Origin of the sequence: Pseudomonas putida S13.1.2 (assembly GCF_000498395.2) — a bacterium.
Lineage (GTDB): Bacteria > Pseudomonadota > Gammaproteobacteria > Pseudomonadales > Pseudomonadaceae > Aquipseudomonas > Aquipseudomonas putida_Q.
The window spans coordinates 2,104,928-2,162,598 of the sequence record NZ_CP010979.1; the positions used below are offsets into that span (position 1 = coordinate 2,104,928).

53 protein-coding genes (2 of these 53 running past the window's edge) are annotated in these 57,671 nt (G+C 61.8%); 23 read left to right on the forward strand and 30 right to left on the reverse strand.

The annotated features are described in order from the left end of the window. The 3 genes from N805_RS09530 to N805_RS09540 all read left to right on the forward strand — a co-directional run. Positions 1–1,439: the 3' portion of an FAD-dependent oxidoreductase gene (locus N805_RS09530; RefSeq protein WP_028613785.1), read on the forward strand. It extends 514 nt beyond the left edge of the window; the window shows 1,439 of its 1,953 coding nt (coding positions 515–1,953); the start codon falls outside the window, past its left edge; its stop codon occupies positions 1,437–1,439. Between the two features lie 39 nt (positions 1,440–1,478). Continuing rightward, on the forward strand, positions 1,479–2,078 hold the full coding sequence (locus tag N805_RS09535; protein WP_028613784.1) for a helix-turn-helix domain-containing protein: 600 nt from the start codon (positions 1,479–1,481) through the stop codon (positions 2,076–2,078). An 80-nt stretch (positions 2,079–2,158) separates the two neighbouring features. After that, positions 2,159–3,361: an NAD(P)/FAD-dependent oxidoreductase gene (locus tag N805_RS09540; protein WP_028613783.1), complete on the forward strand. Its 1,203-nt coding sequence runs from the start codon at positions 2,159–2,161 to the stop codon at positions 3,359–3,361. Between the two features lie 119 nt (positions 3,362–3,480). Here N805_RS09540 and N805_RS09545 read toward each other — a convergent pair whose 3' ends face one another. Then, the gene (locus N805_RS09545) at positions 3,481–4,092 is read right to left on the reverse strand and encodes an FMN-dependent NADH-azoreductase (protein WP_016500018.1); all 612 of its coding nucleotides are present in this window, start codon (positions 4,090–4,092) and stop codon (positions 3,481–3,483) included. 133 nt (positions 4,093–4,225) lie between these two features. Here N805_RS09545 and N805_RS09550 point away from each other — a divergent pair, with 133 nt between their 5' ends. Beyond that, complete coding sequence (locus N805_RS09550) at positions 4,226–5,128, forward strand: LysR substrate-binding domain-containing protein (protein WP_028613782.1); 903 nt, start codon at positions 4,226–4,228, stop codon at positions 5,126–5,128. An 89-nt stretch (positions 5,129–5,217) separates the two neighbouring features. Here the strand turns inward: N805_RS09550 and N805_RS09555 are convergent, their stop codons facing one another. Then, the gene (locus tag N805_RS09555; protein WP_028613781.1) at positions 5,218–5,688 is read right to left on the reverse strand and encodes a MarR family winged helix-turn-helix transcriptional regulator; all 471 of its coding nucleotides are present in this window, start codon (positions 5,686–5,688) and stop codon (positions 5,218–5,220) included. A gap of 285 nt (positions 5,689–5,973) precedes the next feature. On the opposite strand from N805_RS09555, the gene N805_RS09560 reads away from it, so the two are divergent. The 4 genes from N805_RS09560 to N805_RS09575 all read left to right on the forward strand — a co-directional run bounded on the left by N805_RS09560 (position 5,974) and on the right by N805_RS09575 (position 10,945). Then, positions 5,974–6,927 carry a PDR/VanB family oxidoreductase gene (locus N805_RS09560; protein ID WP_028613780.1) on the forward strand — a complete coding sequence of 318 codons (954 nt, stop codon included), beginning with the start codon at positions 5,974–5,976 and terminating at the stop codon, positions 6,925–6,927. 37 nt (positions 6,928–6,964) lie between these two features. Next, complete coding sequence (locus tag N805_RS09565; protein ID WP_033742477.1) at positions 6,965–8,038, forward strand: aromatic ring-hydroxylating dioxygenase subunit alpha; 1,074 nt, start codon at positions 6,965–6,967, stop codon at positions 8,036–8,038. 265 nt (positions 8,039–8,303) lie between these two features. Beyond that, positions 8,304–9,638: an MFS transporter gene (locus tag N805_RS09570; RefSeq protein WP_028613777.1), complete on the forward strand. Its 1,335-nt coding sequence runs from the start codon at positions 8,304–8,306 to the stop codon at positions 9,636–9,638. A 32-nt stretch (positions 9,639–9,670) separates the two neighbouring features. After that, positions 9,671–10,945 carry an OprD family porin gene (locus tag N805_RS09575; protein WP_046811315.1) on the forward strand — a complete coding sequence of 425 codons (1,275 nt, stop codon included), beginning with the start codon at positions 9,671–9,673 and terminating at the stop codon, positions 10,943–10,945. An 18-nt stretch (positions 10,946–10,963) separates the two neighbouring features. Here the strand turns inward: N805_RS09575 and N805_RS09580 are convergent, their stop codons facing one another. The 6 genes from N805_RS09580 to N805_RS09605 all read right to left on the reverse strand — a co-directional run bounded on the left by N805_RS09580 (position 10,964) and on the right by N805_RS09605 (position 17,546). Then, entirely contained in the window at positions 10,964–11,716 is a 753-nt protein-coding gene (locus N805_RS09580; RefSeq protein WP_028613775.1) for an SDR family NAD(P)-dependent oxidoreductase, read from the reverse strand. Positions 11,717–11,773: 57 nt separating this feature from the next. After that, entirely contained in the window at positions 11,774–13,804 is a 2,031-nt protein-coding gene (locus N805_RS09585) for a pyrroloquinoline quinone-dependent dehydrogenase (RefSeq protein WP_028613774.1), read from the reverse strand. Positions 13,805–13,815: 11 nt separating this feature from the next. Then, positions 13,816–14,214, reverse strand: coding sequence for a glucose dehydrogenase (locus N805_RS09590; protein ID WP_028613773.1), 399 nt, complete (start codon positions 14,212–14,214; stop codon positions 13,816–13,818). A 30-nt stretch (positions 14,215–14,244) separates the two neighbouring features. Further along, entirely contained in the window at positions 14,245–15,546 is a 1,302-nt protein-coding gene (locus N805_RS09595; protein WP_033742474.1) for an MFS transporter, read from the reverse strand. Positions 15,547–15,678: 132 nt separating this feature from the next. Beyond that, complete coding sequence (locus N805_RS09600) at positions 15,679–16,635, reverse strand: transketolase family protein (RefSeq protein WP_155412724.1); 957 nt, start codon at positions 16,633–16,635, stop codon at positions 15,679–15,681. A gap of 41 nt (positions 16,636–16,676) precedes the next feature. Beyond that, the gene (locus tag N805_RS09605; RefSeq protein ID WP_046811316.1) at positions 16,677–17,546 is read right to left on the reverse strand and encodes a transketolase; all 870 of its coding nucleotides are present in this window, start codon (positions 17,544–17,546) and stop codon (positions 16,677–16,679) included. A gap of 152 nt (positions 17,547–17,698) precedes the next feature. Here N805_RS09605 and N805_RS09610 point away from each other — a divergent pair, with 152 nt between their 5' ends. Then, complete coding sequence (locus N805_RS09610) at positions 17,699–18,607, forward strand: LysR substrate-binding domain-containing protein (RefSeq protein ID WP_028613770.1); 909 nt, start codon at positions 17,699–17,701, stop codon at positions 18,605–18,607. 51 nt (positions 18,608–18,658) lie between these two features. After that, complete coding sequence (locus tag N805_RS09615) at positions 18,659–19,018, forward strand: MmcQ/YjbR family DNA-binding protein (RefSeq protein WP_028613769.1); 360 nt, start codon at positions 18,659–18,661, stop codon at positions 19,016–19,018. 120 nt (positions 19,019–19,138) lie between these two features. Here N805_RS09615 and N805_RS09620 read toward each other — a convergent pair whose 3' ends face one another. Together N805_RS09620 and N805_RS09625 are read right to left on the reverse strand one after the other, a co-directional pair. Beyond that, positions 19,139–19,552, reverse strand: a complete 414-nt coding sequence (locus N805_RS09620; protein WP_028613768.1) for a DUF1294 domain-containing protein — start codon at positions 19,550–19,552, stop codon at positions 19,139–19,141. After that, positions 19,545–20,375: an undecaprenyl-diphosphate phosphatase gene (locus tag N805_RS09625; protein ID WP_028613767.1), complete on the reverse strand. Its 831-nt coding sequence runs from the start codon at positions 20,373–20,375 to the stop codon at positions 19,545–19,547. Before N805_RS09625 ends, N805_RS09620 begins: the two co-directional genes overlap by 8 nt. Before the next feature lie 299 nt (positions 20,376–20,674). Between N805_RS09625 and mcpP the strand changes: the two genes are divergently transcribed. The 11 genes from mcpP (at position 20,675) to N805_RS09680 (ending at position 32,415) form a co-directional block, all read left to right on the forward strand. Beyond that, a complete protein-coding gene (mcpP, locus tag N805_RS09630; protein ID WP_028613766.1) occupies positions 20,675–22,309 on the forward strand; it encodes a methyl-accepting chemotaxis protein McpP in 1,635 nt (544 codons plus the stop codon). A gap of 126 nt (positions 22,310–22,435) precedes the next feature. After that, positions 22,436–23,002: a nicotinamide riboside transporter PnuC gene (gene pnuC, locus N805_RS09635; RefSeq protein ID WP_028613765.1), complete on the forward strand. Its 567-nt coding sequence runs from the start codon at positions 22,436–22,438 to the stop codon at positions 23,000–23,002. Next, complete coding sequence (locus N805_RS09640) at positions 22,999–23,568, forward strand: AAA family ATPase (protein WP_028613764.1); 570 nt, start codon at positions 22,999–23,001, stop codon at positions 23,566–23,568. Before pnuC ends, N805_RS09640 begins: the two co-directional genes overlap by 4 nt. A 297-nt stretch (positions 23,569–23,865) precedes the next feature. Beyond that, positions 23,866–24,306, forward strand: coding sequence for a hypothetical protein (locus N805_RS09645; protein WP_028613763.1), 441 nt, complete (start codon positions 23,866–23,868; stop codon positions 24,304–24,306). 1 nt (position 24,307) lies between these two features. Continuing rightward, entirely contained in the window at positions 24,308–24,886 is a 579-nt protein-coding gene (locus N805_RS09650) for a hypothetical protein (protein WP_028613762.1), read from the forward strand. A 50-nt stretch (positions 24,887–24,936) separates the two neighbouring features. Continuing rightward, a complete protein-coding gene (locus N805_RS09655; protein ID WP_028613761.1) occupies positions 24,937–26,388 on the forward strand; it encodes a hypothetical protein in 1,452 nt (483 codons plus the stop codon). Between the two features lie 61 nt (positions 26,389–26,449). After that, positions 26,450–27,130, forward strand: a complete 681-nt coding sequence (locus N805_RS09660; protein ID WP_028613760.1) for a C39 family peptidase — start codon at positions 26,450–26,452, stop codon at positions 27,128–27,130. A 45-nt stretch (positions 27,131–27,175) separates the two neighbouring features. Continuing rightward, positions 27,176–27,928, forward strand: coding sequence for a hypothetical protein (locus N805_RS09665; RefSeq protein WP_028613759.1), 753 nt, complete (start codon positions 27,176–27,178; stop codon positions 27,926–27,928). 46 nt (positions 27,929–27,974) lie between these two features. Then, a complete protein-coding gene (locus N805_RS09670; protein ID WP_028613758.1) occupies positions 27,975–29,255 on the forward strand; it encodes a hypothetical protein in 1,281 nt (426 codons plus the stop codon). 135 nt (positions 29,256–29,390) lie between these two features. Next, on the forward strand, positions 29,391–31,592 hold the full coding sequence (locus N805_RS09675; protein ID WP_028613757.1) for an LTA synthase family protein: 2,202 nt from the start codon (positions 29,391–29,393) through the stop codon (positions 31,590–31,592). 94 nt (positions 31,593–31,686) lie between these two features. Next, positions 31,687–32,415, forward strand: a complete 729-nt coding sequence (locus N805_RS09680) for a DUF899 domain-containing protein (RefSeq protein ID WP_028613756.1) — start codon at positions 31,687–31,689, stop codon at positions 32,413–32,415. Between the two features lie 118 nt (positions 32,416–32,533). On the opposite strand, the gene ureG is transcribed toward N805_RS09680, so the two are convergent. From ureG to N805_RS09765, 17 genes are all read right to left on the reverse strand, one after another. Further along, a complete protein-coding gene (gene ureG / locus N805_RS09685; RefSeq protein ID WP_010953755.1) occupies positions 32,534–33,157 on the reverse strand; it encodes an urease accessory protein UreG in 624 nt (207 codons plus the stop codon). An 11-nt stretch (positions 33,158–33,168) separates the two neighbouring features. Next, positions 33,169–33,843: an urease accessory protein UreF gene (locus N805_RS09690; RefSeq protein WP_028613755.1), complete on the reverse strand. Its 675-nt coding sequence runs from the start codon at positions 33,841–33,843 to the stop codon at positions 33,169–33,171. Beyond that, positions 33,843–34,388 (reverse strand): HupE/UreJ family protein, encoded by a 546-nt coding sequence (locus tag N805_RS09695; RefSeq protein WP_028613754.1) that lies wholly within the window; start codon positions 34,386–34,388, stop codon positions 33,843–33,845. The genes N805_RS09690 and N805_RS09695 overlap by 1 nt, the downstream gene beginning before the upstream one ends. Before the next feature lie 18 nt (positions 34,389–34,406). Next, a complete protein-coding gene (gene ureE / locus N805_RS09700; protein ID WP_028613753.1) occupies positions 34,407–34,904 on the reverse strand; it encodes an urease accessory protein UreE in 498 nt (165 codons plus the stop codon). A 10-nt stretch (positions 34,905–34,914) separates the two neighbouring features. Next, a complete protein-coding gene (ureC, locus tag N805_RS09705) occupies positions 34,915–36,618 on the reverse strand; it encodes an urease subunit alpha (protein ID WP_028613752.1) in 1,704 nt (567 codons plus the stop codon). After that, on the reverse strand, positions 36,615–36,932 hold the full coding sequence (locus N805_RS09710) for an urease subunit beta (RefSeq protein ID WP_028613751.1): 318 nt from the start codon (positions 36,930–36,932) through the stop codon (positions 36,615–36,617). Before N805_RS09710 ends, ureC begins: the two co-directional genes overlap by 4 nt. Before the next feature lie 19 nt (positions 36,933–36,951). Next, entirely contained in the window at positions 36,952–37,254 is a 303-nt protein-coding gene (locus N805_RS09715) for an urease subunit gamma (RefSeq protein WP_016486440.1), read from the reverse strand. A 9-nt stretch (positions 37,255–37,263) separates the two neighbouring features. Then, entirely contained in the window at positions 37,264–38,097 is an 834-nt protein-coding gene (locus tag N805_RS09720) for an urease accessory protein UreD (RefSeq protein WP_028613750.1), read from the reverse strand. Between the two features lie 376 nt (positions 38,098–38,473). Further along, entirely contained in the window at positions 38,474–39,388 is a 915-nt protein-coding gene (locus N805_RS09725) for a site-specific integrase (RefSeq protein WP_028613749.1), read from the reverse strand. 277 nt (positions 39,389–39,665) lie between these two features. After that, complete coding sequence (locus N805_RS09730) at positions 39,666–41,927, reverse strand: ATP-dependent DNA helicase (protein WP_028613748.1); 2,262 nt, start codon at positions 41,925–41,927, stop codon at positions 39,666–39,668. After that, entirely contained in the window at positions 41,924–43,573 is a 1,650-nt protein-coding gene (locus tag N805_RS09735) for a VRR-NUC domain-containing protein (RefSeq protein ID WP_028613747.1), read from the reverse strand. The genes N805_RS09730 and N805_RS09735 overlap by 4 nt, the downstream gene beginning before the upstream one ends. 228 nt (positions 43,574–43,801) lie before the next feature. Next, positions 43,802–45,103 carry an MFS transporter gene (locus N805_RS09740; RefSeq protein ID WP_052751904.1) on the reverse strand — a complete coding sequence of 434 codons (1,302 nt, stop codon included), beginning with the start codon at positions 45,101–45,103 and terminating at the stop codon, positions 43,802–43,804. Positions 45,104–45,202: 99 nt separating this feature from the next. Beyond that, positions 45,203–46,420 (reverse strand): fumarylacetoacetate hydrolase family protein, encoded by a 1,218-nt coding sequence (locus N805_RS09745; protein WP_019471160.1) that lies wholly within the window; start codon positions 46,418–46,420, stop codon positions 45,203–45,205. A gap of 20 nt (positions 46,421–46,440) precedes the next feature. Then, complete coding sequence (locus N805_RS09750; protein ID WP_019471159.1) at positions 46,441–47,499, reverse strand: Ldh family oxidoreductase; 1,059 nt, start codon at positions 47,497–47,499, stop codon at positions 46,441–46,443. Between the two features lie 34 nt (positions 47,500–47,533). Then, positions 47,534–49,075, reverse strand: coding sequence for a UxaA family hydrolase (locus N805_RS09755; RefSeq protein ID WP_019471158.1), 1,542 nt, complete (start codon positions 49,073–49,075; stop codon positions 47,534–47,536). Between the two features lie 281 nt (positions 49,076–49,356). After that, positions 49,357–50,310: a LysR family transcriptional regulator gene (locus tag N805_RS09760; protein WP_019471157.1), complete on the reverse strand. Its 954-nt coding sequence runs from the start codon at positions 50,308–50,310 to the stop codon at positions 49,357–49,359. 34 nt (positions 50,311–50,344) lie between these two features. Next, a complete protein-coding gene (locus tag N805_RS09765) occupies positions 50,345–51,292 on the reverse strand; it encodes a LysR family transcriptional regulator (protein WP_019471156.1) in 948 nt (315 codons plus the stop codon). A gap of 101 nt (positions 51,293–51,393) precedes the next feature. On the opposite strand from N805_RS09765, the gene N805_RS09770 reads away from it, so the two are divergent. Together N805_RS09770 and N805_RS09775 are read left to right on the forward strand one after the other, a co-directional pair. After that, a complete protein-coding gene (locus N805_RS09770; protein WP_019471155.1) occupies positions 51,394–52,707 on the forward strand; it encodes an L-fuconate dehydratase in 1,314 nt (437 codons plus the stop codon). A gap of 64 nt (positions 52,708–52,771) precedes the next feature. After that, a complete protein-coding gene (locus N805_RS09775) occupies positions 52,772–54,082 on the forward strand; it encodes an MFS transporter (RefSeq protein WP_019471154.1) in 1,311 nt (436 codons plus the stop codon). Here N805_RS09775 and N805_RS09780 read toward each other — a convergent pair. The 3 genes from N805_RS09780 to N805_RS09790 form a co-directional block, all read right to left on the reverse strand. Then, positions 54,074–55,429: an aminotransferase class I/II-fold pyridoxal phosphate-dependent enzyme gene (locus N805_RS09780; protein ID WP_019471153.1), complete on the reverse strand. Its 1,356-nt coding sequence runs from the start codon at positions 55,427–55,429 to the stop codon at positions 54,074–54,076. The two genes, N805_RS09775 and N805_RS09780, sit on opposite strands and share 9 nt — an antisense overlap. Beyond that, positions 55,429–56,814 carry a hypothetical protein gene (locus tag N805_RS09785; protein ID WP_019471152.1) on the reverse strand — a complete coding sequence of 462 codons (1,386 nt, stop codon included), beginning with the start codon at positions 56,812–56,814 and terminating at the stop codon, positions 55,429–55,431. The genes N805_RS09780 and N805_RS09785 overlap by 1 nt, the downstream gene beginning before the upstream one ends. Positions 56,815–57,331: 517 nt before the next feature. Continuing rightward, positions 57,332–57,671: the 3' portion of a zinc-dependent alcohol dehydrogenase family protein gene (locus N805_RS09790; protein ID WP_019471151.1), read on the reverse strand. Its footprint extends 680 nt past the window's final position; only the last 340 of its 1,020 coding nucleotides appear in the window; its start codon lies off the right edge, out of view; its stop codon occupies positions 57,332–57,334.

Here is a 57,671-nt window from a genome sequence, read left to right on the forward strand (position 1 = left end):
GCCATGGCTACCTGCCCGCGCAGTTCCTCAACCCGCGGGTGAACCTGCGCAGCGACGGCTACAACGGCGAGCTGGAACAGCGCCTGAGGTTCCTGCGCGAGGTGTTGGCCGCCGTGCGCGCCGCCACCGACGAGCAGTTCATCATCGGCCTGCGCATCAGCGCCGACGAGCGCGACAGCCAAGGGTTGAGCGAGGATGAGTCGCTGGCCGCTGCGGTTGCCCTGCAAGGCCAGCTCGACTACCTGCACATCGTCGCTGGCACCTCGGCCTCCCTGGGCGGCGCCGTGCACATCGTCCCGCCCATGGCCATCGAGCCGGCCTACCTGGCCCGAGCAGCTGGCACCTTCAAGCAACAGCTGGCCATTCCGTTGTTCGTGACCGGGCGCATCAACCAGCCCCAGGAAGCCGAACTGATCCTGGCCCGCGGCCAGGCCGATGTCTGCGGCATGACCCGCGCACTGATCTGTGACCCGCTGATGCCGAGCAAGACCGAACGCGGCCAGGTCGAAGATGTACGCGCCTGTATCGCCTGCAACCAGGCCTGCATCGGCCACTTCCATCGTGGCTTGGCCATTTCCTGCATCCAGCGGCCAGAAACCGGCCGAGAATTGCAATATGGGCAGCTGACGCCCACCACCAAGCCCAAACGAATCCTCGTCGCTGGTGGCGGGCCCGCCGGCATGAAGGCCGCCGCCGTGGCCGCCGCCCGTGGGCACCAGGTAACGCTGTACGAGGCCGGCCCGCAGCTCGGTGGCCAGGTGCTGCTGGCCCAATTGCTACCGCGGCGCAGCGAGTTCGGCGGCGCCAGCACCAACCTGCAACGGGAAATGGCCCTGGCCGGTGTGGAAGTCGTGCGCAACACCCGGGTCGACCGCGCCCTGGTCGAGCGCGAACGCCCCGACCTGGTCATTGCCGCTACCGGCGCTACCCCCTATTGGCCGGCGTTCGAGCGCAGCGGCGAGCTGCAGGTGGTGGACGCCTGGCAAGTACTGCGCAACGAAGTGAAGCTGGGGCGTTCGGTGCTGGTGATCGACTGGCGCTGCGACTGGATCGGCCCTGGCATCGCCGAACGCCTGGTGCGCGAGGGGCACCAGGTGCAGTTGGCAGTCAACGGTACCCACTGCGGTGAAAACCTGCCGCTGTACGTGCGTGATCAGCTGGCCGGCGAGCTGCATCGCCTGGGCATCCCCATCACCCCTTATGCGCGCCTGTATGGCAGCGACGACAACACGGTGTACCTGCAACATACCGCCAGCGGCGAGCCGATGATCTTCGAGGGCATCGACACCTTGGTGCTGTGCATGGGCCATCAGCCGGAAGACAGCCTGGCCAGCGAGCTGGCCGGCCTGGTAGAAGTGCGGCGCGTTGGCGACTGCCTGGCACCACGCACCGCCGAAGAAGCGATTCACGACGGCCTGACGGTTGCCTGGTCGCTCTGAGGCTGTACATACTGCGGCTTTTGCGATGGACCGACGCGCATGAGCCAACTCCCCCAGCCCCCCGCCAGCGAAGCCGGGGGCGCCGCGCCGCAGTTCCTGGGCACACGCATCCGCGGCCTGCGCAAGCGCCGCGGCATGACCCTGGCGGAGCTGGCCGCGCACAGTGAACTGACCGCCGGTTACATCAGCCAACTGGAGCGCAACCTTTCCTACCCGTCGATCCCGGCGCTGTTCAACATCGCCCGCAGCCTGGGTGTGACCATCCAGTGGTTCTTCGCCAGCGAAGCCATCACTGCACCAGAGGACCAGGGCTATGTGGTGCGGCGCAACAGCCGCCTGAGCGTGCACTATGAAGATGGCATCGTCGATCAGCTGCTCACCCCCCAGCCCAACCGCCAGCTGGAGATCCTGCACTCGCGCTTCCCCCCTGGCACCTACAGCCAGCAAAGCTACAGCCATGAAGGCGAAGAAGCCGGCTATATCCTCAGCGGCAGCTTCGAGCTTTGGGTGGGTGAACGGCACTTCCAGCTGGGTGAAGGCGACAGTTTCAGCTTCTCGAGCCAGGAGCCCCACCGCTACGGCAACCCCGGTGAGGTGGATGCCGTGGTGATCTGGGTGATCACGCCGCCAACATTCTGAAGCACTCCTGCAGGCGTTGGTAACACCGTTGACCCGCAACACGGTCTACCCTGTTAACCGAACTTGAAAGGAGCACAACCATGAAGCAGATCCTGATCATCGGCGCGGGCTTTGCCGGCCTGTGGAGCGCACTCAGCGCCATCCGCCAGCTTGACCTCAACGGTAGCAAGGAGGTCGAGGTCACCTTGCTCGCCCCCCAGGCCGAACTGCATGTGCGCCCGCGCTTCTACGAGCCCGACGTTCACACCATGGCCGCGCCGCTGCAGGACCTGCTCGATGCCGTCAACGTTCGCTTTGTGCAAGGCACGGCATTCCACATCGATGAAGCGGCCCGCCGGGTCAGCTACCGTACCCGCAGCGGCACCCAGTGCGCCCTGCCCTACGACCGCCTGATCATGGCCTGCGGCAGTGTGCTCAACCGGCCTGACATGGTCGGTATCGAGCAGGTTTTCGACGTCGACAAGATCGACAGCGCTGCGCGCCTGGAAGCCCACCTCAAGTCGTTGGCCAGCCTGCCCGACACGCCCGCGCGCAATACCGTGGTGGTAGCCGGGGGCGGCTTTACCGGCATCGAGACTGCCACCGAGCTGCCGGCACGGCTCCGGGAAATCCTCGGTGAAGATACAGCGTTGCGTGTGGTAGTCATCGATCGCGGCCCCAGGGTGGGTGCAGCGTTGGGAGACGGCATTCGCCCGGCCATCGAACAGGCTTGCGAGGCGCTGGGTGTGGAATGGGTGAGCGGTGCCACGGTGGCTGCGGTGGACGCAGCCGGCGTATTGCTGGACAACGGCCAGCGCATCGACGCCAGTACGGTGGTATGGACGGTGGGCTTCAAGGCCAACCCGCTCACCGAACAGATCAGCGGCGAGCGCGACCGCCAGGGGCGCCTGCATGTGGATGGCAACCTGAAGGTCAAGGGCAATGATGCGGTGTACGCGGCGGGTGATGTGGCCTATGCCGCCTGTGACGAACTAGGCAATTACGCAGTGATGTCCTGCCAGCATGCGATTCCGCTGGGGCGCTATGCGGGCAACAATGCCGCTGCCGAGCTGATCGGCGTGGCACCCATGCCCTACAGCCAGCCCAAGTACGTGACTTGCCTGGACCTGGGAGCCTGGGGCGCGGTGTATACCGAAGGGTGGGAACGTGCGGTGTCACCACCGGAGGACAAAGCCGAGGCCAAGGCGCTGAAGGCGCAGATCAACACGGTATGGATCTACCCGCCAGCGGCGGATCGCGCTGCGGCTTTGGCGGCTGCCGACCCAACCATCCCGGTCGCCTGAAACGGCCTCATCGCCGGCAAGCCAGCTCCCACAGGTACTGCGCATGACTCGAAGTCGATGCGTACGGTGTGGGAGCTGGCTTGCCGGCGATGAGGCCATGACAGGCCAGCTACCGAGGATCAGGCAGCGGCAAACAGCTCATTGGCAATCTGCGCCTGTGCAGCATCAATTGCCTGGCTGCGGTGTTCCGGGCCATAAGCCAGGCCATGGGCGCGAACGATTTCCAGGTCGGTGACACCGATAAAGCCCAGGAACACTTTCAGGAAGTCTTCATGCCCGGCGCCCGTCGGCTGGCCAGCGTGCAGGCCACCGGCGGTGGACACCAGCACCACTTTCTTGTTGCCGCACAGGCCTTCCGGGCCCGCTTCGGTGTAGCGGAAGGTCTTGCCGGCAACGGCAACGCGGTCGATCCAGGCCTTGAGCTGGGTCGGCACGGTGAAGTTGTACATCGGCGCACCAATCACCACGGCATCAGCGGCCAGGAACTCTTCCAGGGTTTCCGCGCTCAGCTTGGCTTCGAACGCCTGGGCTGCATCGCGCACGTCTTCAGGGGTACCTGCGGCCACCAGGGTGGCGGCAGAGAAGTGCGCGATGGCGTCGGCGGCCAGGTCGCGGTACACCACCTCCACGCTCGGGTCGGCGGCCTTCCAGGCTTCGACCACTTCACGGCTCAGCTGGCGGGAGGCGGAATTGTCGCCCAGGATGCTCGAATCGATATGCAACAGTTTCATGGGACTCTCCAGTGATTGAAGACCGCAGCGGTGGGCGATCACGATGGAGAGAATCCTACCGGGGTGAGTAATGGCTGATAAGTCGGTAAAAATGCGCTAGTTTGTCCCACAGATGGAACAGTGAGACATTCCCATGCAAGACCTCAACGACCTTTTCTACTTTGCCCGCGTGGTCGAAGCCGGCGGTTTCGCTGCAGCCGGGCGTCAGTTGGGCATCCCCAAGTCGCGCCTGTCACGGCGTATTGCCGAACTGGAAGAACGCCTGGGCACCCGCCTGCTGCAACGCACCACACGGCAACTGAAACTCACGGCGGTGGGCGAGCGCTACCTGCACCACTGCCAGGCCATGCTGCTGGAAGCCGAAGCCGCCGATGAAGCCGTAGCCAGCATGAGCAGCGAGCCGCGCGGGCGCTTGCGGGTGTCTTGCCCTGTAGCGTTGGCGCATGCCTTTCTGCCGGATGTGATCAGCCGCTTTCTTGCCCAGTACCCGCTGGTGCAGCTGGACATGGTGCTGCTCAACCGCCGCGTCGACCTGATTTCCGAAGGCATCGACGTGGCGCTGCGCGTACGAGACCTGGGCGACGAAGACCCGGCCCTGGTTACTCGCCGCCTGCGTCAGGCGCAGATGCAACTGGTGGCCGCGCCCGGTTTCGCCGACCACATCCGCGAACCAAGTGAGCTGGCGTCACTGCCGGTGCTGGGCGCCGCCGAAGCAGACCGGCTGGTACACTTCCGCCTGTTCGGCCCCCAAGGCAAACAACAGGAAATTGCCCTGGAACCGCGCTTGGCCATCGATGATTTCGTGGTACGTAACGCTGCTGTACGGGCTGGCCTGGGCTTCACCGCGCTGCCCAGCATGTTCTGCGAAGAAGAACTGGAACGCGGCGAACTGGTGCGCCTGCTGCCAGATTGGTCACTGCCAGGTGGCTATCTGCAGGCGGTGTACCCGCACCGGCGCGGCGTACTGCCTGCGGTGCGGGTATGGATCGATCACCTGGCGGCATCATTCGAGGCCTGTGCAGAGCGGTATGTCTGAAAGGAAGATGAGCGAAGCCCATCGGCGACAGGCTTGCCTTTCTCGGTCACTTGCTTGACCGCTTCGAGTTGAAACGCGTGAATGAAGACCTAGGGCTTTTCTGGGTCGTATTCATTAACGTTGGCAACCTGGGCGTTCAGGCGACCCAGTAGATTAATCAGCGTATCCACCTCCGACGGAGAAAGGCCGCTCAGCAAGCGACGCTCGCGCTCCAGTGCAACCTTCAAGACTCGGTTATACAACTCCTTACCGCTCTCGGTAAGCGAAACGGTATAGCGCCGTCCATCCGCAGGGTCGACCTCAGTGCAGACCCGCCCAGCGACCTCAAGAGCATGGAGGGAGCGACTGACAGCGCTCTTGTCGAGACCGATCACCTGGCAGATACGATTGGCAGTGATCCCGCTTTCCACGGCCAGCATGGAAAGCATCCTCCACTCCACAACGCCTATCTCGAAGTGTTTTCGGTAGCACTGGGAGGCGCCTGACGAGAGCTTGTTGGATAAAAAATTCAGCAGCGCTGGCACGTAGCGAGCGAGGTCCAGCTGGGCTTCCGAGGCCATTGAGCGCACACCTCCAATCGGGCTTCTAAAAATTAGTTGACACCGCAACTAATTGATCAGAGGATTAACTCAACCGATAGCTGGGGCCAGCCCAGCATGATATGCCGTCCAAGCACCTCACAAAAATAATTATCAGGTAGCGCCATGAAAACTCGCGATCCACTCGCCTTCCGCGTGTCTAGCCAAAAACCTGGGCTACCTCCGTTCGCACCAGGCTGACCTCCCCACTGTTGAATTAACCACCCGTATTTTTTTCGCAGCCACTTGAATGTGGAGGGGTAAGTAATGCTTCAAGTCAACGTCAGCCGAAAGGCAAACGCAGCTGAAGGTGTTTGTAGCTTCGAATTGAGTCCCGTGAATGGTGAAACCTTGCCACCTTTCGAGGCAGGTGCTCACATCGATGTCCATATCCCTGGTGGGCTCATTCGCCAGTACTCGCTGTGCAATGACCCCCGAGAGCGCAATCGCTATCTGATCGGCGTCCTCAAGGAGCCCAGCTCCCGTGGTGGGTCAGAGGCGATGCACTCGGTGGTCGATCAAGGCGACATACTGACCATCAGTGCGCCCCGTAACCTGTTCAAACTGAATCATAGCGCTGCGCGTCATCTGCTTTTTGCGGGGGGTATCGGCATCACCCCGATCCTTGCTATGGCATATGAGCTTGACCATCGAAGAGCTGACTTTGAGCTTCACTACTGCTTCCGCTCTTCCGAGCGAGCAGCCTTCGTCAAAACCCTCGCTGAAGCACCATTCGCGGATCGGGTAGTACTTCACGATGACAGCGGGCCGCAACAGCAAAAACTGAATGCTGCCGCGTTACTCGACACGCTCGATGAGGGACGCCATCTCTACGTCTGCGGCCCTGCCGGCTTCATGAAGCACGTCCTTGAAACAGGTGGGGCTGCCGGCTGGCCGCAGGAGCGGATGCACAGAGAGTTCTTTGCCGGGCAAACCATTGATCATGACGCCAACGCCAGCTTCGAGGTAGTGCTCGCCCGCAGTGGCAGAACCTTCGACGTACCGGCCGACCGTACCGTGTTCGAGGTATTGGACGAGGCAGGAGTCGAGATAGAAACTTCCTGTGAACAAGGGGTCTGCGGGACCTGCGTGACCCGCGTACTGGAGGGCATCCCTGATCACAAGGACCAATTCATGACGGCAGATGAACACGCCAGGAATGACTGCTTCACGCCTTGTTGTTCCCGGGCAAAGTCGCCTCGGCTCGTCCTGGACCTTTGATTTCAATAAGAACATTCACCGTATAACGGAGACTACTATGACTGCCTCCCCTCTTTCGCTTGCCCAAGAAATTTCGCCTGCCAAACGTTCTACATTCCCGCTCAACCAATGGTACGTAGCTGCGCTGGGCTGGGAACTCAAGGATCGACCTGTAGGCCGATCCTTGCTGAACAAATCAGTCGTAATGTTCCGCACTGCGGATGGAAAGGTCGCCGCCCTTGAGGACCGCTGCTGCCATAGGGCATTGCCCCTCTCCGACGGCACTCTTGAAGCGGGTGGTCTGCGCTGTGGTTATCACGGCCTGTTGTTTAACGATGCAGGAAAATGCATCGAAATTCCTGGCCAAGAAAAAATTCCAAGCAAAGCAAAAGTGGCAGCATTCCACGTCGTCGAGAAAGACCAGATTGTCTGGATCTGGTTCGGGAGCCCCGAGCAGCCTGAGCCTATCGGTGAGCCGCCAGCCTACGATGTCCACAGCAGTGGCGATTATCTCTTTGATGGTGATGTTTACCACTACGATGCCCCGTATCAACTGATTCACGACAACTTGATGGACCTCAGCCACTTGGGTTATGTCCATCTGCACACGATTGGCGGGAATGCCAGCATTCACATGAATGCGAAAATGACCGTAGAAAGTGACGATAATTATGTGCGTGTCGTTCGGCACATGCCTGGCTCTGTACCGCCCCCGACATACGTCGCCGCTTACCCTTTCAAAGACACAGTCGACCGTTGGCAAGAAATTGAATTTCATGTCAGCCATTTGCGTATTTGGACAGGTGCCGCTGACGCGGGAACTGAGTCCCTGGACAACCCAAATCGTGGTGGCTTCCACATGCGTGGATTCCATGGTGTGACCCCCGAAACCGAAACCACGAGCCACTATTTCTGGACAATCGCCACGAACCCAAAGAGTAATCACGAAGACGTTAAAGCGAAAGTCGTCCAGCAGACAGTGATGACGTTCGATGAAGACAAGGTAGTGATCGAATCTCAATATAAGAACATGTGCCGATTCGGTGAGCGGTCAATGATTGATATTCATGTTGATGCCGGCGCCATCAGAGCCCGTCGGATTATAGAAAAGCTTTGCAACTCGGCAAGCTGAGTGCCCAGTGCATTTATATCGTGCGGGTATCTATGCACTTTTTTTACACGCTATCAACGCTGCCCCACCAGGGGTTCGCTGAAACGAGAACCCGGCATCTCTTCTGCTTGATGCCTGGGTTCAGCCAAGTCGCTTTGCATGTGCCACTGATCACTACAATAAAAAGGTAACGCCATGTCTACCCGACTCTCCCCTCAGGCAGGGCTGTACAGTCTGTCCGCTCGCTTTTTCTTCCGGCCTTTCAACACTCAAGAGGCCCGTAATCATGAGTAACTACGCCGGAAATCAGCTCGACGAAAAGAAGATGTCCGCTTTCCAATGGTGGGTAATCACACTCTGCTTTGTAATCAATATGCTGGACGGTTTCGACGTTCTGGTGATGGCCTTCACGGCCTCTTCTGTAGCCGCAGACTGGGGGCTCAACGGCCTGCGACTTGGCTATCTACTAAGCGCTGGTTTGGTCGGCATGGCAATCGGCTCACTGTTCATTGCTCCTTGGGCTGACCGCTTTGGACGTCGACCGCTAATACTTGTATGTGTAGGCGTAGCAGGGTCAGGCATGATCGCATCTTCCCAAGCTACCGGCCCGGAAATGCTTGCAGCTTTCCGTTTCGTTACCGGGCTGGGGATTGGTGGCATCTTGGCCAGCAGCTATGTGATCGCGGGTGAATACGCCAACAAGCGCTGGCGAGGACTCGCAATCAGCCTGCAATCAACCGCCTACGCGCTGGGCGCTACCATTGGAGGGCTAATCGCAGCAAAAATGATCCCTGCGCTGGGATGGAGATCGGTGTTTCTTTACGGTGGATTCGTCACTCTCGCAACGCTTCCCGTGCTGTTTATGTGGCTGCCGGAATCGCTCGCGTTTTTGATGTCGAGCACGTCTGAAGGCGCAATCAAGCGTATCAACCAGCTGCGCCTCAGGGTAAAACTTTCACCCCTCAGCGAAATGCCTGCGTCCAGCCAGATCGAGCGCCCATCACTGCGTGCATCGTTTGCTCAGCTCTTTTCCCCTGCCCTCTTGCGATCAACGCTGCTGATTTGGGCCTCTTTCTTCCTGGTCATGTTCGGTTTCTACTTTGTCATGAGCTGGACGCCAAGATTGCTGGTCACTGCCGGGCTGTCCAACGAGCAAGGTATCACCGGGGGAGTGCTACTCAATGTAGGTGGCATTTTCGGAACAGCGCTTGTGGGTCTATTGGCCGCTCGCTTCCGGCTCTCCAGGGTGTTGATGATCTATCTTCTCGCCAACGCATTGCTGCTCGCGGTATTTGTGAATTTTACAAACACGCTGAACTTGGCATTTGTTCTGGCTATCTTGATCGGCATTTTCGTCAATGGTTGTGTCGCGGGGCTATACGCCTTAACACCCTCTATTTACGACGCAAGCCAGCGTGTGACTGGCCTGGGTTGGGGTATCGGCATTGGCCGAGCAGGCGCAATCGCCTCTCCTCTTGTGGCGGGTCGTTTGATCGACGCGCAGTGGACGCCGTCTGACCTGTATATGCTGTTCGCAATGACGTTCGTTCTCGCATCTATGACTGTAGCGCTACTGAGAATAAGCCCACCCGCTCCCTTCCACTCAGCAACAAGCCTCTGAAATACCAAAAATAAAACAAGAAGGTAAATCCGATGCGACGTTTTTCCGATTGCTTACCGCTGATTGCGCTGGGCGTGCCAACGCTTTGCATGAGCACTTCTGTTTCAGCGGCTTTTTTTGAAGACAGCTCTGTTGCTTTGACCACCCGAAATTATTATCTCGATCGAGACTACAAAGGGGACTCGCCTGTTTCCGCGGTCCGTGAATGGGCACAGGGCTTCATTTTCAGAGCAAACTCTGGCTACACGGAAGGCCCCGTTGGCTTGGGTTTGGACATTACTGGGATGCTTGGTGTCAAGCTTGATTCGTCACCTGAACGATCAGGTACTCAACTCTTGCCTTTAGATCCTCAGACGCGCAGAGCAAAGAACGAATACTCGGAACTGGGCGTGGCGGTGAAGGCGCGGTTCTCAAAGACGCATATCTCAGTGGGCACACAGCTTCCTTCGCTTCCCGTGATTACTGCCAGCCCTGCCCGCCTCCTGCCACAAACCTTTAGAGGCGCCTCGGTAACTAGCTCGGAAATCGAAAATCTTACGATCCAAGCGGGGCGGATGGATCGGGTCAATCTGCGAGACTCCACAAACAATCAACCCATCGCACTGGCTTCACCGAACGGACGGTTCAAGCCTGGCGTATTCTCTGATCGCTTCGACTATCTGGGCGGCGAATATCGCGTATCAGAAAATTTCACAGCACGCTATTACCATGCAGCGCTTGAAAATATCTATGAGCAAGACTTCATTGGAGGCATACACTCGATTGCCGTTGGCCCCGGGAGAGTAAAAACCGAAGTGAGGGTGTTCGACAGCCGAGACGACGGGCGTGCAGAAGCAGGCAAGGTAGACAACCTTAACGCCGGCCTCACCCTGAGTTACCAAATTAGCGGCCATACACTCGGCGTGGGCTACATGCATCAAACCGGAGATACGGCCTTCGCTTACCTCGCTGGGGGCGAGCCCGTCGTCCTTAGCGATGGGACGATGAGCGCGGATTTCGTGAACCCAAAAGAACGAACGATGCTTCTGCGATACGACTACAACTTCGTAGCGATGGGCATCCCAGGACTAACAGGCATGGTTCGATACCTAAGGGGAACAAACATCGACCTAGCACATCTTGGGGGGCGAAATCTTACAGAATCGTCGAAAGACCTAGAGCTTTCCTATGTCGTACAGTCAGGGCCGGCCAAAGATTTAGCGTTCCGTATCCGGCACGCATTTTACCGAAACGACCTAAGCGCTGCCGCGACTTTCCGAGACGATAACGAAACAAGAGTTAACATAGATTATACAATTAGGTTCTGACTCTTGAACGCGGCGCGCTTAGAATTGCACCGACCGGGTGAGCCCGCCGTCTACCAGCAGGTTCGTACCGGTTGTAAAGCTCGTAGCCGGGCTGGCAAGAAACACGACCGCCTTAGCCACTTCTTCTGGCGTGGCCATGCGACCCAGTGGATTGTCGGCCAAACACTTGGCAAAAGTTTGCGGTTGCTCGCGCTCGATGTCACCCCATACACCCTCTGCGAAGTACACATTGCCAGGGGAGACCGAATTGACTCGGATGCCTTCGCCTGCATGACGCACCGACAGGGTTTTGCCGTAGTGCAGTAAAGCGGCCTTCAAAATGCCGTAGGGCTCGGCGAACATATCCACCTCACGCCCGGATACACTGGAGATCAGCACAATCGAGGCTGCTTCTGACTGACGCAGCGCAGGCAGCGCAGCTTTTACCATTGCCGCACTGCCCAGCAGATCAGTGTCGAAAGCACGACGCCAAGTGTCGAGATCATCCCCCCCGGCCAATGCGCTCACATTCGGCACGACGATATCCAACCCGCCCATTCTCTGCGCGGCCGAAGTGACCCAGGCGGCCACTTGCTCAGGCTGGGTGACATCGACCGCCGTACCAAATGCACGAGGACCGAACTCAGCGGCAGCGCCTTCGACACCCGCGGCACCGCGCGCGCAGAATGCCACCTGCGCGCCCTCCTGAACAAACAGCTCAACGATTGCTCGTCCGATGCCTCGCGATGCACCGCTGACCAGCACACGTTTGTCCTTCAAGCCCAGATCCATGGTTTTACTCCTCTAGCAGTTGTTGCTGCGGCGGGCATAACGTGCCCGCCGCCCGGATTACTTGCGCAGCTTGTACGCAATAATTTCGTCGCTTGTCCCGGTTTCCATGAAGGCATGGCCCGAGGCGGATATGAGCACGTACTGCTCGCCATTGACCTCATAAGAAATCGGGTTGGCCTGCGCGCCGACGTTCAGGACGTCTTCCCACAACACCTTACCGGTGGCGGTGTCGATAGCACGGAACAGGTTGTCGGTGGCCGCACCGACAAAGGTCAAGCCGCCTGCGGTCACTACCGTACCGCCGTTGTTAGGCAGGCCGATATTGAGCGGCAGGTGCGATGGAATGCCGAACGGACCATTCCGGCGAGCGGTGCCCAATGGCTCATCCCAAACGGTTTTGCCAGTGTCCAGGCTAACTGCCCGAATCCCACCGTATGGCGGTGCCGAGCATGGCACGCCAGTACCCCAGTTCCGCCAGCCGGCATTCACGCTGATCGCATAGGGTGCGTTGACTTGCGGGTACACAGAAGCACCGCCCTCACCCTTGCCCGACTTGCTGCCGGCCTTGTTCAACGCAGTCTCATCCACCTTCGGCGCGTAGATCGGCTTGAGCCCCATCTTGTTAGCCTGATCCCGTGGGATTAGCTGGTTCAGGTTGGGGATGTCGTTGTAGTTGGCAATGATTAGACGGCGCACCGGGTCAATGGCAACCGAGCCCCAGTCCGAACCGCCGTTGTAGCCGGGGTACTGAATCCAGGGACGATCTACCGAAGGTGGCGTCAGGTAGCCTTCGTAGTTAGCCTGGCGGAACTGAATCCGGCACATCAGCTGGTCCAGCGGCGAGAAGCCCCACATGTCCGCCTCGGTCTTCGGAGCCTTGCGCAGGGTATGCCACTCGGATGTCGGCTGGGTGTCGGCCAGGTACTCAGGCTCGACCGAACCGCCCTTAGGTGCCTTCACCTCGCCGACCGGGGTCAACGGTTCCCCTGTGGCACGGTCGAGGATGTAGATATCGCCCTGCTTGGTCGGCAACAGCACCGCCGGTACCGGCTTACCATCCTTGCCTGGGAAATCGAGCATTGTCGGCTGACTGCCCAGGTCGTAATCCCAGACGTCATGACGAATCGCCTGGAAGTGCCAGACGTCTTTGCCGGTTTTCACATCGACCGCCACGAGTGAGTCCGAGTATTTGTTCTCAGCTTCGCTGCGGTTGGAACCGTAGTAGTCGATCGAGGAATTGCTGATCGGCAGGTAAACGTAGCCGAGCTGCTCGTCGCCCACCGCCGCTGTCCACATGTTCGGGGTGCCGCGAGTGTAGGTGCTGCCCTCGGCAGGCCCATGGACATTGTTCTGATTACCCAGGTCCCAAGCCCATGCCATTTTTCCAGTGACAGCGTCATAGCCGCGGATAACGCCAGAGGGCGCATCCTCATCCTGGCCGTCGCGAATCTGCGCGCCGGTCACCACTACACCATTGACGATCGCGGGCGGCGCTGTGACGGCGTACCAGCCTGGGACTTTCTTACCCAAACCTTCCCAGAGGTCCACCGAGCCGTTCTGACCGAAGTCCTTGCACGGCTCGCCGGTGTGCAGGTCAACGGCGATCAGTCTCGCGTCCAGCGTGGCCTCCACTACACGGCTGCGACACTGAGCGGTCTCTGGCAACTGGGGAGCTGTATAAACCGCCACCCCGCGGCAGGCTGCCGCATGGGGGATGGCCTGGTCCGGTACGCCCGGATCATGTCGCCAGTTCTCTTTACCGGTGGCGGCGTCGATCGAGATCATGATGTTCTTGGCCGAGCACATCAGCAGATCGTTTCCGACCTTGACCGGTGTGGTTTCCGGCGAGTACCGACTACCCGGATTAGGTAGATCCCGGGTGTGATACACGAACGCGCGTTCCAGGCGCCCCACGTTCTCTGGGGTGATTTGCTTGAGCGGGCTGAAACGTTGGGCGTTGTGGTCACCGCCGTAAAATGGCCAGTCGCTGCCAACCTGGGGCACGTCTTGGGCTTGAGCAAATTGCACCTGAAGGGCGCAAGAAATGGCGAGAGCAAGCGCGCCCCCGCTTTTGACGGAAGTAAACATTACGAACCTCGTTACGCAGCAGTGCGGACAGCGCGGCGTAGCGCCGGCGACAGAATCAGGATCAGCAACAGGATGAGGGTCATGGCCACCAGCCGTGGTACCAGCCCCCACCAATTGAGCCCGACCTCCCAAAGGGCCCATATCACGGTAAGCCCCCAGATCACGCCGAACAGGTATATGGCGCTACGCCGTTGTCGCCACAGCAAGACGGCGGTCACCACACAACCTGCACCTGCCAGGCCGTAGTACCAGCTACCACCCAAGGCCATCAACCACACCCCGCCTCCGAACAGAGCCATGCCAAACAGGCCAAGTGTTAATGCCAGTACGATTGTTGCCACCCTCCACTTCCCGCCCACCACAGGCTGCGCCTGGTCGTTGCTGCGGGACACACCACTACGTTGGTTCATGACGCTACAGCTTCCTTCATTACAAGTAATTCAAATCACCGCGTGCTTGGTAGTTGCTGCAAACCCTATCGGGCGACGGGTACAGAACATCGACAGGATCGCGCCAACAACTAACAGCGCGCCGACCACCACGAAGGCCAAGGCGAAGCTGCCAGAGCCAGCCACTACATAACCGGTTACGATGGGTGCCAGCAGGCCGAAGAGGTTACCGACAGCGGTGATAAAGCCTGCGGCGGTACCCACGTCGTCCTCCGAGCGCACCAAGTCGTTGACCAGCGAAAGGTTCAGAGAGATCGCCGAAGCGCAGGTGGCAAGGGACAGGGTGATCACGAATAGAATCGCCCAGGTACTATCGATCGCCGGCACTAGGAAAATCACCGAGGATGCAAGGAGCACGCTGGCGACGACCATCCGGCGCTGACCGGTTTCTGCCGCACCTGGACGCATCGCTTTATCGCTAAGCCGGCCAATGACAATGGCGAGAACCGCAGCGCCTAGATAGGGAATGGCGGTATAGATGCCGCTCGACATAACGGTTAGGCCTTTCTCGGCCTGTAAATAACTCGGCAGCCAAGTCAGGAAAAAATAGGTGGCGTAGACCGCGCACCCGTGGGACAGAGCAATCGCCCACATACTGCTGGAGCGCGCCAAGCCCTTGAGGCCAAGCGATACAGGCACCTTTTGCCCGGCAGTAGGTGCAGCGCTACCTTGCGCAATTTCAGCGCGCTCGGCATCGTCTAGCCAAGGTGCCTTCGAAGGATGGTTGTACCACTTCAACCAAGCGGCTAACCAAATAAACCCAAATGCGCCTGCCACGACGAAAGCAATCCGCCAACCAAATGCGCTGATCAGCCAGCCAAAACCAATGGCGCCGATGGCGGGGCCGACGAGACTTCCGCTGTGGAAAACAGCGGTGGCCATACCCCGCTCTTTGAGCGGCATCCATTCGCGGATAACCCGCGCGCCTGCTGGGTAAGTAGTGGCTTCGCCCATGCCCATGATGAGCCGGCAGCTAAGCAGCGAAATGAACCCAGTGGACAATGCGGTACAGGCAGTGGCCACAGACCACACCCCGATCCCGTAGCCATTGACCTTTTTGGGACCGAAGCGGCCTACCAGGTAGCCCATGGGAATGAGCGCGAGGAAATAGAGCCACACGAACGATGAGAACAAATAGCCCATCGCGACCGGTGAGATACCAAACTCCTCCTTGAGTACCTTGGATGCCACCGAGAGTGATACCCGGTCGACATAGTTGATTAATGTCAGGGTGAAGAGAAACGCGTAGATCCAGACGCGCTTTTTCTTCAGAAGACTGGTGTCTTTTTGCATCGCCATCACCTTGTAGTTATTGGGACGATCCAGGTACGAGAACTAGACTTGCTGGCGGCGAAAGCCACTCACGGCGCCCAGGCAGCGGGCATTGGGTTGTGAGCGGCAACCGCACGTCTGCTTAGGGTTCAGTTAGCCCAGCCAACGCTGGATGTTCGCGACCATGACGTCTTTGGAGATGCCATATCGATCATGAAGTGTCGGTAGCGCGCCTGCGTCCAGGAACTGGTCCGGCAGTGCAACGTGACGTATTTCGGGTAGAACGCGGGCTTGCACCAGCGCCATGGCAATCGCCTCTCCCAAGCCGCCAATCTGGGTGTGGTTTTCGGCGATAACCACCAGCCGGCCTTCACGTCGGCATTGCTCGATGATGGTCTGCACGTCCAGCGGCTTGATCGTTGGTACGTGCAGCACGGCCGTTTCGATCGTGCTTTTGGCCAGTTCATCAGCCACCTCAAGAGCGCGCATGGTCATCAAGCCCGAGGCGATGACCAGAACGTCTTTGCCGTCCCTCAGCAGCTGGGCTTTGCCCAGTTCGAACTTATAATCGTATTCGTCCAGAACCAGCGGCACCCGTCCGCGCGGAAGGCGCATGTACACCGGGCCGTTGTGCTCCGCGATCGCCGCCACACATTGCTCGGTTTCCAGTGCGTCGCACGGATCAATGACCATCATCTGGGGAATCGCGCGCATCATCGCCAGATCTTCGGTGGCCTGGTGGCTCGGGCCGTAGCCGGTGGTCAGGCCAGGCAGCGCTGCGCAGATCTTCACGTTGAGGTTTTCTTCTGCGATCACCTGGTGAATGAAATCGTAGGCGCGTCGTGTAGCGAACACTGCATAGGTCGTGGCGAACGGGACGAACCCCTCCTTTGCCATACCACCAGCCGCAGCCATCAACAATTGCTCAGCCATGCCCATCTGCAAAAATCGCTCAGGGTATTTCTGGGCGAAGATATGTAGGTCTGTGTATTTAGCAAGGTCAGCAGTCATGCCAACGATGCGTGGATTCTTTTGCCCGGCCTTGATCAGTGCATGTCCAAATGGCGCTGAAGTGGTGCGCTGCCCTTCACTCGCAATCGATGCGATCATCGAGGAAGTCGTGAGCTTAGGTTTCGTAGGAGTGGCGGCAGTCACTGTTGGCTCCTTGGGGCATAGATCCCATCCAGGTCGTTGATCGCTTGCTGCCACTCATTAGCTTCAACGCGAATGAAGTGGTTCTTGTCGCGTGTTTCCAGAAACGGCACGCCTTTGCCCATCAAGGTGTCGAACAAGATGACTCGTGGTTTATCGTCCGGAAGCGCCCGAGCTTGGTCAAATGCGTCAATGACTGCCTGCAAGTCATTGCCGTCGACACGCTGCACATGCCAACCAAATGCCTCCCACTTATCTACCAGTGGTTCAAATTGAAGGATGTCGTGCGATGGACCATCGGCTTGCTGACGATTGATGTCGACCAGATTGATGAGGTTGGAGAGTTTGTGATGCGAAGCTGACATGGCTGCCTCCCAAACAGCTCCCTCATCCAGCTCACCATCGGACATCGAGTTGTAGACGAAGGCATCACTCCCCTTCATTCTCAGCCCCAACGCCTGGCCCACAGCAATCGCCAATCCTTGGCCGAGAGAGCCGCCAGACATTTCCATACCTGGCGTATACGTGGCCATGCCAGACATAGGCAGTCGGCTATCGTCCGACCCGTATGTTTCCAGCTCTTCCTCTGGCAGCACACCAGCTTCGAGCAGCGCAGCATAGAGAGCGATCGCATAGTGACCGTGAGACAGCAGGAAGCGATCCCGCCCTTCCCACTCAGGCTCGGCCGAGCGGATATTCATTGCATGGCAGTAGGCAACAGCCAAAACGTCAGCCCAACCCAGCGCTTGACCCACGTAACCTTGACCCTGCACTTCGCCCATCCGTAACGCAAAGCGTCGGATTCGCCAGGCATGCTTCGACAGTCGGGCAAATGGCGTATCAGCCTGCCCATTGAAACTCTCGGTCATCTTGTCCTCCGTTAGTGACCTGGGGTATCTGGACGCACTCATGCAAAACATTCATCTCGCGTCATCCAAATAGAGCAACGCGTTGATCTTCATGTAAAAATACACAGGCGACAAAAGGTTTAAATTCGCCAATCAATGAACAGGATTCACCAATGAATTGGATCAAGCGGCTGCCGTTGCCGTCTTTGCGAGTTTTCGAGGCTGCTGGTCGCACTTGCTCATTTGTCGAAGCAGCAAGAGAGCTGGATCTTTCGCCAAGCGCAGTCAGTCACTCGATCCGAAAATTGGAATCGGCCACTGGCGTGGTGCTCTTCACCCGTAACACGAGACACACCGCCCTCACAGGCGAGGGAGCGGCGTTGCTTGAGCACGTGCAGCGGGGATTCGGTGAAATGAATCGAGGGCTGGCATTAGTTACGGGTGAGCCGTCCACGCCTCTGCGTGTCCACACTGCCCCGACCTTTGCTAGCCAATGGCTGGTGCCGAGACTTGCCGGCTTCATGAGCGACCACCCGGGAATTGAGCTGCGCATATCAGCGAGCACGGACTATGCAACCTTCGAGGTCGACGACTTCGATCTGGACATTGTTTATGGCGTGCCACTGCACAATTCGCACGAGATCATTCCCTTGGCGATCGAGGAATTGACTCCTCTGTGCAGCCCCGCGTTAGCTTCTGCCCTGACATCCCCGCAGGACTTGTACAACCAGTTGCTCATCCAGAGCGAGGGGCAGTCTGTTCAATGGAAGGGCTGGTTTGCCGCTAACAGCATGCCCATACCTACTAATTTCGGCCTGGCATTTGATCGAAGCTCCATGGGAATTTCTGCTGCGGTCGACGGGCTGGGAGTGGTGCTTGAGTCCACGCTGCTTGCAGAGCGAGAGCTGGCTACAGGAAAGCTCGTCGCCCCCCTCAAAGGTCTCAGTCAATCCGTTCGCTACGTCGCTCACCACCTCGTGCACCCGCGTCGCCCGCGCCAGCAAGAGGCCGTTGCACAGTTCAAGATGTGGCTGTTCAAGGAGCTGGCGATCCCTTTTTTTGCTCATCCTGTGCTGGATTGATGTCCTGTCCGACCGGCTAGTACACTTCATTCGAGGCCTGTGGAGAGCGGTATGTCTGAAAGGAAGATGAGCGAAGCCCAGGTGGCAGCGTTTTGCCTGAGCCTGCCGGGTGCACGGGAAGACTACAAATGGGGTGGTATCCGGGTGTTCTCGGTGGCGGGCAACAAGATGTTTGCGGTGCTTGACCTGGCGGGTGCGGGGCTGTCGTTCAAAGTGGCCGATGAGCTGTTTCTCGGCTACTGCGACCGCCCAGGGGTGCGGCCTGCGCCGTATCTGGCGCGGGCGCGGTGGATCAGCATGGCGCTGCCCTACCCCATGGGGCGTGATGAGCTGTGTGATTTGTTGCAGCGCTCGCACCAGCTGGTGGTGCGGCGATTGCCCAAGCGGTTGCAGGTGGGGTTGTTGATCTAGTCAGCCTGTACCGGCCTCTTCGCGGGCTTGCCCGCTCCCACAGAGCCACCACAGACTTGAAGACTTGCACTGTACCTGTGGGAGCGGGCAAGCCCGCGAAGAGGCCGGTACAGGTAAACATCAATTGAAGGGCAGATAACGCCCCTCAAAAAACAGCCAGTCCGCCCAGAACACCTGGTGCACCAGCACAATCCCCCAGAACACCAACTGGTACGAAACCTTGCGGGTCTTGTGCCGAAACAGCTGTTGTGCCAGCAAGGCCCCAGGCCAGCCACCCAGTAATTCACTGGCGTGCAGCACTTTCTCGGGTGTACGCCACGCCTGCGTCCGCGCCTGCTGTTTATCCCGCCAATACAGCAACAGGCTGACCAGGCTCATTGCCGGGTACAGCGCCAACGGCCACCAGGCCTGATCGTTCCAGGCCAGGCGCGCCGCCCCCAAGCCGGGTAACAGGCAAAGCAAGCACAACAGCAGCAGTTTGAGGCGCACATTACGCACGCCTTCCGCCCGTTGCCCGCGCAGCGCCTCAGCCATGTGCTGTAGACCAGTCAACCCAGCCGAACTGCCAGGTCGCCAGAATCAGCAGGCCGAAAACGATGCGATACCAGGCAAATGCCGCGTAGCTGTGGTTGGCAATGAACTTGAGCAGCGCACGCACAGCGATCATGGCGAAAATGAACGAAGTCACGAAACCAATGGCAAACACCGGCAAGTCACTGGGCTGGAACAGGTCGCGGTACTTGTAGCCCGAGTACACCGCCGCACCAACCATGGTAGGCATCGCCAGAAAGAACGAAAACTCGGTGGCTGCCTTGCGCGACAGGCCGAACAGCAGGCCACCGATAATGGTCGAGCCGGAGCGCGAAGTGCCCGGAATCATCGCCAGGCACTGAACGAAACCGATTTTCAGCGCATGGCTCCAGCGCATGTCGTCCACATGGTCCACCTGCACGCTGTGCTCGCGACGCTCGGCCCAGAGCATGATGATGCCACCCACCACCAGTGCCGCCGCCACGGTGACCGGGTTGAACAGGTACTCATGTATCAGGTCGGCGAACAGCACGCCCAGCACCACCGCCGGCATGAACGCCAACAGCAGGTTGCCGGTGAAACGCCGCGCCTTGGGCTGGCTGGCCAGGCCGAATACCACTTCGAGAATCTTGCCGCGAAACTCCCACACCACTGCCAGGATCGCCGCCAGCTGAATGATGATGTTGAAAGCCATGGCCCGTTCGCCGCCAAACCCTATCAAGTCGGCGACGATAATCTGGTGCCCGGTACTGGAGATCGGCAGAAACTCCGTCAGCCCTTCGACCACGCCTAAGATGATTGCCTGGAAGGCAGTCCAAAAATCCATCATTCCCCGGATGGAGCGCTGCTTGTTGCACGCCCCTTGTTCTTGATTTGCTTGAAATTGCCGCACGCGGCCCGGCTGTTTTACAGCGACTGTTGGGCGCAACGCCAGTGGAAAAGTTCACGGCTGCTAAAGGTTTCATCTTGCGCGGCCGAAATCCTAGCAGAGCGCCTGTGCATTCGCTTTACGCGACCTGCTGCAGACTATTACTAAGATATCACTTAGCCATTAGTCGAGTGGGGCCTTGGCGCAAAGCATGCTTGGATGCACCTCAATAAAAAGAACAATGCGGGAGCTCGTGGATGAAGACTCTGAGATCGATGTCGATCAGCCGTCGGCTGTGGCTGATCCTGGTGGTGGCAGTGGCCATGCTGGTGGTGCTGGGCCTGCTGATGCTGCGCCAGATCCACGGTGACCTGTATCAGGCCAAGGCGGAAAAAACCCGCCACGTGGTGCAGACCGCGGCCGGTGTACTGGCCTATTACCAAGGGCTGGAGGCGGCCGGCACACTCAGCCGCGAAGCTGCCCAGCAGCAGGCGCTGCAAGTGGTGCGGGCGCTGCGCTACGACCACGACGACTACTTCTGGATCAACGACCTGGGGCCCAGGATGATCATGCATCCGGCCAACCCCAAGCTCGACGGCCAGGACCTCTCGGCCATTCGCGACCCTGACGGCTTTGCCGTGTTCAACGAGATGGTCGCACTGGCCCGCCTGCAGGACGCCGGGCCGGTCAACTACCGTTGGCCCAAGCCCGGCGCCAGCGAGCCAGTGGCCAAGACTTCCTATATACAGCTGTTCAAGCCCTGGGGCTGGATCATCGGGTCTGGCGTGTACATTGATGATGTGCAGGCCGAATTTGCCCGCCAGCTGCGCGACGCCTCGCTGGTGGGCATGGGCATCGCCCTGCTGATGGCGCTGGTGGTCTTGCTGATTGCCCGTAGCATCGCCCGCCCCTTGCAGGAGGCCGTGCAGGCCATGGGCAACATTGCCAGCGGCGAAAGCGACCTGACCCGGCGCCTGGACACCCACGGCCGTGACGAAATCACCCACCTGGGCGAGCACTTCAACCGCTTCAACGGCAAGCTGCAAGGTGTGGTCGGCCAGCTGCAGGGCGCCGCCCACGCATTGGCCCAATCCGCCGGGCACGTTGGTGACAATGCGGGGGCGGCACAACAGCGCAGTGCCCAGCAATCGCTGCAAATGGACCAAGTGGCCACTGCCGTGAACGAGGTGACGTACGCCGTGCAAGACGTGGCCAAGACCGCCGAACAGGCCGCCGGGGAAATGCGCACTGCACAGCAACAGGTGAAGCACGGCCAGCAGGCTATCCACGGTAGCCTGGCGCAGATCGATCGGCTATCGCTGACCATCGACCAGGCCGTGCAGGTGATTCGCGACCTGGCCGGGCACAGCACGCGCATCGGCGGCGTGCTGGATGTCATCCGTTCCATCGCCGAACAGACCAACCTGTTGGCGCTGAACGCGGCCATCGAGGCGGCGCGGGCCGGCGAACAAGGCCGCGGTTTTGCCGTGGTCGCCGACGAGGTGCGTTTGCTGGCCCAGCGCACAGCCCAATCGACGGCCGAGATCCATACCATGATCGCGCACCTGCAAAGCCAGTCGGACGCGGCGGTCAAGGCCATCGACACCAGCAGCGAAGCCTCGCGCCAGACCGTCGAGCAAGCCCGCGAGGCCGGCGCCAGCCTGGATGCCATCAACCAGGCGCTGAACAACCTCACCGCCTTGAATGCGTCCATTGCCAGTGCCACCTTGCAGCAGGCGCATGTGGTCGAAGAGATCAACCGTAACGTACTGGATACCGCCGGGTTGTCCCAGCAGACCGCTGACGCGGCGCGCCAATCCAGTGATGCCGGGGTGGCGCTGGGGCAGTTGAGCGAGGAGCTGGAACAATTGCTGCGGCAGTTCCGGGTCTAGCCTTTGGACATCGACGCGGCTGTTGTGGGAACGGCCTTGCCGGGGCGCTCCCACAATGTGCGCTACAACTTGGCCCAATGACCCGCTACAATCTCGCCCCTTCCCCGTAGCCTCCAAGGATCGCCGATGTCCGGCCTTGAACTCATCGCCGCCGTCCTCGGCGTCACCGCTGTCTGGCTAACGGTCAAGCAGAACGCCTGGTGCTGGCCGATTGGCCTGGTCATGGTGCTGATCTATGGCTGGTTGTTCTTCGAAGTGAAGCTGTACTCGGGCATGCTGCTGCAACTGGCCTACGCCATCCTGCAACTGTACGGCTGGTGGCAATGGAAGCGCCCAGGCCACGCTGAAGACGCCCGCCAGGTCTCCCGGCTGCAACGCCCGGCACTGCTCAGTAGCCTGGCTGCCGGGCTGCTGTTGAGCGCAGCCCTGGGTGCGGCCATGGCCAACTGGACCGATGCCGCCCTGCCCTGGCTGGATGCCACCCTCACCGGCTTCAGCCTGGTAGCGCAACTGTGGATGGCCCAAAAGCGCCTGCAATGCTGGCCGCTGTGGGTAGTGGTGGACATCGTCTATGTTGGCCAGTACCTGCACCAGCAGCTGTATTTCACCGCAGGCTTCTTCGCCGTGCTTACCCTGATTGCCGTGCGCGGCTGGCTGGAATGGCGCCGTGACCCGGCGTTGGTGCAGCCATGAGTGCAGAACAGGCCATGAAGGTACTGGTGCTGTGCGGCCCCGAATCCAGCGGCAAAAGCTGGCTCAGTGGCGTAATTCAGGCGCATTTCGGCGGCGTGGTGGTGGCCGAGTACGTACGCCACTTCATCGACCAGGAGTGCCGCGATACCTGCTACGCCGATATCCCCACCATCGCCCGAGGCCAGTTGGCCTGGGAGGACCGGGCCCGAGAGCTGGCACCACCGCTGCTGATCCTCGACACCCACCTGCTCAGCAACATGCTCTGGAGCCGCGCCTTGTTCGATGACTGCCCGCCCTGGCTGGAACAGGCATTGCTTGCACGGCGTTACGACCTGCACCTGCTGCTCAGCCCACAAGGCGTGGACTGGGTCGCCGATGGCCAGCGCAGCCAGCCCGACCTCAACGAACGCCAACGGTTTTTCGACGACAGCCTGGCCTGGCTGAAGCAACATGAACAGGCCCACCAGATACTTGAGGGCAATTGGCCGCAACGCCAATTGCTGGCCTTGCAAGCGGTTGCTACACTGCTTAATAGCCATGCGCCAGCATGCCCCACCGAGTGTTAAGCCCCTGAGACACACCGCTGGGGCAAAGCCCCCGAAAATGCGGGGGTTTCCCCCGCATCGGGGTCACTGTCAAGCCAGTGAAACACCCCTGCAAAAACCCTTCCAGTCATAGCCACTGCTGGCTTTGCCAGTAGTACCGGCGGCTACCTGTATCAACCCTGAGACAGAATACGCCGCAGATTCTCACCCGTTTGCTTTAACCCATTGATCTGCAAACGCTTCTCAAAAGCGGCACACCTTCTGCTCTGTTGTTCGCATCGCTGAACAGGGCCAGCGCTCAAAGAAGGAGTTGCCGTCGTGAGGAAAAGTGACAAGCGCCTCTATCACCTCGTACTGGTGGGTTGTGTAATGGGGTCACTGAGCCTGACGGCCCAGGCGGATAACGGGATCATCATCATCAAGCGCGACGTGCAGGTGCGCAACGCGACGATACCGCCCCTTATTCCTGACCCGAGCCCCACCACAGTAAATGCCAACCCTTCTGCCTACGTGCTCAAACAGACCAACGAGCTGAGCGATGGCGACTTCGCCAGCATCAGCAGTGGCGCCGGCATCAGCAACATGATCACCCAGCAGACCAACAACCTGGGCGGCAACCTCGGCAATCAGAACCAACTACCCAACCTGTCGGGTGGTCGGGGCACGGGGGGATCGGGTAACGGGATCGCGAACATGGTCAACTCAAGTGTTCAGCGCGGGCTCGCTCCGTTGCAGATCCTGACTGGCGGGGGCAAGTGAGATGAAGCACATGCTGCTGATTCTGGCCACCCTGTGCAGTGCGCCAGCCCTCGCCGACTCACTGGTTCCCGTGATCAATAACGCCAACATCGACAGCTCTGGCAGCCGCTATCAGGGCAACCTCTCTGTCAACCAGGCGGCAGGCGACAAACAGCAACAGGTCAACGCGCGCGCCATCGCCGTGGGGCCTGAAGCAAACGCCAGCACGCAGATCCGGCAACGGCTGAATACGCCGGCCGACCCCACGATGGATGCCCGCTCGACCATTCAGGGCAACGCCTTCAGCAACGGCAGTGGCGCACTGGGGGTCAACCAGAGCGCCGGTGCCAATACCCAGCAAGCCAACGCCCTGAGCATCAGCCTCAGTGCGCAACCGCAAAGCATCGACGACAGCGTCCTCATGCAACAGAACGTGGCGCTGATCAACAACTCCGGAGCAACTGACATTCCAGCCGGCTATCGCCAGGTCACCACCAGTGACCAGGCATTCACCGGTAGCCGTGGGGTGATCCAGTTGAACCAGAGTGCCGGGGTGGGAAACCGCATGGCCAACACCTTGAGCATCCGGGTCGCGGATTGACCCAATCAGTTAAGAACAACACTTAACCTAATAAAGTACGGAGAATCACCATGAAACCCTCGATGGCAATCAAGCCTCTGGTGTTCGCAATTGCTGCGGTCATGGCTGTTGCTGTACAAGCTGGGCAAAACGATCGGCGTAATGACCACCATAACGGCCACCATAACAATGGTCAGCACACGCCTCCACCCACCAAGATCCCTGTGTATGCAACGGCCAATGCCTGGGATACGCAAAACAGCGCTGATAACCAGATCACCAATCAGGGCACCATCAACGAAGCCGAGATGAACCAGTCGGGTGAAGGTTCGAGCGGTAACGTCGGCATCAACGTGGCGGCCGGTAACGGCAACCAGCAGGATAACGCAGCTGCCATCGCCAACGCCGGCTCCGAGTCGAGCCTGGACAACAGCTTCGTGTTCGGCATGGCCAATGCCACAGCCGATGTCGTGCAAACCAGCACAGGCAACCGGGTCAACAACTATTCGACCCAGTCGTCGGCTGTGATGAGCGGCTCGGCCAGCGGGGCTGAGGGCAACATCGGCATCAACATCGCCGGTGGCGACCTCAACCAACAGAAAAACACCATGGCGATCGCCAACACCGGTGCTCCGCTGGGTAATGCCACTGCCACCGCGTCTGCCGAACAGGACGGCCCAGGCCTGATCGTGAACAACGCCGCCGACCGCACCTACCGGGTGGATACGATTACCATCACCACCTCGGCAAGCGGTTCGAGCTCGCGTGATGGCACGTTCAACTCGACCGACGACCGCAGCTCGTCTTCGAGCTTCAGCGTGGCCGGTGCGCAAAGTGCCAGCTCCAGCGGCTCCAGTGGCTGGAACTCCAGCGGTTCGAAAGCCAGCTCTGCTAGCGGGTCCAACAGTTCGAGCGCAAGTGGCTCGAACAGCTGGGGTGCCAGTGGCTCAGCCAGCGGCAGCAACAGCTCGTCGAGCAGTGCCAACCTGAATGCTTCGCTGGATGCAGCCGCCAACGCTACGCGTACCCTGACTACCGATGATGGCCGTCGCGAGCGCACCCGCTCCAGCACCTTCGATGGTTCGCTGAGTGCATCGCTGGATGTATCGGTCGACAAGTCGCGCGAAAGTGCATACGACTCTTCGTTCGAGAAAGCATTCGACTCCAACTACGACAAGTCGCGTGAATCGTCGTACGACAAGTCCAAGGAATCTTCGTACACCAAGTCTCACGACTCCTCGTACGAAAATGCTTCGGCCTCGGCGTTTGAAAAGTCTGGCGAAAAATCGAAACAGTCCTCCAACGACGTTTCGAAGAGCTACAGCGAAAGCAGCGCTTACGACTTGAGCAATACCGTGTCCTTCCAAGTGCTGACCCCGACCGGCTGGGCCAACCCTGTGACCAATACTGCAACCCTTAGCGGTTCGGTAAATGGTGGCAGCGGCAACCTGGGCGTGAACGTGGCGGCCGGTGTGGGCAACCAGCAGAGCAACTCGCTGGCCATCTCCAACACCTCGTTCTAAACGCTGCGCTTGAGGCCCCCTCCGGGGGGCCTTTCTTCAACACACCGGAAGGCAACCGATCATGCGTATTTTCGCCTTGGCGTTTTTGCTGTGCCTGGCCAGCGTGAGCGAAGCTGCACAAATGCCGCTGTCCGTCCTGCCGGGCGGCGCCGTGGTGTTCAAACCCCTCCAGAGCCTGCGCGAACGCAAATTTGCCGACCTGGTGCAACAGAAAACCGACTTCAGCTGCGGCGCCGCCGCGCTGGCCACCATCCTGCGCCAGGCCTACTGGCTGGATGTGGACGAACATCAGATCATCGAAGGCATGCTGGCCCACGCCGACCAGAACCTGGTGCGCACACAAGGCTTCTCGATGCTCGACATGAAACGTTACGTCGAAAGCCTGGGGATGCGTGCCCGTGGTTATCGCGTAGCGCCCGACACCCTGCACAGCGTGCGTATCCCGGTCGTGGTGCTGATGGACGTGCGCGGCTACAAGCACTTCGTGGTCATGCAGAAGGTCGACAAGGGCTGGGTGTACATCGGTGACCCGGTACTGGGCCACAAACGCTACAAAGTCGAAGACTTCCTCAAGGGCTGGAACGGCATCATCTTCGCCGTGATCGGCCAGGGTTACGACAAGAACAACATCCTGCTCGACCCGCCCCTGCCATTGACCGCCAAGGGCCGGGTGGACACCTTCACGCCAGTGAAGGACAACGAGCTGCTGGACTTCGGCTTCATCAAAAGCGACTTCTTCTAACGACTGTTCTAATGACAAGGAGCATGATGCTCCAGGGAGCATTTCATGAAGACTTCATTGTGGCTGGCCATGGCCTGCCTGGCCGCCAGCCTGCCTAGCCACGCCGAGGCGTTGAAACCCATTGAACTGAAGGACCAGGAGTTGGCGAACCTGCGTGGGCGCTATGTGATGCCGGGGCGAATCGTGAGCTTCGGCATCGTCATGAGCAGCACCTGGCAAAACGCCAAGGGTGACGTGATCGGGGCGACGTCCACGCTGCAGGTTCAGCAATCGACCATCAAGCCCCAGTTTTATGTATCGATGATTGATGAAAAAGGCACAGGTACGGCTTCGGGCAGTGCGCCTTCTGCCGGCACTGGCGTGGTAACCGGCGGCAACGGCCTTGCCACTACCGAGGGTGTGACCCAGGTGGTACGTGCGGCCGGTGACAACAACACGGCCTACAACAACGTCGATATCAACGTCACCAAGGCCAACCAGGCCCCCGCCGTGCAACAACAAGGTCAGGTGCTGGCCGCCGGCCAGACCCTGGTCGGGGAAAACGGCGCCGGCTCGCTCAGTGTGTCTTCGAGCGGTGTAGGTGTGCAGCTCAACATCAATGCCAGCAACAACCAGGGCAGCAGTGCGCAGCGCCTGGCCCAGGGGGGACTGATGCAGAATTCGACCTTGCTCGGCAACGGCAACCGGGTCAACAACATGACATCCCTGAATGTCGTCATGCGCGAGAACGTGCCGACGGCGGCTTCGCTCAACGGCAGCCTTGACCAGCTCAAAGGTCTTCGCACTTTCGGATACTGATCTACGCTCAGTCTCATCAAAAGTAGTTGGAAGGGACGGCAACTCCATGTACCGATCTTTTACGCTCAGAGCTTTTGTGTGTTTGACTACCCTGGCACCCGCCACAGCACTCTACGCAGCCGCCGACCCACAGGTGGAAGCGCTGAAACAGGAACTGATCGAACTCAAACGCCGTTACGAGGCCCAGCAACAGGCGCTGATGGTACTTGAACAGCGCGTGCGGCAGGTCGAGGAGGCCCCGGCAGCAGCGCCGCCCAAACGCCTGGTCAAGTCCCCCGCCGAAGGGGTAAAAGGCGCGCAGACAGTCGCTTCAGGCACGCCAGGCGCCACAGGCAGCTCCTACGGCCAGGCGCTGACGGCCGATTCCCAGCCGGCGCAAAGCGTTTCCAACCTGTATGACGAAGCCAGCGGATTCTTTGGCGGAGGCAAGTTCAGCTTCGAAACGGGTGTCACCTACACCCATTACGATACCCGTGCGCTCACGCTCAATGGCTTCCTGGCGCTGGATTCGATCTTCCTCGGCAGTATCAACCTTGACCGCATCAAGGCGGACAACTGGACCTTGGACATGACTGCGCGCTACAACCTGGCGCAGCGCTGGCAATTCGACATCAACGTCCCCGTGGTGTACCGCGAGTCAACTTATTCCTCCGGCGGCGCGGGGGGTGCCGGGGCCAGTACCTCCGATGCGAGCGTCACCCGCGACCCGGAAATCGGCGATATCAACGTGGGCGTGGCGTACAAGTTCCTCGATGAGGACGAGACCTGGCCTGACGCTGTTGCCACCCTGCGGGTCAAGGCGCCGACCGGCAAGGACCCCTATGGCATCAAGCTGCGCGAGGTTGACGGCAACAGCAACCTGTCAGTCCCGGAGAGCCTGCCGACCGGCAACGGCGTGTGGTCGATCACACCGGGCATCTCGCTGGTCAAGACCTTCGACCCGGCCGTGTTGTTCGGCAGCCTGTCGTACACCTACAACATGCAGGACTCGTTCAGCGATATCAGCCCGCAGGTCAACAGCAAGGTGCCGGGTGACGTGAAGCTTGGCGACTCCTGGCAAATTGGCGGCGGTATCGCCTTTGCCCTTAACGAGAAGATGAGCATGTCGTTCTCGGTGTCTGACCAGTTTGCCCGCAAGAGCAAGATCAAGCCGGATGGTGGCGACTGGCAGTCGATCTCCAACAGTGACTACAACGCCGCCAACTTCAACATCGGCTTGACCTTCGCCGCCACCGACAACCTGACCATCGTGCCCAACCTGTCCATCGGTCTGACCGACGATGCGCCTGACTTTTCCTTCAGCCTGAAATTCCCCTACTACTTCTGAGACTTGCCAGGGCCGGCCCCGCGCAAGCGGGGCCGGCTTTTGGTTACCAGCCTTGTAGCAAACCGCTTTCCCTTCCCCGGCCTGTTATCATTCAGCACAGTTGCATGACGATTTAATGGCAAAAGGGAAGTTTTTGTGAAGAACCTGTCAGACCACCCACGTACCCGGCTTGCCGCTTTGGCAACCTTGGTACTGGTGATCCCACTGGGTACGCGCGCCATGCTGGGCTGGTCCAACCCGCTCGGTTACCTGTCCGACCTCGCCCTCGGCAGCCTGCTGATGTTGCTGCTACACCGTCGGCCATGGTGGCTGGCCCTGCCAGTGCTCCTGGCCTGGGCAGCCCTGTGGGTGGCTTCGGCCGAACTGGTTAGCGCGGTGGGCCGGTTGCCCACCAGCGCCGACCTGGCCTACCTGGTCGACCCGCAATTCATGGAGAATTCGACCGGCGGCGGCCTGGCCCACGCCTGGCTGCCCTTGACCCTGGGTGCCGGCCTGCTGGCCTGGCTGGTCACCGCCTGGCGCAGCCGTGCCCAGCGCAGCACGCCGCTGCCACGCAAGGCCTGGGCCATTCCGGTGGTCCTGTTTGGTGCCCACTGGGGTAGCCAGCAGCTGGCACCTACCGACGCTGACCAGTGGCGGCAATACAACCTCACCCACCAACTCATGTCCGCCGGGGTCGGTACCCTGGAGCGCACGGTCGAAGGCTGGATGGGCCATTCGCCAACCTTCACGCCACTCCCCAGCAGTGGCCTGACCCAATCCGACCTGAACGGGCAGCGGCTGCTGGCCGGGCCTGGCAGCGCTCGCAACCTGCTGGTCATCACGGTGGAAGGTATCCCCGGGGCCTACCTGCGGCCCAACCGCCACGCCCTGCACAGCCGCTTCGACGAAGACCTGATGCCCAAGCTCAGCCAATGGGCCGAACGCGGCATGAGCACCCCGGACTACGTGCTGCATACCCACCAGACCATCCGCGGCCTCTACGCGATGCTATGTGGTGATTACGACAAGCTGGCCAATGGCACGCCAAAAGGCGTAGAGCTGCTGACCCAGAACGAGCGCAACCAGGCCTGCCTGCCCGCGCAACTGCGCCAGGCCGGCTTTACCACCCACTACCTGCAAGGTGCCGGCCTGCGCTTCATGGCCAAGGACCGCATCATGCCGCATATCGGCTTCGACTCGGTGCATGGCCTGGAGTGGTTCCGCAACAAGAACTACCTGGACTTCCCCTGGGGCAAGGATGACCGGGCCTTCTTCGAAGGGGCGCTGGGCTACGTCGGCCAGCTGCAGAAACAGGACAAGCCGTGGATGCTGACCCTGCTCACCGTGGGTACCCACCAGCCTTACTCTGCGCCAGCCGAGTATCTTGAGCGCTATGACACGCCAAAACAGGCGGCGGTCGCCTACCTGGACGATGCGCTCGGGGCTTTCCTCGACAACCTCGAACGCCAGGGCGTGCTCAAGAACACCCTGGTGGTAGTGACCTCCGACGAGTCCCATGGTATCGACGGCGTACGCCTGGCCTCGTCCTGGGGCTTCAACCTCACCCTGGCGCCGGAGCAGGCGCAGTTGCCGTCTATCAAACGCGGTACCTACGGCCATATCGACCTGGCCACTTCGCTGCTCGACTACTTTGCGCTGCCTATTCCCATGGCGCTTGGCGGCCGCTCGCTGTACCGCGACTACGACACGGGCCGCGAGATGATTTCCTACACCAACGGCATGCTGCGCTACCACAACGGCCAGGCCGTCTTCACCGAGTGTGACTTCCAGCAACGCTGCCGACGTTACGCCAGCGAGGGTTTCATTGCCGACCAGGCCCGCTACCTGGGCCCGGCTGACAGCCTGCTCGGCCAGCAGATCGGCGCGCTGGCGGGGGTGCTCGACCAGTCACTGTTGCAAACCCCGCTCAACCTGCGTTACCAGTTCGGCGGCCCATCGCCGATCAAATTGCGCAAGCGCATTCACGACGACTGGGCCGACAACCTGATCGGCGCCCAGTACCTGGAAATGCCGGAAGGCTCACATACCCGTGTGCGGGTCAAGGTGCGCTCGCTGGACCCCAAGCGTGTGGCCTACATCCAGCTCAAGGCCAAGCAACTGGAACAGGACGTACCGTTGGGCTTGCCTGCTGAAGTGAAGGTCACCGCCGACGAACCCCTGGAAATGGAGTTCAGCTTTGACAACCCGACCGAGCGCAAAGCGTTTTCCTTCCACTTGCTGGGCTACGGCGGCGGCAGGGTGGAAGTCAGCGACTTCAGCGTGATCACCGCGCTGCCCGGCGAAGAAGAAGCGGCGGATGAACTGACCGAGGGCCATATCGCCCATTCGGGCTGAGCGACTTACCGCTCATCGCCCGGCCACCGGTGCCTGTCGATCAGACCTGAGCGTGCTCGACTAGTGTGTGAATCCCCAGCGTGGAGACAGCACCATGAGCACAAGCGAAAGCAGGCACCCGGTGGTTTCCCGTAGCCAGTGGCTGGCAGCCCGCCAGCAACTGTGGCTGCACGAAAAGGCCTTTACCCACCATCGCGACGCGCTGGCAGCAGCCCGCCGCGCCCTGCCCTGGGTCAGGGTCGAACACGATTATCACTTCAAGGGGCCGGACGGCGATCTGGGCCTGGCCGACCTGTTTGCGGGCCGCAGCCAGTTGTTGCTTTACCACTTCATGTTTGTCGAGGGCTGGAGCGAAGGCTGCCCCGGTTGCTCGTTCCTGGCCGACCATTTTGACGGTGCCAACCTGCACCTGGCTCACCACGACGTGTCGCTGGTGGCGGTATCGCGCGCGCCGTATGCCGAGTTTCAGGCGTTCCGTCGGCGCATGGGCTGGCAGTTTCCCTGGTACTCGTCACAGGGCAGTGGTTTCAACGAGGACTTTGGCGTCAGTGTCGGCAGCGAGGGTGAACGGCAGTACAACTATGCGCCGTATGACGGCAGTGAAAGCGAACTGCCCGGCTTGAGTGCGTTCTACCGCGAACCGGACGGCAGCGTGTACCACACCTACTCCACCTACGCCCGCGGGTTGGACATTCTGGTCAACACGTACAACTTCCTCGACATTGCGCCACTGGGGCGCAACGAAAGCGGGACCATGGACTGGGTGCGGCATCATGATCGTTACGAAGGGCAACCCGACAAGCCACACTGCTGCCACAACTGAAGCAAGGAGCACGCACTCCTGTGGGAGCGGGCATGCCCGCGAACACCGGCGAAGCCGGTGCCAGGCACCGTGTCGCCTGATTCGCGGGCGCGCCCGCTCCCACCGGGGCCGCACTATGTCAGCCGCGCACACCCAGCATCCCGCGCTCGACAATGAAATCAATCACTGCCTGCAACCCCTCACCCTTCTTCAGGTTGCTAAAGGTCCACGGCCGCTGCGGCCGCATGCGCTGGGTGTCGCGCTCCATCACCTCCAATGAAGCCCCTACATAAGGCGCCAGGTCGGTCTTGTTGATCACCAGGAAGTCCGACTTGGTAATGCCTGGGCCGCCCTTGCGCGGAATCTTCTCGCCTTCGGCCACGTCGATCACGTAGATGGTCAGGTCGGCAAGCTCCGGGCTGAACGTGGCGCTGAGGTTGTCGCCACCGCTTTCGACGAAGATCACCTCCAGGTTGCCAAACTTGCGCGCCAGCGCCTCGACGGCAGCCAGGTTCATCGAGGCGTCTTCGCGGATCGCCGTGTGCGGGCAACCGCCGGTTTCCACGCCGACGATGCGCTCCGGCTCCAGGGCGCCAGCCTCGGTGAGGATGCGCTGGTCTTCCTTGGTGTAGATGTCGTTGGTGACCACGGCGATCTGGTAGTGGTCGCGCATGGCCTTGCACAGCGCTTCCAGCAGCGCTGTCTTGCCGGAGCCGACCGGGCCACCGACGCCGACGCGCAGGGGTTGTTGATAGCTTTGCATGAAGGCAGTCCTCAGGAACGGAACAAACGGGTGTATTGGGTTTCGTGACGCGATGAGGCAATGGCCAGCAATGGCAGGCCGCCACCGAGCTGGTCATCGCCCAGGGCCAATGCCTGGTCGAGGGCTGCCGGCAAGCCGGTGCCCAGGTCGCGCAGCAAGGTCTGGGCAGCCTGCTGGCCGAATGGCACCAGCTTGACCCCGGCCATTACCGCGCCTTCCAGCCAGGCAAAGCCATAGCCAAGGGCCAGTTGGCGCAGCGGGATTGCCCAGTGCGCAGCCAGCCAGGCCATACCGCCCAGCTGAGTCAATTCAAGGCTGGGGCGCCAGGCCGGGGCCTGGCCCAGTTGCCAGCCGTCAAGCAGCCGCGCCAACGCCGCGCCACGCTGCTGTTCTTCCAGGCGCAGCTCGGCGGTCTCGCGGTTGGCCAGCAGAAAACGGCACCAGTGGGCGAACGCCGCGGCATCCCCGGCCTGGCAAGCGTGGTACAGGCGCGCCAGCACCGGCCAGTCGAGGCAGGCCAGGGTGTCGTCGACCTGCTCGCGCTGCCAGGCCGCGAAACCGGCCGCGCCCTTTACCCAGCCCGCCTCGACTGCCCACTCCAACCCTTGCGAGTAGGTGAAACCACCCACCGGCAAGCCGGGGCTGGCCAGTTGCAAAAGGCGCAGCAATGCCAGATCGCTGTCCATCAACCGGCCAGCACCAGCGCGGCCCCGGCCAGCAAGCCGCCGCCAAAGGCCTTCTGCAGGCCGCTGTGCCGGCGCAGCAGGCAACCGCCCGCAAAGCCCGCCGCCAGCAGCAGGCCGCTGACCGTGACAAACCCTGCACTGAATTGCCAGAACGCGCTTGGCGTGGCTTCTACGCCATGCGCCCAGCCATGGAACAGGGCAAACACCGGCATGGCCATGGCCAGCAGCAACTGGCGGCTCGGCAGCAGCACCGCGCCGGCAGCCACCAGCACCGACAAGGCGATCAAGGTTTCCATGCCCAGCACGTCGCCAAACAGGTGGCCACACACTGCCCCGCCAAACATCGCCGCCAGGGTTGCCAGGGGCAGCGTCAGGCTGCGCCCGGTCAACGCCGCGAGTACCCCGGTGCCGAGCAGCATCAGCAGGTGGTCAAGGCCGGTCAGCGGGTGCAGCAGGCCGTCCTGCAGCGGATTGCTGTCATGGCCAGGGTGGGCGAAGGCTGGCAGGGCCAGCATCAGCAGAAACAGGGCGAAGGTCTTTTTCATGGGTTGCTCCAGGGCAGTTCAGGAATGGGCAGGCAGGCGTACGAACGGGTGATCGTGGCCGTGTGCATGGCTGTGGCCATGCGGTGCGCTCTGGTAGGCCCCCGCTTCGGGCTCGAACGGTGCCTGTTCGGCTTCTACTGTCAGGCCCAGGCCACGCAGCATGTCGTCCAGCACATGGTCGTGCTGGAAACGCAACAGACCAGGCTCGATCTGCAGGGGTACGTGGCGGTTACCCAGGTGATAGGCCGCACGGGCCAGCAGGTGCGGATCGGCGCAGCGCACCGTCGACACGGCTTCGGGCGCCGCCAGCACGCGGATCAGCTGGCTGCCTTCGGCATCAGCAAGCAGCTCTCCGCCGCGCAACAGGTGGCCGCGCTCGAGCATGAGCCCGGCTTCGCGGCCATCGTCCAGGGTTACCCGCAGGCGGCTCTTGATGCGGCTGTCCACGTCCAGGGTGACGGTGCCGCTCACAGCAAGCGTGCCGGGGTCGGTGATACGGCGGGTCAAGACAATCATCGGTGCTCCTTCAGAACAGGAAGTAACGCTGGGCCAGCGGCAGTTCGCTGGCCGGTTCGCAGACCAGCAGTTCACCATCGGCACGCACCTGATAGGTCTGCGCATCGACTTCGATCAGCGGCTGCAGGGTGTTGTGGACCATGTCCGGCTTGCGCACCCGGCGGCAGCCGTTGACCACGCCAATCAGGCTGCGCAGGTTCAGCTCCTCGGCCAGGCCGCGGTCCATTGCCGCCTGGGGCAGGAAGGTCATGCGTGTGGCATGCCGTGCTGCGCCGAGGGCGCCGAACATCGGCCGGTAGTGCACCGGCTGCGGCGTGGGGATAGAGCCATTGATGTCGCCCATGGGGGCGGTGACAATCATGCCGCCCTTGATCACCAGGGCCGGCTTGACCGCGAAGAACGCCGGCGACCACAGCACCAGGTCGGCCAGCTTGCCCGGCTCTACCGAGCCCACCTCGTGGCCGATGCCGTGGGTCAGCGCCGGGTTGATGGTGTACTTGGCGATGTAGCGCTTGACCCGGAAGTTGTCACTGTAGGCGGTGTCTGGCGCCAAAGGCCCGCGACGCAGTTTCATCTGGTGGGCAACCTGCCAGGTGCGCAGCACCACTTCGCCGACCCGGCCCATGGCTTGGGAGTCGGACGAGGTCATGGCAAAAGCGCCCATGTCGTGGAGGATGTCCTCGGCAGCGATGGTTTCGCGGCGGATGCGCGATTCGGCGAAGGCCACGTCCTCGGCGATGCTCGGGTCCAGGTGGTGGCAGACCATGAGCATATCCAGGTGCTCGTCCACGGTGTTGACCGTGTACGGCAGGGTCGGGTTGGTCGAGGATGGCAGCACGTTGGCCTGCCCCGCTGCGCGAATGATGTCCGGCGCATGGCCACCGCCGGCACCTTCGGTGTGGAAGGTATGGATGGTGCGGTCGCCGATGGCCGCCAAGGTGTCTTCGATGCAACCGGACTCGTTGAGGGTGTCGGTGTGGATCGCCACCTGAATGTCCATTTCCTCGGCAACGCCCAGGCAGCAGTCGATAGCCGCCGGGGTCGAGCCCCAGTCCTCATGCAGCTTGAGGCCCACCGCACCGGCCGCGATCTGCTCACGCAGCGCGTCTGGCCGCGAGGCATTGCCCTTGCCTAGCAAACCGATGTTGATCGGCAGGCTGTCGGCGGCCTGCAGCATGCGCGCCAGGTACCAGGGGCCGGGCGTGCAGGTGGTGGCATTGGTGCCGGTGGCCGGCCCGGTGCCGCCGCCGATAAAGGTGGTGACGCCGCTGTTCAGGGCCTCATCCACCTGCTGCGGGCAGATGAAGTGGATATGCGAGTCGACACCGCCGGCGGTGACGATCTTGCCCTCGGCCGCGATCACTTCGGTGCCGGGGCCCACCGGTACGTTGACACCCGGCTGCACATCCGGGTTGCCAGCCTTGCCGATCACCGCGATACGCCCGTGTTTGATGCCGATGTCGGCCTTGACGATACCCCAGTGGTCGATGATCAAGGCGTTGGTCAGCACCAGGTCCATGGCCTCGGCGGCCAGCATCTGGCCCTGCCCCATGCCGTCGCGGATGACCTTGCCGCCGCCAAACTTCACCTCTTCGCCGTAGATTGTGTAGTCCTTCTCCACCTCTACCCACAACGCCGTGTCGGCCAGCCGCACGCGGTCGCCCACGGTGGGCCCGAACATGTCGGCATAAGCCTGGCGGGAAATACGGCTCATACCCTGCCCTCCAGCGGGCCCATCACCTTGCCCTGGAACCCATAGACTTCACGCTTGCCGGCGTAGGCCACCAATTGCACGGTGCGCGCCTGGCCAGGCTCGAAACGCACGGCGGTGCCGGCCGGGATATCCAGGCGAAAGCCCAGGGTGGGCGCACGGTCGAACACCAGCGCCTCGTTGACTTCGTAGAAGTGGTAGTGCGAGCCGACCTGCACCGGCCGGTCGCCGTGGTTGGCCACACTGACACTGACCGTTTCGCGGCCAGTGTTCAGCTCGATGTCGCCAGCGGCGACCTGGATTTCACCTGGGATCATGCGGGGCTCCTGAGCGGTTTCAGACGATGGGGTCATGCACGGTCACAAGTTTGGTGCCATCCGGGAAGGTCGCTTCGACCTGCACGTCGTGGAGCATCTCGGCAATGCCGGGCATCACCTGCTCGCGGGTCAGCACCTCGCGCCCTTGGCTCATCAGCTCGGCAACGGTGCGGCCATCGCGAGCGCCTTCCAGCACAGCAGCACTGATCAGCGCCACGGCCTCCGGATAGTTGAGCTTCAGGCCACGGGCCAGGCGCCGCTCCGCCAGCAATGCGGCGGTAAACAGCAGCAATTTGTCTTTCTCTCTCGGGGTAAGCTCCATGGCGCTCTCTCAGGTAGCCCAGATACGCGGTGGGCAGGCAGGCAGGCCAAGGACGGCCGGGCGCAGCACATGCCACAGGCGTTGCAGGGTGCGTTGCAGGTGTTGGTTGTCATGGTCAAGCACACGGATAACCAGCAACGACCCCAGCAGGGTCGCGCCGGCCGGGTTGGCCAGTTCATCGAGCAGTGGGCGAACTTGCTCCAGCACCGCCTGGTCGGCGGGTGCCGCACAGAATGTAGCGAGCAGCGGGTGGCCGCCGAGCTTGTCCAGGCGCCCGCCTTCGATACGCAGGCGTTCATGCAGGCCTACTTCGTCGGGTAGCTCAATATGCAAACGGCTGTCCAGGGCGCCCTGCTCGAACCGTTCGTTCATGACAGGGCGCCCCAGGCACAGGGTTTCCCAGGCCAGCAGGCGCGCCCCGGGTTCGAGGGTGAAACGGCTGTCGAGGCTGGCGCGGGCGCCAGAAAAGAAGATGCTGTCCTGCGGCAACCATTCCAGTGTGCTGCCGGCGGCCAGCTGAAAACGTTGGGTCAGCCGCGCGGTCGGGCCGATGCTGCGGTAGAACTTGCTGGCACCGGGCATGGTCAGCAGCGCGTGGCTGCCGGGTTCCAGGTGAATGTCCAGATCAAGGCGGTCGCCAGCGACGATGCCACCTGGCGGGTGCAGCACATAGACATGGCACGGTGCACCCTCCGGGTAGAAGGGCCGCTGCACCAAAAGAGGTCCGAAATGCCGACGCGCACCAAGGCGGGTCACATCGTCACGCCTGACAAAGCGCAACTGCAGGTGGGCGCTCCAGCCTGCATCGTCTGGTTGTTGTTCGATCTGCTCCGCGAGCGACATCCTGCGGCCCCTGAAATCCGTGGCCTGCTGGCCGTTTAGAGGGTCCGACGCGGGCATTAGCTAGCGCCCGCGGCCTGACCACTCGATCAAATTCGCAGGCTGGATATAGCAGGTTGCGGGCCAACTCCGCAGGTGAAGGCAAATGAAACTTTTGCCACGGCCGCTCTGGCATCGGGCATACGGGGGGATGGCGCACAAAGCGGGGGCGTGGGTTGGCCCTGTTTCGGTGCCGGCAGAAGTGCAAAAGGGGCCGCTTTGCAGCCCTTCGCGGGCACGCCCGCTCCCACAGGTTAATCTGCGCTTGGAGGCCCGTGTTATACCTGTGGGAGCGGGCGTGCCCGCGAAGGGGCGCAACGCGGCCCCAAAACATCAAACCTCAGTAATCGAAACGGTCGACCGCACGCCTACGTTCGTTGTCGTCACGCCGGTCATAAATGGCGGTGGTCTGGATGTTGACATGGTGCGCCAGCTTCTGGGCAATTGACAGGTCGTGCTCTTCGATCACCCGGGTAATGAACGCCCGGCGGAAGTCATGCGGCATGATCTTCACCCCCACTTGCGCGCCGCGTTGGCGGGCAATGTAGTAGATCGCATGCTTGGTAATACGCGCCCGGGTAATGTGGCTACCGCGGCGGATACGGTTGAACAGGAACAGGTCGTCTTCTGCCCCTGCCGGCAAGTCCTGACGGCGCAAGTCAAGCCACGCCTGCAGCTTCTCGAACGCCCATGGCGGGGCGTACTTGATCAGTTGGTGGTTGCCCTTGCCCACCACCTGCAGGCTGCGTGCCTGGAAATCGACTTGAGCCAGGTCGATGTCCACCGATTCGGACTTGCGCATGCCAGTGCCGTACAGCAACGCGATGATCGCCGCGTCGCGCACCCCCTGCGGCCTCGGGTCGGACGCGCACACATCCATCAGTTCGCGAATCAGGCTGCGGCGCAGGTTGCGCCCTGGCGGCAGGCGGCTGCCAGTGGCCGGTTTGACCTCACGTATGCGCAACAACTGCTCATGGTCGATCAGGCCCTGACGCCAGGCTTCGTTCATCACCCCACGAATGGCGTTGACGTACAGCGACGAACTATTGGGCGCATAACCGTCGGCACGCAGGGCCGACACCAAGGCGATCACGTGGCCAGGCTCTAGCCGATGCCAAGGCACATCGACCACATTGCAGTCTACGAAGCCAAGCCGGTCGGCGGCGTCCTGAAGGATGTAGCGCATGGTCTGCTGGCTGGATGGGGCCAGGCGGTCCATGTACTGCAGCAGCGGATTTTTAGGGAGATCGGACAAAAGTGAATCCTGTAGCGAAGCGGCAGCCGGAAGCGAAACGGGCAAACCTTAAAGCAAGTCAAACGACAGACAAACAAGTCCTGACGACCGGCAAGTGCGCATGGGCATCAGGACCCTGAGGGGTGCCATCACCTTGAAATTCAAGGGCTTTGCAACAGGCACGGTTCGTGATCTTACCTCAATTGCAGCCCACTGAACGAACCAAGGACCGCCCGTGCTCGTGCAACCCATAGCTTCACGGCCACGCCAGGGCGTGATAACCCAAGGCAAAGGACTGCTAAACGATTGCCGTCGGCCACCATGTCGGAAACATCTGCTGCACGCGGGGCTCGGCGAAGCGTTCATCGATCAACACCAGCACACCACGGTCCTGGTCACCACGGATAACCCGGCCAGCCGCCTGGATCACCTTGCGCACCCCCGGATAGAGATAGGCGTAGTCAAAACCCGCACCAAATTGCCGCCCCAGGCGCTGCTTGAACTGCTCGTTGACCGGGTTGACCTGCGGCAACCCCAAGGTGGCGACAAACGCGCCGATCAGCCGGGTACCTGGTAAATCCACGCCTTCGCCGAACGCACCGCCCAAAACGGCGAAGCCCACGCCTCTGCCATCGGCGACAAAGCGATCGAGAAACGCCTGGCGCGCCGCCTCATCCATGCCCGGTGCCTGCGCCCACAGCGGAATCTGACCATGCCGCTCGGCCAACAGGCCTGCCACCTGCTGCAGGTATTCGAAGCTGCTGAAGAATGCCAGGTAGTTACCGGGCATGCGCTCATACTGTTGGGCAATCAGCCCAACGATCGGTGCCAGAGACGCTTGGCGCTGCTGGTAACGGGTGGACACCTGGCTGGCAATCCGTACTTCCAGCTGCTCTGCGCGAAACGGCGCAGCCACTTCCAGCCAGGCGGTATCGGCAGGCATCCCCAGCAAGTCGCTGTAGAAATGCCGCGGGCTCAATGTGGCGGAAAAAAGGGTCACACTGCGCGCCGCCTGCATGCGGGGTGCCAATAGGCGCGCCGGGGTGACATTGCGCAGGCACAGGGTAGCCAGCCGACGCTTGCGCGGGCCCTGGCGCTGGCTGATGTCGAACAGAAAGTGCTCATCAAACAGCTCGGCAACCCGGCTGAACTGCAAGGCGTGATAGAAGAACTGCAACACCTGCGGGTCCATGTGCGCGGGCGCCTGGTTCATCTGCTCCTGAATCAGCCCGATGCACTGCTGCAAGGCGCGCAACAGCCCGTCGGGCAGCGTCTCGCTGGCCTGGTACGGCGCACGCTGCTCTTTGTACAGCGCATTCCACTGCCGGTTCAGGCGGTCCAGCGCGCTGACCAGCCCAGGCGGTTTGCTCTGGCGCAGGACCAGCAGTTGCCCCTGGTCAAGGCTGGCGCTGTACATGCCGCGCCCACGCTCGACCAGGTTATGCGCTTCGTCCACCAGCACCGCCACGCGCCACTGGTTGAGCTGGGTCAGGCCGAACAGCAAGGCATGCGCATCGAAGTAGTAGTTGTAGTCGGCGACCAGCACGTCGACCCAGCGCGCCATTTCCTGGCCCAGGTAGTACGGGCAAACCTGATGGGCCAGGGCCACTTCGCGCAGGTTGGCACGGTCGAGCAACGGCAGGGCTGCGGCAGCCTCACGCGCTGCCGGCAAGCGGTCGTAAAAGCCGGCGGCCAATGGGCAGGACTCACCATGACAGGCCTTGTCCGGGTACTCACAGGCTTTGTCGCGGGCGATCAACTCCAGTGTGCGTAAAGCAGGTTGCGGCGTGGCATCGGTGATCTGGCGCATGGCATCGAGGGCCAACGCCCGGCCCGGGGTCTTGGCGGTGAGAAAGAACAGCTTGTCCAGCTGCTGCGGCACCATGGCTTTTAGCAGCGGGAACAAGGTGCCGAGGGTTTTGCCAATGCCGGTGCTGGCCTGGGCCATCAGACAACGACCGGTGCTTACCGCCTTGTACAAGGTTTCGGCCAGCTGCCGCTGACCCTGGCGGAACTGTGGGTAGGGGAAGCTCAGCGCCTGAAGGCCTTGGTCACGTTCGGCCAGGCGTCGTTGCTGGAGTTGAGCCCAACCTAGAAAGCGCTGGCACTGGGTTTCGAAGAAGGCCTGCAATTCAGCCGCCGTAAAGTGTTCGCTGAACAGCGTCTGGTCGTCGCTGTCCACGTCCAGGTATACCAGCGCCACCTCGATGGCCGGCAGTTGTCGTGCCTGGCACATCAGCCAGCCATAAACCTTGGCCTGCGCCCAGTGCAACTGACGGTGATTGGCCGGTTGACGCGCCAGGTCGCCACGGTGCGTCTTGATCTCTTCCAGGCGGTTGCTGCCAGGGTCATAACCGTCGGCGCGGCCTCGCACCTTGAGGGTTTCGAACTGGCCTTCAAGGGTGATTTCCGACTCGTAGCCCGCAGCCCGCCGTGCCACTACCCGCTGGTGCCCTTCGATGCCCTCCTGGGCGGTGGGCGACGGCGTAAAGCGCAGGTCCAGGTTGCCGACCTTGGCGCTGAACTCGCACAAAGCACGCACCGCCACGCTGTAACTCAAGGCGCTTCGCTCCAACGCACATGGCACACCGCAACGGGCAGGCCGTGTTGCCTGCAGAATTCCAGCCAGCGCAGCTGGTTGTCCTGCAGGCGGTCACCGGGCCCCTTGACCTCAACCATGCGGTAACGCCCCTGCTCGGGCCAGAACTGGATCAGGTCAGGCATGCCCGCGCGGTTGCTGCGGATATCCTGCAACAGGCGCAGGAAGCACTGTTTCAGCTGGGCAGCCGGCAAGCACGCCAAGGCCTGTTCCAGCAGTTCCTCGCTGAGCATGGACCAGAACACGAACGGCGACTGCAGGCCCTGCTTGCCCTTGTAGCAGTTGAGAATCGCCTGGCGATGGCTGCCATCGTCGAGCCGCCCCAGGCAGAGATCGAACAGCGCGCTGCGCCGTTGCTGGAAGTCACTGTCGTGCAGATCCTGTGGCGCAGCCTGGAACGGGTTGAAAAATGCGCCGGGCACCGGGGCAAAGATCGCCTCCCAGCACAACAGGCCAAACAGGCTGTTGAACAACGTGTTCTCCACGTAATGCGCCTGGCCACCTTCTTGCGCCAGGTGTTGACGCACCGCCTCTTCAACACCCAGCGCAGCGTGCTCGCGGGGCAGCTCGAGCTCGATCAGCTCCAGCGGCGTGGCACGCTGGCGCCGCTGTGGCGGGCCGCCAAGCTTGCGCGCCAGGCGTGGCAGCATCCGTTCCAGTGCCTGCACTTCCAGCGCGTTGGCCGGTGCCGCCGCGAGCTGTAGTGCCAGCGCATGGGCCTGGGGCCACTGCTCAGTGCGCTCAAGCACCCGCACCTGGCGAATGCGTGCCTGGGCATGGCTGCACTGGCCGTACACTGCCATGGCCTGGTCCCACTCCCCCAGGCGCTCGCATTGCTGCCCCAGGGCGAACTGCAGGCGCGCATGGCGGCGGGCCAGCCACGGGTTGTCACTGTGCAGGCCCTGCAGGGTACCCAGAATCGACACGGGTTCGTCGCCCTGCTCCAGCCGCTCGGCGCACTGGTGCAAGGCCATGGCCAGGTCGACTTCGGCACGTTGCTGCAGGGCTCGCGAGCCCGTGCTGAATGGCACCTGCTCGTAACGCAGCACACCGAGGTCGGCGAGGACGAACTCTGACCAGTCCTGGTACAGGTTGCCGAAGAACAACAGGCGCATGCGGTCGCACAAGGGTTGCAGGCACCACTGGAGGATGCGCACCTCGCTGTCGGGAAACCATTCGGCCAGTGACCGGGCCAGCAGCCCCAGCGGTTGCAGCTGTGCCAACAGCTCATGCTTGGCGGCACGCGGGCGGCTCAGTTGCCGGGCGAAGCAGCGGGCCAGTTCGTCTTTGCGCAGCAAGGCGAACAGCTGTTCCAGGCCCAGTTGCTCGGGTTCCCGCACCCAGCCGAGTTTCTGCAAAGGCTGCAGCGCCAGCGCCGTATCGCCGATTTCGGCGTAGTCGAGCCGGTCGCTGCGAAACAGCTCGCCTTTGCGCATGACCATGCGCACCATCAAGGCCTGGGTTGGCGCTTGCAGTTGATTGAAGGCACGGATGAAGGCCAGTTCCTGGCCATCGAGCAGGTCCTGGTAGCGCTGTTCGACCCACAGCACTACCTGGCGGAAGTTATGCAGGTAGTAGAACGGGTCGTCGACGGAATGGGCGATCACGGGCGGAGGTCAGGTTGCGGTAACAGGCACTGTTTATACATACAGATAACCATGCCTGACAAGAGCCGTGGGTCAGTCCGTTGGCGCTTTGTGTAGGAGCGGCCTTGTGTCGCGATGGGCTGCGCAGCAGCCCCGGCAATTTCTGCTGCGAAGCTGGAATCCTGGGACCGCGTTGCGGTCCATCGCGACACAAGGCCGCTCCTACAGGGATTACGTGACGTTTCCAGGCTACTTGGTTGCCGGGACCATCTCCCCTGCTTCGACCTTGGCACTGCCAATCGGCGCCTGCAGCAACAGGAAGTACGCCACCGCCGAGCACAACGCCACCACCGCACTGATCATGAACGCCGTGGTGAACGAGCCCGAGTACTGGATACTGAAGCCGGTAGCGATCGGCGCCACGGAGCCGGCAATGTAGCCGCCGAAGTTCTGGATCGAGCCAAACGAGGCCACGCGCTGGCTGTCGACGATGGTGTTGACGATCATCCAGACAGTGGCACTGGCCATGTTGATGCTGAACAGCGCCAGGCACAGCAGTATCACGCAGCCTGTCAGGCCAGTGACGAACGACAGCGGCAAGGTGAACAGCGCCGCCAGTACCAAGCCGGTGATGACGCTGAACTTGCGGCTGCCCAGCACGCTCATGCCACGCTTCACCAGCCAGTCGCAGAAGCGGCCCGCAACGATTGTACCCGCTGCACCAAAGCCGTACGCCAGCGACACTACCCAGGCGGTCTTGTACAGGTCCAGGCCGTGTTCACGCTCGAAGTACCCCGGCAACCAGGTCAGGTGCAGCCACAGCATGTAGATCACACCCATGAAACCCAGCACCGCACCCCAGGTGCTGCGGTGCTTGAACAGGTCGAGCCAGCCGGCGAAGTACGAGGCCTTGGGCGCGTGCACAGGGGCCGCCGGGGCCTCGTGCTCACCTGGCAGCGGCTTGCCTTCGGCCGCCAGTTCCGCCAGGTAACGCGCCTTGCTCTTGTAGAACGTCAGCCAGCACACCGCCAGCACCACGCCGATCACGCCGGTAATGATGAACATGCCGCGCCAGCCGAAGTTGACCATGAACAGCGTCAGCAAGGGCGGCGCCAGGCACGGGCCCAGGCAGGTCGACGACCAGACCACGCCGGTCGGGGTGCCGCGTTCGTTGGCATCGAACCACTCCGACAGGGCTTTGGCCGCCGACGGGAACATCGGTGCCTCGCCAATGCCCAGCAACACCCGCAGGCCCATGAACCCGGCAAAGCTGTTGACCATGCCAAACGCCGCCTGGGCCACCGACCAGCCCAGCAGCGAGGCGCCGAGGGCGACCTTGCTGCCCAGGCGGTCGATGATCATGCCCATTGGCAACTGGGCAAAGGCATAGGCAATGGAAAACGCCGACAACAGGATGCCCATCTGCGAAGGGCTGATCATCATGTCTTTCTGGATGGAGGTATTGGCAATCGATAGCGCACTGCGGTCCAGGTAGTTGACGATGCCGATCAGCAGCAGGAACACGACGGTTATGCGCTGGTACTTCTTCATAGGGTTCATGTGTCGACCTTTATTATTATTGTTGCCGCGCTGTCAGCGCCTTGGCGATCCATCGATACTGCCGCGCCCCTCCCTGGCGCAGCGTATTGCTCAGGGCCGGCGTGCGGTGGCTGCAACCTCCAGCAGGCCACGTCGGCCAAGGTTGTCGATCAACGCCCGCAGGCCAAACGCCCACTGCGGTGCCTGGTCGCTGGTGGTCACGCGGTTGCACAGGGTACCCAGTTGCGGGTTGCTGATGGTCACAACATCGCCCGGCTTGTGGGTAAAGCCATTGCCTGGCTGGTCACGGTCCTGCTTGGGGGCGAACAGGGTGCCGAGGAAGAGCACCATGCCGTCGGGGTACTGATGGTTTTCGTTTAGGGTTTGCTGCACCAGGTCTTGCGGGTCGCGACTGATCTGGCGCATGGAACTGCGGCCAGACAGGATGAAACCGTCCTCGCCTTCAACGCGCAGGTCTACTTCAGCGTTGCGCACATCGTCGAGGCCGAAGCTTTCGTCAAACAGCCGCAGCAGCGGGCCCAGTGCGGTGGAGGCATTGTTGTCCTTGGCCTTGGACAGCAGCAAGGCGCTACGCCCTTCGAAATCACGCAGGTTGACGTCGTTGCCGAGCATCGCGCCCTTGATGCTGCCATCGCTGGACACCGCCAGCACCACTTCCGGCTCCGGGTTGTTCCAGCTGGACTTGGGGTGGATGCCGATAGCGGCACCGTGGCCAACCGCCGACAGCGGCTGGGCCTTGGTGAACACCTCGGCATCCGGGCCAATGCCCACCTCCAGGTATTGCGACCACAGGCCCTGCTCCACCAGCACCTTGCGCAGCGCTTCGGCCTGCGCCGAGCCGGGCACGATCTGCGACAGGTCTGCGCCGATGCGGCTGGCCAGGGTGTCACGGATGGCATCGGCCTTGGCCGGGTCGCCCTTGGCCTGCTCTTCCACCACACGTTCCAGCAGGCTGGTGGCGAAGGTTACGCCAGCGGCCTTCACCGCCTGCAAGTCGATAGGCGCCAGCAGCCATGGCTGACGCGGGTCGCGCTGGGCGGGGTCGCTGTTGTCCAGCAACACCGATAGCGCCACCAGCGGTTCGGCCAGCGGCAAGGCGCGCAGGTAGGCGACCGGGTCGGCCACTTCAAGCAGGGCCGAGACAGTCGCCACGTAGGTGCTGATGTCGTAGACCGCGCCGGCTTTCACCAGCACCACCGCCGGCCCCTGGTCCGCCAGCCACACCCGCCCTACCCAGCTGCCGCTGTCGAACACACTGGCATCCTGGCTCAGCGGCAGCGGTTGATTGGCGTTCGATCGATCAGTCATCTGTGTACCCTTACTGTGCATCATTGGGAAAGTGCCGGCAGTTGCAGTTGGCCGGCCAGGCGATCAAGGTCAGCCAGCAGCTGTGGCGAGAGGCTCACGCCCTGCTGCAGGGCCTGGCGGCGCAGGGCAAGGCCAGCCTGCCCAGGCAAGCGCACCGGGCGCGCAGGGTCGAGCGGGCGGCTGGCGAGTACCAGTCGGCCCAGGAAGCTGGTTTCATCGGTGAACGCTTCCAGGCCGCCGAAGAAGCGCGGGTCGATGACCACGGCGGTGGCCGAGGCGCCCCACTGCTCAGGGGCATCCTTGCGCCCATGGCCGGCCAGGCCGGACGTCAGGGCTTCGACCAGCAGCGCCAGGGCAAAGCCTTTGTGGCCAAAGGCCTGGCCGCCGAGGGGCAGGATGCTGCCTTGCGGGCGGGTAAAGAAATCGACCGGGTCGTCGCTCAGCTGCCCGTCATTGCTCACCAGTACCGGGTGCGGCAGGCGGCTGCCGGCATCGCGGCATTGGCCAACCAGCCCGAGGGTAACGGTAGACATGCTCACGTCCAGCAGGATCGGCTCGCCTTGGGTCGGGATACCGGCAGCAATCGGGTTCGGGGTGTAGATGGGGTCGATACCACCATGGGCGCAAACCAGCCCTACCGAGGGGTCCGACGAGTAGACCATGGCCACCAGGCCCTGGTCGGTAAAGGGCTTGAGATAGGCTGCCAGGCAGCCAATGTGCGAAGCGCGGCGCACCACCGCAATGCCGATGCCCTGCGCAGTCGCACCTTTTGCCGCGCAGTCCAGGGCACGGCTGACGCAGTAAGGCCCCAACAGGTAGTGGCCATCGAACACGCTGGAAATGCCACTGTCCGACACCTGTTCCAGTACCTGTGCACGGGCCTTGACCTTGCCTTCCTGCATGCCACCGATGTAGCGGCTGACCAGGTTCAGGCCGTGGGTACGGTGCCCAAGCAGTTCACCTTCGAGGAGTACCCGGGTCACCACCTGGGCGACTTCGGCATCGGCACCGGCCCTTTCGAACAGCCGCTCGACAAAGGTGGTGAGCGCTTGCACGTTGAAATGTGTGGCTTGAGTCATTGTTGTTATCTCGTAAGGGGACAGTAGCGGTCAATCAGGTCACTGCGCCGATCTGCCAGGGCACGAACTCGTTCTGCCCATACCCGTGCTGTTCGCTCTTGCTGCGTTCCCCGGACGCAATGCGCAGCATCTGCTCGAAGATGTACGCGCCACGCTCCTCGATACTGGTGGAGCCGTCGGCAATCCCGCCGCAGTTGACGTCCATGTCCTCTTCCTGGTGTTCAAACACCCGGTTGTTGGTCGCCAGCTTGATCGACGGCGCCGGCGCGCAGCCGTACGCCGAGCCACGCCCGGTGGTGAAGGCGATCAGGTTGGCCCCGCCGGCCACCTGGCCAGTGGCCGAGACCGGGTCGTAACCGGGGGTGTCCATGAACACCAGGCCTTGGGCACGCACAGCTTCGGCGTACTGGTACACGTCGACCAGGTTGCTAGACCCTGCCTTGGCCACAGCACCCAGCGACTTTTCGAGGATGGTCGTCAGGCCCCCGGCCTTGTTGCCGGCCGACGGGTTGTTGTTCAGCTCGGCATTCATGCGCTGGCAGTAGTCTTCCCACCAGCGGATGCGCGCCACCAGCTTTTCGCCGACCTCACGGCTGACCGCGCGACGTGTCAGCAAGTGCTCGGCGCCGTAGATTTCCGGGGTTTCGGACAGGATGGCGGTACCACCGGCCGCCACCAGGCGATCCACGGCGTTGCCCAGTGCCGGGTTGGCGGTAATACCGGAGTAGCCATCAGAGCCGCCACATTGCAGGCCGACCACCAGATGCCGTGCGCTGACCGGTTGGCGTTGGACATGGTTGGCCTCGGCCAGCAGGCTGCGGACCTGCTCGATGCCGGCAGCGATGGTTTTCGACGTGCCACCGATGCCCTGGATGGTGAAGGTGCGCAGCTGCGCACTGGCTTGCAACCCCTGGGTTTCCAGCAGGCTTTCTATCTGGTTGGTTTCGCAGCCCAGGCCAATGATGAGTACGGCAGCAAAGTTGGGGTGCACGGCGTACCCTGCCAGGGTGCGGCGCAGCAGGCCAAGGGCTTCGCCGCCGGGGTCCACTGCGCAACCGGCACCGTGGGTCAGGGCGACCACGCCGTCGATGTTCGGGTAGTCGGCAAGCACCTCGGGGTGAATGTCACGGCGGAAATGGTCGGCCACAGCCCGGGCCACGGTCGCCGAGCAGTTCACCGAGGTGAGAATGCCGATGTAATTACGGGTGGCAACACGCCCACCGGCGCGCACGATGCCCTGGAACTGAGCTTCGGTACCAGGCTGGCTGCGCGTGTCCACACCAAAGGCATAGTCGCGAGCGAAATCACCCATCTGCACGTTGTGCACATGTACGTGGTCGCCGGCATCAATGGCCTGCGAAGCAAAACCGATAATCTGCCCGTATCGGCGCAGCGGCTGGCCCTGCTCCACGCGTTCGGTCGCGAGTTTGTGGCCGGAGGGAATCGGCTGACGCACGGTAATCGCCTCGGCATCCAGATGCAGGCCTTGCGGCAAGGCCTGGCGGGCGATAAGCACGTTGTCCAGCGGGTTGAGGCGGATGACGGCAAGGTCACCGGACTTGGCAATCAGTTGCATGGGACCTCTCAGGGCGGTGCGGCGGGCTTCTTGTTATGGCTGTTGCCACTGTATGAAGCCTTGCCCAGCATTCCCAATGAGATGATCCGATCAAGCGATAACCAGACGTTATCGCAAGAGGATTTCGATGTGTGATCTTCAATCGCCTGTAAGACCGACAGGGCCGCTTCGCAGCCCATCGCAGGCAAGCCAGCTCCCACAGGGACCGCACCACCCGGAAGGCCTCGCAATACCTGTGGGAGCTGGCTTGCCTGCGATGGGCTGCGCAGCGGCCCCCGTTTCTAACCCTGCAATGTCCTGCGACTCTGCGCACCCTCCAGCAAAATCTCGACAAACGCCCGTGCCGAAGCACTCAGCGGCTCATCCTTGCGGGTGACCACGCCATACTCCAACGCGGGCACATGCAAAGTGCTGCGCAGCTCCCTGAACTGCCCGCTGGCCAGCTGCGCGGCAACCATCGAGCGCGGCAACATGGCAATCATCGGCGCCGATTGCAGCAACTGCAGGAACATCGGCATGGAGATGGTCTCGACGCTGTCGACGGGCGTGGCAATACCGGCCACCCGAAAGGCCTGTTCCAGGCGGTTGCGAATCGGCGTGCCCACCGGGTACAGCACCCACGGCCAGTCGCCCAGCGCCGACAGTGGCGGGCTTTCCAGCTGGTTGAGCGGGTGCTCGCTGTTGACCACCAGGCTGAACGGTTCGGGCTCCAGCGGCTGGAAGTCGAACAGCTGGCTGAAGCGCTCTTCGGTGAAGCGGCCAATCATGATGTCGAGCTTGTTCTGCTCAAGCATGGTCAGCAGGTGATCACTGGAGTGCTCCACCACTTCGATCGACAACAGCGGGCTGCGTGCCTTGATCGCGGCGATGGCCTGGGGCAGTACCAATGCAGTCGCGGCAAAGATGCCACCGACGCGGATAAAACCGTGCCCGCCGTTGCGCAGGCGGTTGACCTGGTCGACGAATTGCTGCGACTCGGCCAACGCACCCTGGGCATAACGCACTACATATTCACCCAGTTCGGTGGGCGGCATACTGCGCGGCAGGCGCTCGAACAGGGCAAAACCAAACTGCTCCTCGAGGTCGCGCAGCATCTTGCTCAAAGCCGGCTGGCTGAGGTTCATGCGCGTGGCGGTTGCGTGCATGTTGCGGGTGCGCGCCAGGGTGTCGATCAGCACCAGGTGCTTGTAGCGGATCCAGTTGCAAAAGCTGGAGTGGGTCATGTCCGACGACATCGGCGGCAGGCCTCAGGCAGGTGAAAAGGCAGGGTTATTGCGCCCGCAGGTAGCGCAGCAAGGTATCCAGGGCAACCGAGTCTGGCCGCGACCGCAGGGTCAGCACGCCCAGGTTGGCCATGGTCAGCGGCAGCTCTACCGGCAGGATGGCAACCATGCCATAGCGGGCATAATGCTCGGCCACGTCATTGGGTACCACCGCAATCATTTCGGAGGCTTCGAGCATGGCAGTGGTGGCCAGAATCGAGGCGGTTTCAACGATGTCCAGTGACTGCACCATGCCCCCGGCCTGCAGCGCACTTTCGACACGGCGGCGCATCGGGCTACCGATGGGGTGGAGGATCCAGGTCAGGGCCACCAGGTCAGCCAATTGCAACCCGCTAGCCGCCGCCAGGGGATGGCCGGCGCGGGCAATCACGCGCATCTGCTCACCGCTTTCAAACAGTTCGATGTTCAGGTCCTGGCTGTCGCTCTGGTCTGGCAGGCGGCCCACCACCATATCGAAATCGCCGCGCAGCAACGCAGGCAGCAAGGTATCACTGGTACCCACTTCCAGCGAAATACGCACCTTGGGATGGTCGCGCTTGTAGGCCAGTACCGCCTTGGTCAGAACGCCGGGTACCGGGCCCATGACGCTACCCACCCGCACCAGGCCCAAGGCCCCGCGCGCCAGTTCGGCGATTTGTGCCTGGGCATGCTCGAACTCATGCAACGCGTTCTGTGCATAGCGGATCATCACCTCGCCGTACAGCGTTGCTTGCATGCCCCGCGGCAAGCGCTCGAACAGACGTACGCCAAGGCGTTCCTCAAGCTGCTGCAGCAACAGGCTGGCCGCCGGTTGCGTGGTGTGCATCGCGGCGGCGGCGCGGCGCAGGTTGCCGAACTCGCCCAAGGCATTAAGCAGCGTGATCTGGCGGCTGGAGATCTTCAGTGCGCCAAGGCTGGCAGGCGCCTGGGTTGGGTTAAGTGGTAAGCGAGACATATCGAATCCGGTATCGCTGATTAAGAACTGGCGATTATGCCTGTATCGCTCGACAACCTACAGTCAGGTCTCCCAGCGCTTGAGCAGAACAAGAGTCGACCATGAGCATACGTATTACCCACCTGAGCGTTCGCGACATTCGTTTCCCTACTTCGCTGTCGCTGGATGGCTCCGACGCCATGAACAGCGCCCCCGACTATTCGGCAGCCTACGTGGTACTGCACACCGACGCCGAGGCCCTTGAAGGCCATGGCCTGACGTTCACCATCGGCCGCGGCAACGAGATCTGCGCAGCAGCAGTGCAGTCGCTGGCACCGCTGATCGTCGGCCTCACACTTGAAGAGATCACCGCCGACATGGGTGGCTTCTGGCACCGCTTTACCGTCAGCGACAGCCAATTGCGCTGGCTTGGCCCGGAAAAAGGCGTGATCCACCTGGCCACCGCGGCCATCATCAATGCGGTGTGGGACCTGTGGGCCAAGCAACAAGGTAAACCGGTGTGGAAACTGTTGGCCGACATGACGCCTGAACAGTTGGTGCGCTGCCTGGACTTCAGCTACGTCACCGACGTGCTCACCCCCGAGGAAGCCATCGCCCTGCTGCGCCGCCAGGCCCCGGGCAAGGCCCAACGTGAGGCGCAGATGCTGCGCGAAGGCTACCCCGGTTACACCACCGCGCCAGGCTGGTTGGGTTACAGCGAAGAAAAGATGCGCAAGCTGGCGCGTGAGGCCGTGGAAGATGGCTGGACCCACATCAAGCAGAAGATCGGTGCAGACCTGGAGGAAGACATCCGCCGCGCCAGCATCCTGCGCGACGAAATCGGCTGGGAACGCACCCTGATGATGGATGCCAACCAGGTGTGGGGCGTGGAGGAGTCGGTTGCCAACATGCGCCGCCTGGCCGCCTTCGAACCGCTGTGGATCGAAGAGCCGACCAGCCCGGACGACATCCTCGGCCACGCCACCATTCGCCAGCGCATCGCGCCGATCGGCGTCGCCACCGGTGAGCATTGCCACAACCGGGTCATGTTCAAGCAGATGTTCCAGGCCGGTGCGCTGGATTTCTGCCAGCTGGATGCCGCCCGCCTGGGTGGCTTGAACGAAGTCCTGATCGTGCTGCTGATGGCCGCCAAGTACGACGTGCCGGTGTGCCCGCACGGCGGCGGCGTCGGGCTGTGCGAATATGTGCAGAACATCGCCCTGTTCGACTACATCGCCGTGTCTGCCTCGCTGCACAACCGGGTACTGGAGTACGTCGACCACCTGCATGAGCACTTCATCGACCCGGTGGTCATCCGCCGTGGGCGCTACATGCCACCGCAACGCCCGGGCTACAGCATAGAAATGCATGCCGAGACCCTGGAGCGCTACCAGTACCCCAATGGCGCGGTGTGGCTCGATATCAACCGTTCCTGATCCACAAGCCTGGGTGTGCCTCCACAGGGGCACACCACCAGCACTTTTCTCGGGGAAAAAAACAATGACAACCCTCACCCGTGCAGCGGCTCCGGCCCCTGCCGTCACCACCGAGCAGCGCCTGAACGGCCTGCTGTTACGCAAATTGATGCCACTGCTCATCGTCGTCTACGTGATGAGCTTTCTTGACCGCACCAACATCGCCCTGGCAAAAGCCAGCATGGGTATCGACCTGGGCCTGTCAGCAGCGGCCTATGGCCTGGGGGCCGGCCTGTTCTTCCTTACCTATGCGCTGGCCGAAGTGCCCAGCAACCTGATCATGCACCGGGTGGGCGCGCGTTTCTGGATTACCCGCATCATGATCACCTGGGGCCTGCTCTCAGCGGGCATGGCCTTCGTCCAGGGAGAAACATCGTTCTATATCATGCGCCTGTTGCTGGGGGTGGCTGAAGCAGGCCTGTTCCCCGGGGTGATGCTGTACCTGACCTACTGGTTCGACCGAGAACAGCGCGCCCGGGCCACAGGTTATTTCCTGCTGGGCGTGTGCCTGGCCAACATCCTCAGCGGCCCGCTGGGCGGTGCCCTGCTGGAAATGGACGGCGTACTGGGCTGGCATGGCTGGCAGTGGCTGTTCGTCCTCGAAGGCTTGCCCGCCGTAGCCCTGGCGTTTGTGGTGTGGAAAAAGCTGCCCGATGGACCAGCCTCAGCGCCCTGGCTGTCGGCCGCCGACGCCCAGGACATCGAACGCCGCCTGGCTGCCGAACGAGCTGCCGCGCCACAGCAGAGCAAACTGGGGCAGATGTTCCGCGACCGGCAAATCTGGCTGGCGATCTCGGTGTACTTCGTGCACCAGATCACCATCTACACCGTGATTTTCTTCTTGCCGGGCATCATCGGCAGCTACGCTGCGCTATCACCCTTCCAGATAGGCCTGCTGACGGCCGTGCCGTGGGTTGCTGCTGCCATCGGTGCTGCCACCTTCCCACGCCTGGCCACCTCGCCACGCCGTTGCCGCACGCTGTTGTTCTGCGGCCTGCTGACCATGGCAACAGGGTTGCTGCTGGCATCGCTGGCCAACTCGTTCATCGGCCTGATCGGGTTTTCACTGACCGCCCTGATGCTGTTCGTGGTGCAGTCAATCCTGTTTGTCTTCCCGTCCAGCCGACTGAGTGGCAGCGCGTTGGCAGCGGGGCTGGCGTTCGTCACCACCTGCGGCCTGTTTGGCGGTTTCGTCGGGCCCTCGGTGATGGGCTTGATCGAGCAGACCACTGGCAGTACCCGTAACGGTTTGTGGATCATTGCCGCATTGCTGGTGCTGGCAGCATTGCTCAGTACCCGCTTGCGCCAAGGGCAAGAGCAGACGCAGTCAGCGTGAAACGCCGGCGGGCCGCCCGCAGCGCGGCTCAAGCGCCTGCGCCAGGCGCTCCACCGCCTGTTGCAGGCCACCCGGCTGGTCGCCCAGCCACACCAGTGCCAGGTACTGCCGGTACCGCCCCTGCAGGCTGAAATGCCCGCCCGGCAGTGCATGCAAGGCGGAACCTGCCAACGCCGCAACGATGCAGTCCCACTCCAGCGGTTGGCGAAAACGCACCCACAGCATTCGCCCGCCCTGGGGCATCTGCAACGTCACTCGCTGACCAAACTGCAACTCCAGCGCGCGCACCAGAGATTGTGTGCGCCTTTGCAGGTCGGTACGCAGCTGTACAAGCTGCATCTCGATCTGCCTTTTACCCATCATCAGGGCAAGCGCTTGCAGGCGCAGCGGCGCAAGCCGAAATGCCCGTTCGGCAAACGCCTGGGCCAGTGCGGCGTCATGGCCCAGCACATAGGCGTAAGGTGCTTCGGCCCCCACTGCGGCCTCGAATGCCCCCAACACCAACAGCGAGCGGGGGTCGACCCAGTCGCGCAGGCGCGTGTGTGGCGGCCCGCTGTAACAGTGTTCACTGTCCAGGTCGTTTTCCAGCAACCATACAGCATGCTGGCCCAAGAGCTGACCAAGCTGCTGCTGGTAGTGCGGCGACACCAGCCGACCTTGTGGCATGCGCAGGCAAGACGGCATCACCAGCATGCACACCCGCTCGCCGCCCAGCAACCGGGCCAAGGCGCGCAGGTCCGGGTTGCCGCGGCTATCGGCAGGCACTTCCAGCACCCGCATGCCAGCACGCGCCAAAGCGCGCAACACCTGCCAGCAACAGGGCGACGGCACCAGTACCGTCCCGCCCTGCAAGGCAAGCCCCGCGAGCACCGTCTCCAGCACCGCCTGCACATCAGGGGCCAGTTGAACGTCCTCGGCACGCCAGTACTGGCTGGAGGACCGGGTATAACACTCAGCCACGGCATTGCGCAGACGGGTGTCGCCCAGCGTTTCCCAGTGTGCAACATTGCTGGCGCGCTGACGGGCCAAGCGCCGCTCGTGGCCTAGTAGCGCACGCTCCAGCAATGGCTGCACCGGTAAGGGTGGCTGCAGGTACATGGGCGCTGCCTCTGCCTTTGCAGCGACCTGAGCGTAGTAGCCGGACCTTGGCTGACACTGGACGCGGCCTTCTTCCTCTAGCAGGTTGTAGGCACTCTGCACGGTTGCCAATGACACCCGCAGCCGTCGGGACAGTGCGCGCAACGACGGCAACTTGCATGGGCCACCACCTGAGGCCTGCTCTATCAACGCCTCCAGGTAGCGGTACACCTTGCGATAGGCGAACTCGCCGGGAACCGCTTGCCCCATCAAGGCAACGCCGCTGGGCCACGGCGGCGCCCCGACGAAGGCCGTGGCAGCAACCTGAGGTGCACGTCACGGCGGGCCAGGTTGCTCTGCAAGCGCCAGGCAGTCAGCGGCATGCGCCCTTCATAGATCGCCCGCAATTGCACCAGCGGCAGGCCACTGGTATTCACCAGCCAGTCCCGCACCGCATCGGGGCAGGGTTTACCTTGCAAGGCCCGGTGCAGGTACGGCAGCGCTACCAGCATGTCTGCATGCCGGCACTGCAGAAAACGCTCGAGTTTCTTCCCCTGCCTGGCGAACGGGCTGAACAGCAGGCACACCAGTTGAGTCTGGTTGATACCGTAGGCCTTGCCCAGCGCCAGGGTATGTCCATCGCGAGGCTTGCTGTCGCCCGACGGCTCTGCCAGCCGAAGCGCCGGGCGAGCGGCCTGCAGCTCAAGGCTGCGTGCCCGCAGTTCGTGCAAGTGTGCCGGGGCGTGCGGGTCGACGAACGCCGCCAATGGCCAGGCACCCTCGGCCGTTTCGAACCCACCCCCCAGCATGGCGTCATGTTGCTGCCCTTCAAGCAGATGCGGCAGCAGGTCATCTATGGCAATCGCCCGCAACGGGGCATCCTCCGTGACGGCGGCCTGTGCGGGCTTCGCCATGTCGCCCGGCGAGGCTTCGACACCACCGTGCAATCGGCTCACCCCGTGGGCCAGCGCCGCCAGGCCCTGATGCAGCACATGCGGGCCGCGCTCCCCTGCCAGGCGCAGGCTACGCCGGGCCCAAGCCAGGTAGCGACGCCGCTGTCCCACGGGAATGGCAGTGATCAAGACGTCGGCCGGTGTCGGCCCCTGCAGTGCAGACCCCACGGCATCCGCCAGCTCCAGGTGCAGGCGGCTACCCAGCAGCGCTTCGGGCCTGGCATCGACCATGTGCCCGAACATCAGCATGGCGTTCCTCGCCATTAGCCAGCGGTCGGGCGCTGCCGAAGACTGACGGCTGAATGGCACCACTTCGCGCCCCTCGATCATCTGCAGCTGAACCCGCGGGTCATCCTGCATGAACAGGGCACTGAAACTGCGCTCGTGGCCTTCCAGGGTGTCGCTGGCAGCCACGGGCAGGCTGACTACGAGTACCCGCAACTGAAAGGTTACCGGCGCACGCAGGGCGATGCTCAGTTGTGCCGCACGCAGCATGGCCAGCAGCCGGGCACTGCGACAATCGCCGCCTTGCAGCACCAGCACGCGAAACGTACCGATATACTCCGGCCCACCTGCAGCGACCAGCAACCGTTGTATCAGCAATTGCAGGGACGCTCGCTGCGGCTGTGACATTTGGCTCAACAAGCGCTCGAGCACTTGCTGGTAGATATAGTGCATTGCCTGATCGTGAATAGCCGTCACGAAATCACCTCGTCAACTTCTATGCAGCCACCGCGTGCTGAGTCCGGTATTCAAGATTCAACACACCCTGTGCTTACCAGGAAGAAATTTCCTACGCTCAAATTGAAGTAATGACGTAACGCATCACTGTCGCCAGACCATCGAAAAAAAATCGCAACCGCGACGGCCCGTCGCTACCACACACAGCTCATCCTCAGGCGTTGCCATGCTCATTCCACGCTCCTTGCGCAAACTATCATGGGGCCATTATCGAGGGATGCAGAGCGAATAGAAGATACAGATCTGGGTAAAAAAACCATTCAGCAAGACTGCAGAGACACACTGAACGCCTGGCCGACATCGTTCAAGGCTGAATAGTTGGCGGAATATTTCCATGCAACGACAGAGCATCGCCTTATATGTAGTCCACGACTGACTTTACTGTAGGAACATTCTTATAGTTCGCAATTAAAACATTCTGCTCCACACACAAAAAACCCGGGACTCTGCCCGGGTTCATCGTTATTGCAAACTGCTATCAGTGCGCCATGTCCAGTACCACTCGCCCACCGCAAGGGCATTGGTCCATGTAACGATGTGCCTCCACCACCTGCTCGAACGGGTACACCTTGATGATTTGCGGCGTTAGCAGCTGGTCAGCGGTGAACTGGTTGATATCGCGCAAGGCACGTTGCAGCGCCACCTGGTCCTGGCTGATGCCAAGTTCCGGCTTGCCGGTGAAGTTACCGATGCAATGCACGTAGAACTGGATGTTCTTCTGAAAGGCTGCACAGGCCGGAAACGGCGTCTGGTTACCACCTTGCAGGCCATACAGGACCAGGCTGCCACGCGGCGCCAGCACATCGCCCAGCAGCGAC

What these genes read in the sequence shown, in the direction of transcription:
- N805_RS09535 (WP_028613784.1), top strand. Translation starts at nt 1,479, where the DNA reads ATGAGCCAACTCCCCCAGCCCCCCGCCAGCGAAGCCGGGGGCGCCGCG.
- N805_RS09540 (WP_028613783.1), top strand. Translation starts at nt 2,159, where the DNA reads ATGAAGCAGATCCTGATCATCGGCGCGGGCTTTGCCGGCCTGTGGAGC.
- N805_RS09545 (WP_016500018.1), bottom strand. Translation starts at nt 4,092, where the DNA reads ATGAAACTGTTGCATATCGATTCGAGCATCCTGGGCGACAATTCCGCC.
- N805_RS09550 (WP_028613782.1), top strand. Translation starts at nt 4,226, where the DNA reads ATGCAAGACCTCAACGACCTTTTCTACTTTGCCCGCGTGGTCGAAGCC.
- N805_RS09555 (WP_028613781.1), bottom strand. Translation starts at nt 5,688, where the DNA reads ATGGCCTCGGAAGCCCAGCTGGACCTCGCTCGCTACGTGCCAGCGCTG.
- N805_RS09560 (WP_028613780.1), top strand. Translation starts at nt 5,974, where the DNA reads ATGCTTCAAGTCAACGTCAGCCGAAAGGCAAACGCAGCTGAAGGTGTT.
- N805_RS09565 (WP_033742477.1), top strand. Translation starts at nt 6,965, where the DNA reads ATGACTGCCTCCCCTCTTTCGCTTGCCCAAGAAATTTCGCCTGCCAAA.
- N805_RS09570 (WP_028613777.1), top strand. Translation starts at nt 8,304, where the DNA reads ATGAGTAACTACGCCGGAAATCAGCTCGACGAAAAGAAGATGTCCGCT.
- N805_RS09575 (WP_046811315.1), top strand. Translation starts at nt 9,671, where the DNA reads ATGCGACGTTTTTCCGATTGCTTACCGCTGATTGCGCTGGGCGTGCCA.
- N805_RS09580 (WP_028613775.1), bottom strand. Translation starts at nt 11,716, where the DNA reads ATGGATCTGGGCTTGAAGGACAAACGTGTGCTGGTCAGCGGTGCATCG.
- N805_RS09585 (WP_028613774.1), bottom strand. Translation starts at nt 13,804, where the DNA reads ATGTTTACTTCCGTCAAAAGCGGGGGCGCGCTTGCTCTCGCCATTTCT.
- N805_RS09590 (WP_028613773.1), bottom strand. Translation starts at nt 14,214, where the DNA reads ATGAACCAACGTAGTGGTGTGTCCCGCAGCAACGACCAGGCGCAGCCT.
- N805_RS09595 (WP_033742474.1), bottom strand. Translation starts at nt 15,546, where the DNA reads ATGCAAAAAGACACCAGTCTTCTGAAGAAAAAGCGCGTCTGGATCTAC.
- N805_RS09600 (WP_155412724.1), bottom strand. Translation starts at nt 16,635, where the DNA reads ATGATCGCATCGATTGCGAGTGAAGGGCAGCGCACCACTTCAGCGCCA.
- N805_RS09605 (WP_046811316.1), bottom strand. Translation starts at nt 17,546, where the DNA reads ATGACCGAGAGTTTCAATGGGCAGGCTGATACGCCATTTGCCCGACTG.
- N805_RS09610 (WP_028613770.1), top strand. Translation starts at nt 17,699, where the DNA reads ATGAATTGGATCAAGCGGCTGCCGTTGCCGTCTTTGCGAGTTTTCGAG.
- N805_RS09615 (WP_028613769.1), top strand. Translation starts at nt 18,659, where the DNA reads ATGTCTGAAAGGAAGATGAGCGAAGCCCAGGTGGCAGCGTTTTGCCTG.
- N805_RS09620 (WP_028613768.1), bottom strand. Translation starts at nt 19,552, where the DNA reads ATGGCTGAGGCGCTGCGCGGGCAACGGGCGGAAGGCGTGCGTAATGTG.
- N805_RS09625 (WP_028613767.1), bottom strand. Translation starts at nt 20,375, where the DNA reads ATGGATTTTTGGACTGCCTTCCAGGCAATCATCTTAGGCGTGGTCGAA.
- mcpP (WP_028613766.1), top strand. Translation starts at nt 20,675, where the DNA reads ATGAAGACTCTGAGATCGATGTCGATCAGCCGTCGGCTGTGGCTGATC.
- pnuC (WP_028613765.1), top strand. Translation starts at nt 22,436, where the DNA reads ATGTCCGGCCTTGAACTCATCGCCGCCGTCCTCGGCGTCACCGCTGTC.
- N805_RS09640 (WP_028613764.1), top strand. Translation starts at nt 22,999, where the DNA reads ATGAGTGCAGAACAGGCCATGAAGGTACTGGTGCTGTGCGGCCCCGAA.
- N805_RS09650 (WP_028613762.1), top strand. Translation starts at nt 24,308, where the DNA reads ATGAAGCACATGCTGCTGATTCTGGCCACCCTGTGCAGTGCGCCAGCC.
- N805_RS09655 (WP_028613761.1), top strand. Translation starts at nt 24,937, where the DNA reads ATGAAACCCTCGATGGCAATCAAGCCTCTGGTGTTCGCAATTGCTGCG.
- N805_RS09660 (WP_028613760.1), top strand. Translation starts at nt 26,450, where the DNA reads ATGCGTATTTTCGCCTTGGCGTTTTTGCTGTGCCTGGCCAGCGTGAGC.
- N805_RS09665 (WP_028613759.1), top strand. Translation starts at nt 27,176, where the DNA reads ATGAAGACTTCATTGTGGCTGGCCATGGCCTGCCTGGCCGCCAGCCTG.
- N805_RS09670 (WP_028613758.1), top strand. Translation starts at nt 27,975, where the DNA reads ATGTACCGATCTTTTACGCTCAGAGCTTTTGTGTGTTTGACTACCCTG.
- N805_RS09680 (WP_028613756.1), top strand. Translation starts at nt 31,687, where the DNA reads ATGAGCACAAGCGAAAGCAGGCACCCGGTGGTTTCCCGTAGCCAGTGG.
- ureG (WP_010953755.1), bottom strand. Translation starts at nt 33,157, where the DNA reads ATGCAAAGCTATCAACAACCCCTGCGCGTCGGCGTCGGTGGCCCGGTC.
- N805_RS09690 (WP_028613755.1), bottom strand. Translation starts at nt 33,843, where the DNA reads ATGGACAGCGATCTGGCATTGCTGCGCCTTTTGCAACTGGCCAGCCCC.
- N805_RS09695 (WP_028613754.1), bottom strand. Translation starts at nt 34,388, where the DNA reads ATGAAAAAGACCTTCGCCCTGTTTCTGCTGATGCTGGCCCTGCCAGCC.
- ureE (WP_028613753.1), bottom strand. Translation starts at nt 34,904, where the DNA reads ATGATTGTCTTGACCCGCCGTATCACCGACCCCGGCACGCTTGCTGTG.
- ureC (WP_028613752.1), bottom strand. Translation starts at nt 36,618, where the DNA reads ATGAGCCGTATTTCCCGCCAGGCTTATGCCGACATGTTCGGGCCCACC.
- N805_RS09710 (WP_028613751.1), bottom strand. Translation starts at nt 36,932, where the DNA reads ATGATCCCAGGTGAAATCCAGGTCGCCGCTGGCGACATCGAGCTGAAC.
- N805_RS09715 (WP_016486440.1), bottom strand. Translation starts at nt 37,254, where the DNA reads ATGGAGCTTACCCCGAGAGAGAAAGACAAATTGCTGCTGTTTACCGCC.
- N805_RS09720 (WP_028613750.1), bottom strand. Translation starts at nt 38,097, where the DNA reads ATGTCGCTCGCGGAGCAGATCGAACAACAACCAGACGATGCAGGCTGG.
- N805_RS09740 (WP_052751904.1), bottom strand. Translation starts at nt 45,103, where the DNA reads ATGAAGAAGTACCAGCGCATAACCGTCGTGTTCCTGCTGCTGATCGGC.
- N805_RS09745 (WP_019471160.1), bottom strand. Translation starts at nt 46,420, where the DNA reads ATGACTGATCGATCGAACGCCAATCAACCGCTGCCGCTGAGCCAGGAT.
- N805_RS09750 (WP_019471159.1), bottom strand. Translation starts at nt 47,499, where the DNA reads ATGACTCAAGCCACACATTTCAACGTGCAAGCGCTCACCACCTTTGTC.
- N805_RS09755 (WP_019471158.1), bottom strand. Translation starts at nt 49,075, where the DNA reads ATGCAACTGATTGCCAAGTCCGGTGACCTTGCCGTCATCCGCCTCAAC.
- N805_RS09760 (WP_019471157.1), bottom strand. Translation starts at nt 50,310, where the DNA reads ATGTCGTCGGACATGACCCACTCCAGCTTTTGCAACTGGATCCGCTAC.
- N805_RS09765 (WP_019471156.1), bottom strand. Translation starts at nt 51,292, where the DNA reads ATGTCTCGCTTACCACTTAACCCAACCCAGGCGCCTGCCAGCCTTGGC.
- N805_RS09770 (WP_019471155.1), top strand. Translation starts at nt 51,394, where the DNA reads ATGAGCATACGTATTACCCACCTGAGCGTTCGCGACATTCGTTTCCCT.
- N805_RS09775 (WP_019471154.1), top strand. Translation starts at nt 52,772, where the DNA reads ATGACAACCCTCACCCGTGCAGCGGCTCCGGCCCCTGCCGTCACCACC.
- N805_RS09780 (WP_019471153.1), bottom strand. Translation starts at nt 55,429, where the DNA reads ATGGGGCAAGCGGTTCCCGGCGAGTTCGCCTATCGCAAGGTGTACCGC.